Origin of the sequence: Corynebacterium sp. HMSC059E07 (assembly GCF_001814395.1) — a bacterium.
Lineage (GTDB): Bacteria > Actinomycetota > Actinomycetes > Mycobacteriales > Mycobacteriaceae > Corynebacterium > Corynebacterium hesseae.
Genome location: NZ_KV816336.1, coordinates 57,672 through 101,264, shown reverse-complemented (window position 1 = coordinate 101,264; position 43,593 = coordinate 57,672). Strand labels below are relative to the sequence as shown.

The window sequence follows — 43,593 nt, the reverse complement described above, 5'->3', positions numbered from 1 at the left end:
TCTATCAGGGGTAATGAGAACTGAACCCCAGCTATTGCTGGTGATAGCAATTGGTCGTCTGAAGTCTATCAGGGGTAATGAGAACTGAACCCCAGCGGGCAATTGTACGGCAGACAGAAGGGTTGAAGTCTATCAGGGGTATTGAGAACTGAACCCCAGCCTCACTACACTGCTATCAATAGCTTAGTGAAGGATTTCCAGGGACGCGGAAAGTCGAATTGTCGCAAAGACTCTGAAATTGATCTCATCATCTATTGACAGCGAAGCGCCGTAGCCCTAGCTTAATTCTTCTAACTTCTTAAGGAGGAATCATGCTACTTGCTGAAGCCTTGGCCGAGCGCGCTCAGGCGCAGGAGCGCCTCAACTCGCTGAGTGACCGGCTTGCGGCGACGGTCCGCATTCAGGAAGGCGATGAACCGGATGAGAACCCGACGGATCTCCTCCGTGAGCTCGAGGGCGTGACCAAGCGCATCGACGAGCTTGTCATCGCCATCAATGCCACGAACACGGCCACCGCGTTCGACGAAGAGATCTCGCTGATGGAAGCGCTGGCACTGCGTGATGGACTGCTGCGCAAGCGCCGCATCTACCAGGGATTGGCCGAGCGCGCGGGTGCGCGCCAGGACCGCTACTCCCGCTCCGAGATCAAGTTCGTAGCCACCGTGCCTGTGCCGAAGCTGCGCGAGCGCGCCGATGATCTGGCCCGCCAGTACCGCGAGCTGGATACCCGCATCCAGCAGTTGAACTGGAATACGGAACTGATAACTAAATAGCGACTGCCGCTAGTTGTGCCGGATCCTTGCGGCACGTAGTCATGTCGCGCGCCTCATGCGCGCGACGGTAGCCCACACTCTTCGCAGCGAGCGCAACCCTTACTGGGCAGGGAAAAGCCCAGTGCTTCTCAGGCGCCTTCGTAGCGCAAGAAGGCAGGGAGGTTCGATTCCGTCCCACTGTATGGTGTACCGCGCTGGTACGGAGTACACGTGCACATTGACGGGGCATACCCCGCAGTATTGTTTATTGTTTATCACCGCCGCGCTGGGCGGAGAGTGTGGGTGAGGGTTTGGGAATGGGGACTATACTTCCGGCGCACTGCTTTCCAATTAAGCTGGTGTGCCATGAGCGAGCAGAAGAATTACAGCACCGATAATCCGTTCAAGCCGGGACTCTGGCGCCCCGTCGAGGGCTTTGAGGACCTGACGGATATCACCTATCACCGGCTCATCAGTGACGGTCCGAAGCCACAACGTAAGGACGGCATCGTCCGCATCGCCTTCGACCGCCCCGAGGTGCGCAATGCGTTTCGCCCGCACACGGTGGATGAGCTTTATCGCGCGCTGGACCACGCGCGCCGCACGCCAGATGTTGGCACGGTGTTACTGACCGGCAACGGGCCTTCCCAGAAGGACGGCGGCTGGGCGTTTTGCTCCGGCGGTGACCAGCGCATCCGCGGCCGCTCCGGGTACCGCTATGCCACCGAGCACGCGCACGATGACGCGACTGCCGACGAATCCACCGTCGACACCGCCCGCGAAAAAGTTGAGGGCGGCCGCCTGCACATCCTGGAGGTTCAGCGCCTCATCCGCACCATGCCGAAGGTGGTCATCGCCGTGGTCAACGGCTGGGCCGCCGGCGGCGGGCACTCCCTGCACGTGGTGTGCGATATGACCATCGCCTCCCGCCAGGAAGCCCGCTTCAAGCAGACCGACGCCGACGTCGGCTCCTTCGACGCCGGCTATGGCTCGGCTTACCTGGCCAAGATGGTGGGCCAGAAGTACGCCCGCGAGATCTTCTTCTTGGGACGCACCTATGACGCGCAGCGCATGTACGAAATGGGTGCCGTCAACGAGGTGGTTGACCACGCCGAGCTGGAGGACGCTGCTATCCAGATGGGGCGCGAGATCAACATGAAGTCCCCCACCGCCCAGCGCATGCTCAAGTTCGCCTTCAACCTCACCGATGACGGCCTCATGGGCCAGCAGGTCTTCGCCGGCGAGGCCACCCGCTTGGCCTACATGACCGACGAAGCGGTCGAGGGCAAGGAGTCCTTCTTGGAAAAGCGCGAGCCCAACTGGGACGATTTCCCGTACTACTACTAGTCCCAAGACAGGAGATCACCCCGTGCTGTACTTTGCCATTGCCCTCGCGGCCATCGCGCTGGTTGCTGTCGTGGGTTCCCGCGTATGGATGCTGCGCCACATCAAGCAGGCCCAAAGGGACGGTGAGCGCCCCTTCGACCAGGAGGACGAACTCATCAATCCCTACGAGCACCACGGTTAACTAGCGCTTTATGCCCACACGTGGGCACCCATACCCACTTTAGTTCAATGCATTGAACTTTTTATTCCATCGCGCTACTCTCTTTTTGATGCATCGTTGAAAATCAATCACTTCGATCTCTAAGGAGAGACCCCCTCGTGTCCAATCATCGCCACCCCCAACGTGCCGCCCTTCTCACTCTTGTTGGTGCCACCGCCGTGGCCATGACAGCCTGCAGCACGTCCGCTGACTCTGCTAAGGATTCTTCCAGCGCTGCTGAATCCGACACCATCACGGCCGTCGCCACCACCACCCAAATCTGCGACTACCTCACACACATCGCAGAAGGCGGCCTCACCCTGGAAAAGACGGATGCCCAAGGAGAGAAAACCACTACTGGCAACGGTGACACCACGCTGGAGCTAACCTGCTTGCTCGCCCCGAATGCCAGCGCCCACGAGCACGAGATGACTCCGAATCAGATGCAGGCACTCGCCCAAGCGGACTACCTCTTTACCAACGGCGTTGACCTCGAGCACTTCTTGGATCAAGCCATTGCTTCCTCCGGGTTCCACGGCACTATGGCTGTGACCTCCGGTGTGAAAAACTCCGGTGACGCCCCCGAAGGCATCAAGGTGAAGGAAGGCTCTCACCGCATCGACGTCAAGCCCTGGCCGTTTGCTGGAGAGGACGGCGAAGAACCAGAATTTAGCCACGATCCACACGTGTGGACCTCCCCTAAGCAGGCAAAAATCCAGGTAGAGAATATCGTCGAAGAGCTCGCCACGAAGGCTCCGTCTGTGAAGGAAGCCGGCGCAAGTTACGAAAAGCAGCTGGAGGATCTGGATGCGTGGGCCGCTCAGTCCCTGGCTGACATTCCGCGCGAGGATCGCGTTTTGTTCACCTCCCACGATGCCTTCGGCTACTTCGCTGATGCCTACGATGTCACCTTCATCGGTTCTGCATTGAGTGATTTCAACAACCAGCAAGACGCCACCGCCTCCCATATCGATGAGGCAGCACGCACCGTGCGCGAATCCGGTGCTAAGGCCATCTTCGCGGAGAACTCCAATAACTCGAAGTCCATCGAGGCTATCGCACGAGCCGCTGGCGTGAAAGCCATTACCGCTGAGGACGCCCTCTACGGAGACTCCTTGGGCATTCCAGGCAGTGCGGGCGAGACCTACATCGGCTCCCTCATCCACAACGTTTCCACCCTGGTCACCGCCTGGGGCGGAAAGCCGGCTGAACTGCCAGAATCCCTATCCGAGTTCGACTCCGCTCTCGCCCACTAATGGATTCCATACTGAGGCTTCACAACGCCTCCTGTTCCTATGGTTCTGTACAGATCCTCAGCGGGGTCAACCTCGACGTGAAGAAGGGGCAGGCAGTTGCGCTCTTAGGTGCCAATGGCGCGGGAAAATCCACCCTGTTTAAATCGATTGTCGGTCTGGCTTCACTCCATGGACTTGAAACTCCTCGTCCGCGTTTGGGTTATGTGCCTCAACACCAAGACACCGACCCCACCTTCCCCGTCACCGCGTATCACGTGGTGGAGATGGGGATACTCAGAAACGCTACCTGGTGGCAGCGCGCGCTATCCATGCGCAGCTTCCGGCCCCGGATCATAGAAGCACTCGAAGAGGTCGGCCTAGCGGATATCGCAACCACGCGCTTTGGTGAGCTCTCCGGCGGTCAGCGCCAACGCGTCCTCATCGCCCGCGCGCTGGTATCGGATCCGCAACTGCTGCTTCTCGATGAGCCTTTCAACGGCCTCGACCAGACCAGCCGCCGGGTATTGCTCGACACCATCACGAGGTTGAAAAAGCGCGGCGTAGCCTTGCTCATTTCCACGCACGATCCTATTTTGGCTCAGCGCACCTGCGACTGGGCTGGGCTCATTGCTGATGGCACGCTCACCCGCATGAACACCGAGGACGCCGTGGAGCGCTATGCCCAGGCCACGACCTTCCTGCGCGAGGAGATACGGCCATGATGCTGTTGCTCACCGCTCCTTATCTCCAGCGTGCGCTCGTTTTCCTCCTTATCTTGGCGATCGCAGGTGCAGTGGTCAGTGCAGTGGTCAACCTGCGTCGTATGGAGTTCACTGTCGAAGCCACCGTCCACTCGGTCTTCCCCGGAATCGTCGTCGGCCTTGCCGTCGGCGGTATTGCCGGTATTCTGCCTGGTGCGGCGCTAGTGGGAGCGATAACCGTGGCCGTTTTTGTGGCACTGAATACGCGTCAGCGTAGTACCTCCGATGCCGGCACAGCGGTAGTGCTGACATCCATGTATGGGCTCGGCGTGGTGATCAGCCTGCGCCACGGTGATACATCCGGGCAACTCGAGGCCCTCATGTTTGGCCGCTTGCTTGACCTTACGGCGGCACGCCTCTACCCCGCCGCGGCCTTTTGCATTCTTGCCGCAGTGGTTCTGGCAGTGACGTGGCGCTACCAGGTCGCCGTGGCTTTCGACCCCGTTGCGGCTGCTGCCCACGGCATTCCGGTCACCGCGGTCACGGTGGCAGCACACGCGGCCGTGGCCATGGTGGTGGTCGCGGCGTCGGCAGCCGTGGGCGTCTTGCTGGTCTTAAGCTTCCTCGTTGTTCCCGGTCTTGCGGCGCGGCTTCTGGCCCGCGGCCCCGGCAGCATGTGCCTGGCCGCTGCCGTGCTCTCAGTTGTAGCGGTGCTAGCCGGCTCTATAGCGATGCTCACGCAGACGTCCCACCAGCTCTCCCCGCAGGCCATGGTGAGCCTCGCTTTAACGCTCACCCTGATTCCTGCGCTGATTGTGCAGAGGAGGGTGCGATGAAACTAGCAGATCCCAGCATCCTCGTATTACCTGCAGCCGAAGCCATCGCCGTGGGTGTGCTGGCTGGGCTTGTGGGTGCCTTCGTCGTGCTCAGCCGCCGGGTTTTTTTCGCCGAGAGTCTCTCGCACGGCATCTTTCCCGGCGCGGTACTGGGCGTCGTGGGCGCCACTGCCTGTGGAATACACGCCACCTCCGGCCTGATGGTGGGTGCTGCGCTGGGGTGTATCCCACTCATTGTGCTCACGCGCTTCCTGGGCGGGGTGCGCGGCGTCAGCTCCTCCGCCGCGGCGGGTGTCACGTTGACCGTGGGCTATGCCTTGGGCATTGTCCTGCTTCGGTGGTTCCAGCCACTGCCTATTCGCGTGGATACCTTCTTGGTCGGTTCTCTGACCACGGTGGATTCCCGTGATGTCATGGTGGCTGTAGCGCTAGTTATTGCATGCCTGGTTATCCTGGTGCCGTTACGGCGCCAGCTCATCGCCACCGCCTTCGACAGGGATTCGGTCCGTGCTTCGGGCGGGCCAGCGCAGCTGTGCGAATACCTCGTACTCGGTGCGGCTACGGCGACCATGGTAGTGCTCGTCCCCGCGGTGGGAACCATCCTATCCCTCGCCTTGCTGGTCGCGCCGGCGGCGGGACTGCGTTGTTGGGTCTCCAGCCCCGGACACCTTCTGGTCGGCTCAACGCTGGTGGGGGTTGTACTTGCTACGGGCGGTCTGGCAGCGGCAGTCATCCTAGATCTCTCTGCGGGCGGCACCATCGCCGTATTGGCGGGCGTGTTCTACGTGGGAAGTACCGTGTGCCGGGCGCTACGCTAACTACCTGTGACTCACATCCTCTCTCCGTTACCTGTCGATCCGCGTGACCCCGCTGCCATCCTCGAAGATTTGGAGGCTGCTATCGCGGGGCAAGCAACCTTATTGCCACTTCCGGCGGATGACTTAACCCGCGCGCAGCTACTGCGTAACCACATGCGGGCGGGCGAGGCCATCGATTCCTCCATCGCGCTCGTCGTGGCAACCTCTGGGTCCACGGGCACGCCGAAGGGTGCGCAACTTAGCGCTGCCAACCTAGTCTCGAGTGCGGACGCTACGCATCGCGCACTAGGCGGCACTGGCCAATGGCTGCTGGCCATGCCGGCTTCTCACATCGCGGGTATCCAAGTTCTCGTGCGCTCGCTCGTCGCGGGGGTGGAACCGCTGTGCTTGGACCTCTCACACGGCTTTAATATCGGTGATTTCGCGTCTGCTGCACACGAGCTTCACGCGACTGGGGATCGCTCCTACACTGCGCTGACCCCGATGCAGCTGGCCAAGGCCATGGATTCGCTAGAGGGAATCGAGGCCCTGCGCACCTTTGATGCCATCCTCGTCGGGGGCGCTGCCACCCACCCGCAGCTGCTGAATTCGGCAAAGAAGCTGCGCATCAGCATCGTCACTACGTATGGATCCTCGGAAACCGCCGGGGGCTGCGTCTATAACGGTGAACCCCTGGATAGCGCGCGCGTGCGCATCGGCGAGAACGGCCGCATTTACCTCGGCGGGCCCATGATTGCGCAGGGCTACCGCAACGTGGACTCGGATGCTTTCATGGTCGATGAATCCGGCACTTCCTGGTTCGCCACCTCCGACACCGGCGCGCTTATCGACGGCCACCTCACCGTCACTGGGCGCCTCGACAACATCCTGAACACCGGCGGGCTCAAGCTGCACCCGGAGCAACTAGAGCAGCACATTTTGCGCGTCCCTGGCGTAGAGGCAGCCTGTGTGGTGGGAATCCCAGACCCGCGCCTGGGCCAGATGGTGGTCGCTGCCTATAGCGGCTGGGCCTCGCGTACCGACATTCTTGAGGCCCTCGATGATCTCCCCCGCTGGCAGGTGCCGAAGGACCTGCGCCGCCTGGATGCGCTTCCCACCATTGGCCCCGGCAAACTGGACCGCCAGGCTGTGGCCGAGTTGTTTGCCTAGGCCGGGTGTGCCGGGCGGACGGTGACATCCCGTGCGGCAACCTCCGCGAGGGAAAACTCATTAGCGCCGTGGCGGACCTCCACCAAGCCCGCTATGCGCGCAGCAACGACGACCTCATCGCCCACGCCAATACCGCACCGATCGAGGTAGCGCAGAAGTTCAGAATCTTCATCGCAGACACGCTGGATGATCAGGGGGACGTCGACAGGCGCGCTATCAAGGGTGCCGCCCTCCAACACGTCGATGACTCCCTGTGCATCCGGAATAGGATCGCCGTGCGGATCGCGGGTGGGCAAACCCAGGTGTGCGTCGAGGCGCTCGATGAAGCGATCGGAGCAGGCATGCTCCAGCAGGTCCGCATCCGCGTGAACCTCATCCCAGGTATAGCCCAACTCCTGTACGAGGAAGGTCTCGAGCAAGCGGTGACGGCGAACCATCCCCATGGCCAGAGCCTTGCCTTCTTTGGTCAGGCTCACCCCGGCGTAGCGCTCATGATGAACCAACCCCTGGGCGGCAAGGCGCTTAATAGCTTCGGAGGCAGTGGGCACCTTCTGGCCCGTGCGCTGCGCAATCTGCTTGAGCGGAACCGCCTGCCCGCCTAGGTGCTCGGAAAGATCCCACACCACCTTGAGGTAGTCCTGGGTCCGTTCAGGCAGGTCGTGGAGATGCATGGCCACCATTCTATCCGGCCCCTAAAACCGCGTGGCACAATACTAGCTATGCCGAATTCTGCCTATACTGCCACTCCTGCCGATTGGCTCCAGGGTGCTCGCCCGCACACCTGGGCCAACGCCTTCGCCCCCGTGATTGCTGGTACCGGTGCCGCCGCGGCGGCGCACGGCCTGCACTGGGGCCGAGCGTTGCTGGCGCTCATCGTGGCCTGGGCGCTTATCATCGGCGTGAACTACGCCAACGACTACTCCGATGGTATCCGCGGCACCGACGATGACCGCACCGGCCCCCAGCGCCTGACCGGCGGCGGGCTGGCCAAACCGCAGCACGTCAAGTTCGCGGCCTTCGCCTCCTTTGGCGTGGCGGCTATCGCCGGCATCTCCCTGTCATTGGCCGCAAATGCTGCCTGGTTCATCCTCGTCGGCGCCGTGTGCATCGCCGGCGCATGGTTCTACACCGGCGGTAAGAACCCGTACGGCTACCGTGGGCTGGGCGAGGTTGCCATCTTCATCTTCTTCGGCCTCGTCGCGGTCCTCGGCACCGAGTACACGCAGGCCGGCCGCATCACGTGGACGGGCCTTGCCTTGGCCGTGGGCATCGGCGGTATGAGTGCCGCGGTAAACCTGGCCAACAACATCCGCGACATCCCCTCCGATGAGGCCACCGGCAAGATCACTCTGGCCGTGCGGCTGGGCGATAAGAAGTCCCGCACGCTGTTCATGAGCCTGCTTTTACTCCCGGTGTTGCTCACCGTGGGCTTGGCCTTCGACTCTTGGGCGGCGTTGACCTCCCTGCTCTACTTCCCCCTCGCGCTGGGCGCTATCCGCACCGTCAACCGCGGTGCGCGCGGACCCAAACTCATCCCGGTGCTCGGAATGACTGGCCGCGCGATGCTGGTGTGGGCGGTTGTCAACGCAGTAGCGCTGGCTTTGGTTTAGCCTCTGATTTAGCGGCCGGCCAGCTCCTCCTGGACCCACTTCTTGTGGGCCTTGCGCTGCGCGGAGTACTCCGCCAGGGATTGGGTTGCTTCCACGCGCCACGTGGAAAAGAGCAGCATGGACAGTGGCAGCGCCACGAACAACGCCAGCAGCGCGGAAACCAGCAGCGGAAAAGTCTGGAGCACCGCCATCGCCAGTAGCTGAATCACCACGGTCAACACGATAAACAGCACCACGCGGGCCGCGCCATACTTCCACAAAGCGACGCGGGAGCGGCGCTTGAGCGCAGGGTCCGGCTGGGGAGGCTCGGGGTTCTGGGAGGCGTTGGTGGTGTTTTCTGTCTGGCTCATAATTCTCACTTTTGCTTCGCGGGCATTCCGTAGAATACAACGCATGGGTCGATTGATACTACTACTCTTGTTTGTCCTCGCGGCAGTCCTCGTCTGGAAGGCTTTTGGTCCGTCGAGTTGGAATAAGAAGGTGCAGCAGGCGCAGCAGCCGCAGCGCCCGGCAATCAAGGGCCCCGATGATGACGAGGAATTCTTGTGGAACCTGGAGAAGCAGCGCTTCAAGGAGCGCCGCGCCAAGGAGCGGGAGGCCCAGCGCAAAGAGGAAGAACGCCGGCGGCGCTCACAGGGGCAGCAGGAGCCCAAGGCCCCCGAGGACAAGGACGTTGAAGGCAAAGACTCTAAGGGGAAAGAAGCCTAGTCCTTCGGCACGAAGGTCATCTCGAGGCCGAGGGCCTCCGCCACCGCAACGACCTTTTCCCAGCGCACGCCAGAGCCGCCGTGCTCAATAGTATGCAGCGTGGAGCGCGAAATCCCGGCCTTCCCAGCCAGGTCCTGTTGCAGGATGCCCAGCTCGCGGCGACGCTGCGCAAAGCCCTCACCCAGGGCGATGAGCTGAGGGTTATCGCCCGCCGGTTTGCCGGGCTTGTGCCGTGGCTTATGGATATCCGTCATTTAGTTCAGTCCCGCGTAGGAGTGCAGGCCGGAGACAACCATGTTGATGAAGAACAGGTTGAACACCATGAGCAGCATCGCCGCGATGTTGATATACGGCGCGGCCTTGCGGAAAGCTGGGGTGGCGCGGGCGTGCAGGTAGGCCGCGTAGAGGATCCAGGTGGCGAAGGACACGGTCTCCTTCGGATCCCAACCCCAGTAGCGGCCCCACGCGGACTCGGCCCAAATAGCACCCAGCACAATGCCCAAGCCCAAGGTCGGCAGCGCCACCACGCCCAGGCGGTAGGCCAGGCGGTCAAGCTTCTTAGCTGAAGGAAGCGGGCGGGCAAGCGCGCCGAAGAAACCGGATTCAACGCCTTTAGGCTGGAACTCGCGCAGCACGCTGAGCAAAGAAGCAATACCGGAGACCACGCCGATGGATGCGCCCAGCGAAACCACGGTGACGTGGATGGGCAGCCAGTGTGACTGGAGCGCCGGAACCACCGGAGCGGATTCCGCATAGAGCTTGGTGGAGCCGTAGAACATCAGCGCCAGGATTGGCGTGAGCAGCCACGGCCACAGGGTGCGCCACTCCTTGCGCTGCATGGCAATGGTCGCCACCACCATGGCGCCGGCGGTCACCATGAGCATGTACTCGTAGAGGTTGCCAAACGGGAAGCGGCCGGTAGCCAAACCACGCAGCACGATGGCCGCCAGGTGCAGGGCGATGCCCAGCCACAGCAGCATCTGCGTCATGCCGCCGAGCTTGTCGGCGTTCTCCTGCTTCTTCGCCAAATCATCGTCTGCGGTGCTGGACACTGGGGGAACGTCGCCAAGCACGGCGCCATCTGCCGAAGCCCCCACGGTGGCGAGCTCACGCTGCTGCGGTGCAGCTGCGGTACGGACGCGCATGGCCTCAATGATGCTCTGCATCCGGCCGTAGTACACCAGGGACAGCACCAAGGCGAGCGCATATACGACGAACGCGGTTTGCACCGCGATGTCTGAGAAGTTGGACAGATTCTGATCAACCTGCATGAGTGGGAAACCTTGCCTTCACAATCGTGCCTACCCCGTGCGCCACGCACGAGGCTGCATGAACGGAGAGATTTATGGTGTCCATAAGGCTACCCCCTTTTCCCAGCTGTATCCAACTTTTGAAGGATACGGTCCGCGCCTTTAGTCGGCGGAGTAGAGTTCGTCCTCCTCCACGTCATCGGGATCCGGCAATTCCAAAAGCTCGCGGTGCAGCTTGTGGAACTCCTCGGACCAGCCCGCGCGGTCGGTGCGGGCAAGCCCGCCCATCTCAATGTCGGTGCCGCCGTTGGCACCCGGGCGGATGCGCACCCAGACGCGGCGGCGCTTAATCACCAGCGAGCCGACCAGGGATACCAGCATGACCAGCGCGGACACCAGAACCCAGCTTTGGAAGGGATCATAGGAAACCTGGTAGTTCGCAAACTCGGAGGCACCGTCGAAGGTGACCTTGGTGCCGTCGTCCAGCGTGACCGATTCACCTTGGGTCAGGTTGACGCGGTCGATCTTTTGCAGCTGGCCCGAGTGGACCAGGCTGGAATCGAGGGAGAAGAAGGACTGCGGTGTACCCGTATCCAGGCCGGCATCGCCGCGATAGATATCGATGGCCACCGCTGGGTCCAGCATCGCCGGGTAGGAAGATTGCAGCAGCTTGCCGTTCTCACCGGACCACTCGGCGGTCGGCGCAAAGAGGCCCTGGATGGCGATCTGGTTCTGGCGGCGCTCAAACAGGTCCGGGTACATGCCCGACGGCGGGTCGAAACGCATCACGCCCGAGGAGAGGAAGAACGTGGTGTCATTGGGCTGGAATTGGATGGTCTGCGTGCGCTTTTCACCGTTGGGCCACTCCACCGTCATCGTCGGCGCAAAGCCGTGACCCTGCAGGTAAACGCGGTTGCTCTCAATACGCAGCGGATGGTTGACCTGCAGCTGGTAGTCCTCCCAGGTCTCCGGGTCCGTGAAGATATCATCGCCAGCGGCATAGGACACATCGGAGGTGAACATCTCCGCCTGGCCATTGGGCAGGTAGTCCGCGGTGAAGTCATGGGCCTTAAAGCAGAAGGGGTGGAGACCCGTGCCGTCGAAAAGCGGGCCGGCGCGGAAGGAGTCATAGACGGAGGTTGAGGTATTACAGAACTCCGTGGACTGCGGCTGCTCCTGGGTCTGACCCTGGGAGTTCTTCTCCGTCACCACGATGACCTGGCCCTCATAATGCACCAAGCGCCCGGCTGCCATGGTGAGCAGGATGGCCACGAGCGCGATGTGGAAGATGAGGTTGCACAGCTCACGGGCATAGCCGCGCTCCGCCGAGAAGGACTGGGCACCCGCGCGGTCCTTCTCCGGGGAAACCTCGCTTACGCGCCACTTCTTCAGCATGGTCTTGGTTGCCGCGGCGATCTCCTCCGGGGACTTTTCCGAATGCCCGGTGGCATTGAGCGGCATCTTTTCCAGATACTTCGGCGCGCGCGTCGGCGGTGTGCGGTAGGCCTTGTAGTGATCCCAGGAGCGCGGGATGATGCAGCCCACCAGAGAAATCATGAGCAGGACGTAGATGGCCTGGAACCAGACGGAGGAGAAGACGTCGAAAAGCTGCAGCTTGTCGTAGATTTCCGCAACCTTGCCGTTGGTCTCAATGAAGTCATTGACGTTGGATTCATTGAGCGAGCGCTGCGGCAGAAGTGAACCCGGAATGGCGGCGATGGCCAGCAGGAAGAGCAGCGCCAGCGCGGTGCGCATGCTGGTCAGCCAGTGCCAGGCCTTGCGGATATATCTCACGAAAAATCTCCTTTACAGCAGCGTCGCGCCATAGGACACGGTCCATTGGCGGATGGCGTTGATGAAATCTCCCCACAGCCCGGTCAACAGGGCTAGACCAACGAGGATCATGGCGATGCCCCCGGCAATCTGGATGGCGCGGGAGTGCGTGCGCATCCACGAAATGGTGCGCATGACCTTAACAGAGCCCAGTGCCACGAGCAGGAAGGGCAGGCCCAGGCCCAGGCAGTAGCCGATGATGAGGATGGTGCCGCGCAGCGCGGTGCTTCCCTCGGTGCCGACGGAGACGGACATGATGGCAGCCAGCGTGGGGCCTAGGCACGGGGTCCAGCCCAGGGCGAAAACCCCGCCGAGCAGCGGCGCGCCCAGCCACGTGGTCCAGCGCCGCGGCGCCATGCGCGTGTCCTTCTGCAGTACCGGCACCACGCCCATGAACACCACACCCATGAGGATGGTGATGATGCCGCCGGCGCGCATGAGAGTATCCGCGTTGAGTCTGAGCGCCGAAATGGCGCCGAAAACCGAGACCGTGGCCAGCACGAACACGACGGTAAAGCCCAGCACGAATAGTGCTGCGGCACCGACGACGGCCCAACGCCGGCGCTTGCCGACGCCCACCCCCAGCTCCTCGTCATAGCTCACCTCACCGCCGACCACGGAGGCGAGGTAAGAGATATAGCCAGGAACCAGTGGAACCACACACGGTGAGGCGAAAGAAACCAATCCGGCCACGGCCGCGGCGAGCACTCCGACCAGGAGCGGGCCGGACACGGCGGCATCGGCAAAGCTTTGCCCCATACCGTCAGCGGCAAGGATCACTGTTCTTTCTCCAGTTCGTCGACGACCTCGAGGACATCCTTCTCCGTAATCTCGGTCAGGAAGACCGCGGCGGGGCGGTGCTGCTTATCCAGCACGATGGTGGTGGGCACCACGGAGGTGGGCACGCCGCCGAGGGCCGCGGCCGTCTTGAAGGGCGGATCGTAGATGGAGGGGTACTCTAGGCCGTTATCGGCCATAAAGTCCCGGGAAATCTCCGGGTTGAAGTCCTTGACGTTAATACCCAGTACGGTGCCTACCTTGCGCTTTTGCAGCTCCGCGTGGATGGCCTGGAGGTCATCCGATTCGGAGCGGCACGGCGCGCACCACTGACCCCAGGAGTTGAGGACGACGATCTGGTCTTTGAAATCCGAGAGCTTGATCGTCGTGGACTCATCCCGCAGGTCCTCACCGGAGAAATCCTTGAGTGGCTTGCGGTCCTCCTCCGCATAGCGGATGGTGGTCTGCCCGCCGGGCGAGATGAACTCGAAGGTGCCGCCGGAAGCCACGGCGTTCTGCGCGTTTTCCTCGCTTTGCGAGCAGCCAGCCAAGGCAAACACAGCAAGGACACCGGCCGCGGCGGCGCGGATAGTTCTGCGTCCCATTAGATGTCCTGCGCCGGTTCGGAGTAGAAGATATCGATGATCTCGCGGTCGCGGTAGACCAGCGAAGTCACCGAAGCCAGCGCGCACGTGCGGTCCCACGGCGCGTGGGCCAGGCGCTTACCCAACACGGTGCGCTGCACCATGACGATGGGCAGCTGATGGGAAACCACGATGGCCTCGTGCCCCTCGGCCTTGACGCGGGCGCGCTCGGCGGCGTCCATCATGCGCGCGGCGATCTCCTCGAAAGGCTCGCCCCACGAGGGCTCAAGCGGGTTGACCATGAGCGGCCAGCGCTGCGGGTTCCACAGCTGCGAATTCCAGCCCTTGGTGCGCAGGCCCTCGAAGCGGTTGCCGGACTCGATGACGCCCTTGTCGACGTCCACCTCCAAGCCCGTCACCTGTGCAATCGGCAGCGCGGTTTCCTGCGCGCGCTGCAGCGGCGAGGCCGCCAGGTAGGTCACGTCATGGCCTTCGAAGGCTTTTGCCGTGCGGGCGGCCATCGAGTGCCCACGGGAGGACAAGTGATAGCCCGGGATGCGCCCGTAGAGGATCTTATCCGGGTTATAAACCTCGCCGTGGCGGACGAAGTGGACGATGGTGGTGGACATATACCTGTGTCTATCCCCTCAAATGGTTGGTTTACTGCGGGCGCTGCGCGCTGGCGGCGGCCTGGGCGGCAGGCTTGAGAGCTGCCTCGATTACCTCAAAATCATTGTCCGTGAGCGCATCAGACACAAACCAGGTCTCGAAGGCTGACGGCGGAACGTACACGCCGCCTTCCAGCAGTGCGTGGAAGAAGGGTGCGAAGCGCCAGGTATCGGCGGCTTGCATATCGGCGAAGTTGCGGCCCTGGCCCTCGGCGAAGCGGATGGAGAACATCGTCTCCGCGCGCTGGATGTGGTGTGCCACTCCGGCGGCGCTCAGTGCCTCGGTGATGAGACCGGTCAGGCGATCCGCATTGGAGTGCAGGCGCGGGTACAGCTCTTCGTTGGCCAGCTCCAGGGAAGCCAGACCGGAGGCCATCGCCACCGGGTTACCGGACAGCGTGCCCGCCTGGTAGACGGGGCCAGCGGGGGCGAGGGAAGCCATGACGTCGGCGCGGCCGCCGAAGGCAGCTGCGGGCAGGCCACCGGAGACCACCTTGCCGAAGGTCACCAGGTCACCCGCTACCCCATCGACGCCGAACCAGCCCTTGTAGGAGGTGCGGAAACCGGTCATGACCTCGTCGAGGATGAGTAGGGCGCCGTCGGCATGCGCGATCTCCTTGAGCGCCGCGTTGAAGCCCTCCTCCGGGGCCACGGTGCCCATGTTGCCCGCCGCGGCTTCGGCGATGATGCAGGCGATCTCTCCCGGATGCGCGGCGAAGGCCTCGCGGACGGCGTCGAGATCGTTATAAGGAACGACGATGGTGTCCGCGGCCGAGGCACCCGTGACACCCGGGGAATCCGGGAGCGCGAAGGTGGCCACGCCGGAGCCAGCCGACGCCAACAGCGCATCCACGTGGCCGTGGTAGCAGCCCTCAAACTTCAGGACCTTGGCGCGGCCGGTGAAACCGCGGGCCAGCCGCACGGCGGACATGGTGGCCTCGGTACCGGAGTTGACCAGGCGTACCTGCTCCACGGCTGTGCGCTTGACGATGTGCTCCGCCAGCAGCGTCTCGCCCTCGGTGGGCGCGCCGAAAGACAGACCGTCGGCAGCCGCCTTCTGGACTGCCTCCACGATGGCCGGGTGGGCGTTACCGTGGATCATCGGGCCATAGGAACTAACCAGGTCGACGTACTCGTTGCCGTCGATGTCCCAGAGGCGCGAGCCCTCACCGCGCGCGATAACGCGGGCTTGGCCACCCACGGATCCGAAGGCGCGGACCGGGGAATTCACGCCACCCGGGGTGACCTTCGTGGCGCGCTCAAACCACTCGGCGGACTGGGACGTATTCTGCTGATTTCGCTGGCTGGAGTTAGGCATAGCCCACATTGTATCGGTTTTAGCCCTATACAAAAGTTTGAGTCCCCTTGTGTCCTTCCGTCTCCCCTCCACTGCCTCCTAAGCGGCAGCAATCGCTCGCGCTGCGAGCCCGCTACTGTGGCGCTATGCTGGCAGCACACTGTTGATTCTGCCTTTCCTTATTTAAGCGCTGGGGTGCGCTGTGGAAAGGCACTACTTAAGGGGGATTCCCATGGCATCGCGCCGTTTTCTTGTCATTCTTGCCTGCCTTCCGCTGTCTGCCTGCGCTGCCACGCACGCAGAAACTACTCCGCGAACCGAACCCAGCCCTACCACCTCGGCCCAACCAACGTCCTGGCAGCCGAATGCCCTGCCCCAGCCGGTCAACCGCTTTGGCGACACCACCTCCATTTCTCCCGCTCCGGCCGAACCGGAATCTGAAACCGAGGCGCCCACGCCCATCCCCACGACCGTCGAGGCCCCAGCGCCGCGCGTCGAGGTAGAAACCGTCACCCTCCCCGCCCCCGCACCAGCACCCCGTCCGGCCCCACCGCAGCGGCCCAAGCCCAAGCTGGAACTGCCTGAGCCCCCGCGGGTGCCCACGTCCATCCCCATTCCGCCAGAAGTCCAAGCCAGCCTCGACCACATACCGACGCTTCCCCCGCTGCCGCGCGCGGAGGATATACGCATCGATGTGCCCTTCTAAAAGGCCGATGCCAAGTACGTTTCGATCAAATAGTGACAGAAAACCGCCCATTTTCGGACCCTTAGTTGATCGAAACGTCACCAGTCCTCATGGCCTCACACCATCTAAGGGTAGACCCTGATCTACCTCCTATATTCCCCCGCTGTACATGACAGGAAGCATAGCCAAGAGTTAACCTGAACTCGATTTTCAATGACGGCGTTTACCTGACAGTAAGGGACTCATGAACAAGAAAGCTCTCGGCATCACCGCCGGCGCTATCGCTGCGGTTCTCCTCGCAGGCGGTGGTGGAATGTACGCACTGACCAGCGGCTCCTCCGACATTCAGCTCACCGCTAGCGATGTCACGACAACCGCCAAGGAAGACCTCATCAGTTCCGTCTCCGCCACCGGCACCGTCGCCGCCGAGCGCGAGATTTCTCTGACGACCTCGCTGACCGGACCCATCCAGTCCCTAGACGCGAAGGTGGGTGACCGCGTCGAGGCCCAACAGCTGCTCGGCCGCATGGACACCACCGAAACCGAGCGTGAGCTCGAAGCCCAGCGCACCTCCCAAGAGGCAGGCAAGCTCGAGGCCGTCCACCAAATCGAGGACGCCCAACTCCAGCTGCGCCAGCTTCAAGATTCCCTCGACCAAGGCCTCAACCCGGAGGTCAATAGCGCCCAGTCCGCAGTGAACTCGGCGCAGACCGAGTACGCCGAGGCGCAGCGCAAGCTCGACGATGCCCTCGCCACCAAGGGCGACCGCCCCGAGGTTGCCGAAGCCCGCGCGGCCGTCGAGCAGGCGCGCTCCGGGGTGCGCGATGCCGAGTCCAAGTCCTTCCAGTCCGCGCTGGCCTCCATCGGCACCGCCACCGAGGACCCTTCCGGCATCAACACCGCCAGCGCTTTCTTAAGCTACCTCGATTCCGATGAAGCCGTGCAAGACTCCGAGCGCCAATTGAAGGAATCCGAGGAATCCTATGGCCGCCTCCTCCGCGGCATCGACCGCGAGCTCGGCGAACAGCAGCGCGCCACCGCCGCTTCCTACCAAGCCGTCTCCGATGCCGAGCGCGCACTGCAGGCCAGCAACCTGGCCATCGAACACCAAATCGCCTCCCAGTCCCAAGCGGTGAACCATGCGGTGGAGACGGCGGCGTCGGCAAGCGCCAGCAACGCCAAGGAGAATGGGCCTCTGGAGTACACGCTCTCCCAGGCCGACCTGCGCTCCCCACTGGCTGGCGTTGTCACCTCCGTCAGCGGTGAAGCCGGCATGCCCGCCGAAGGCCCCATCCTCACGGTGGCGGATGATTCCTCGCTGTTGGTGAAGTCCACGGTCAAGGAGGGTGATATCGCCCGCATCAAGGTCGGCGACGAAGTCACGTTCACCTCGCCTTCCAGCCCCGGCAAGGAGTACAAAGGCAAGGTCACCTTCATCTCCCCCACGGCCGAACAACCTGAGGTAGAAGCCGGTGCAGGTGGCGGCTCCGGCAAACCATCTGGTTCCACTAAGCCTGAGTTCCCCGTGCACATCCGCGTCGATGGCAACCGCGAGGGCCTGCGCCTTGGTTCCACCACGAAGGTGAAGATCATTACGGAGAAGGACAAGAACGCCATCACCGTGCCGCTCTCCGCCATCTATGAAGAAGGTGGCAAGAAGAACGTCCTGGTCATCGACAACGGAACGATCCAGGCGCGCGAGGTGAAGATCGCAAGTGAATCTGATTTCTCCGCCGCCATCGCCTCCGGCCTCAAGGAAGGCGAGACCGTCATCAGCCAGGCGGATACGCACAAGGACATGGTCGGCATGTCCGCCTCCGTCGATGGTTCCGATGATGCGGAAGAGAACGCATGAGCCGCCTCATTGAGATGCGGGGAATTGTCAAACGCTTCAACGAGGGCCTCGACAGCGAGCTGACCGTCATCCCCGGCCTCGACTTCAACGTGGAGGAGGGCGAGTTCGTGGCCGTCGTGGGCCAGTCCGGCTCCGGCAAGTCAACGCTCATGAACATCATCGGCTTGCTCGACCGCCCCACCGCCGGCGAGTACCAGCTGGCTGGGGTGGATGCGCTGGCGCTTGGCGACGACAAACTGGCCTCCTTCCGCGGCCAAAAAATCGGTTTCATCTTCCAGAATTTCAACCTGATCGGCCGCATGTCCGCGCTGAAGAACGTGGAGATGCCCATGGTCTATGCGGGTGTTTCGGCTCACGAGCGCACCCAGCGCGCAGAGAACCTTTTGGAGATGGTCGGCATGGCCGACCGCATGAACCACCTGCCCAACGAGCTCTCCGGCGGCCAAAAGCAGCGCGTGGCGGTCGCCCGCGCACTGGCCAACCAGCCGGATATTCTGCTGGCGGACGAGCCCACCGGCGCACTGGATTCCCAGACCGGCCGCATGGTCATGGACCTCTTCCACGAACTGCACCGCACGCATGGAAAAACCATCTTGTTCATCACCCACAACCCGGAATTGGCTGATGAATGCAGCCGCACCGTCACGATGAAGGACGGTGTGCTGTCATGAATTTCGCTGAATCCACAAAGATGGCGCTGACCAGCCTGCGCACCAACAAGATGCGCTCGGCGCTGACTCTCTTGGGCGTCATTATCGGCATCGCCGCGGTCATCGCCATCGTCACGCTCGGCCACTCCTTGCAGTCCTCCGTGCAGAAGGACTTAGACAAGGTCGGCGCGAACAACTTCACCGTCCAGGTCAAGGAGCGTCCTGAGGAGGGCGAAGAAGAAGAGGCTGATGATCCTTTCATGGGCGGTGGCTTCGTCGAAGACGAATCCTCCATGCTCACCCCTGACATGCTGGACCGCGCCAAGGAGGTCTTGGGAGATCAGATCGCCGGCATCAATATCGGCGAATACAGCTCTTATTCCGGCGCCCTCGTGGTCGAGGGCGAATCCGGGGAGGAGACCGCCAACCTCCTGGTCCGCCCGACCAACCCTGACTATGTCTCAGGCTCGTCCTATTCCATCGTGGCCGGGCGCTTCCTCAGCGAGGATGATATCGATTCCAGCCGGGCAGTGACCATGCTGGATAAGGAAACCGCCACCAAGCTTTTCGGCGCTCCTGAAGACGCCATTGGCCAATACGTGAGCTTTGAAAGCCAGGAGGCCTCCCCGATCGAGCTCGCCGTCATCGGTGTTTTTGAGGAACCGCAAACCGGGCCTTTGGTGGGCGGTGGCCCCAGCCAAACCGCCTTCGTTCCCTACCCGCTCGAGGCCGAGTTCTCCGATTCCCCGGGTGCTGGCACCGCCTTCAGCGAGGTCACCGTTCGCGGCAACCCGGACTTGGATAAGGCCGCGGTGGCTAGCAACCTGCAGCGCGTCTTCGATAGCTACTACAAAGACAACCCCGACTACATGGTCAAGGTATCTGACTTCAGCGATGACCTCGCGTCCTTGAACCAGATCTTCACCACGATGAGCCTGGTACTCGCGGCCATCGGCGGCATCTCGCTGCTCGTCGGCGGCATCGGCGTGATGAACATTATGCTCATCACCGTTACCGAGCGCACCCGCGAGATTGGCATCCGCAAGGCGCTTGGCGCACGCCGCCGTGATATCCGCATCCAGTTCATCACGGAGGCCATCGTGGTCTGCCTCATCGGTGGTCTCATCGGCATCGCCATCGGCACCGCCGCTGGCATGGCGGGCGCGGCCGCCATCGGCTCACTCGTAGCACCGCCGCTGTGGGCGGTCATCCTCTCGCTGCTCTTCTCGCTGGCTATTGGCCTCTTCTTCGGCTACTACCCCGCAGGCAAGGCCGCGAAGCTGGACCCGATTGAGGCGCTGCGTTACGAATAGCGACGCGTTCAACCGAACCGGAACAAAAAGATAGCCCCAGCATCGCTGGGGCTAGAGCCTATTTGCCTTGCGGCTTGATATCCAGAAATCTACTATGCAAGCACATAGACGTCTACTCACCGATCTATCGATTCTCCTTCGTCGTGTGAAACGACGACGCCTCCTAGTGCACCACCTTCAGGCCCACGATCCCACCAATGATCATGGCGAGGAAGAGCACCTTCCACACCGTGGCCGCCTCGTGCCCGGCGGCGAAGGAATAGATGACGGTGACAACCGCGCCCACGCCGGCCCACACTGCGTAGGCCGTGCCCACGGGGATGGACTTCATGGCCCAGCCCAACCCGCCCATGGAAATGGCGCAGGCAACGAAAAAGACCACCGAGGGCCACAGCCGGCTAAAGCCCTCCGACTTATCCAGCGCCACCGCCCACACAGCCTCGAAGGCACCGGAGAAAATCAACACAAACCACGACATGGCCAGCCCTTTCTGGCCGTCTTGTCGCGTCACCGGGTACGGCTCCCTCGTCCGGGGCTCGCATGAATCGCGGCGAGCCTGCCCACAATAATGGCACACTGGGCGGCATGAAGATTGCATTCCTTGGTACTGGCCGCATGGGCACGGAGCTCGCCCGACACCTCCTCAAGAACCATGAGCTCACCGTTTGGAACCGCACCGCCGAGCGCGCGCAGCCGCTGGTCGATGCCGGCGCGACCCTCGCCGATTCCCCCACCGCCGCTGTGGAGGGCGCAGAGGTCATCATCACCTCACTCTTTGGCCCCGATGACATCCGTGAGCGCGTCATTGACGCCAACCTCATCCCAGAGGGCGTGACCTGGATCGATACCACGACCGTCTCCCCCGATGCCGCCCGCGAATTCGCCGCCGCGGTCGACTCTTATGTCCACGCGCCCGTCGTTGGCTCGCTGGGCCCGGCGCGCGAAGGCAAGCTCGGCGTCTACGTGGGCACGCCTGACGACGACCGCCGTGAGCTCGCCATGACCATCGCCGAGTCCTGGGCCGACGAGAACAAGCTCATCGGTGTGGAGTCCGCCGCCACCGCGGCGATTGGCAAACTCCTGGCCAACCTAGCCCTCGCCGTTACTGCGGAGGGCGTGCTGGAAGCACTGCACCTCGGTGAGTCTGAGGGCCTCGATTCCGAGGTCATCCTCGAGATGCTTGATATCACCGGCTTGGCCTTCATGAAGAACATGAAGGGCCCGTTCATCACCGGCGAGCGCAACACCACTCCGGGTGACTTCACCGTGGACGCCCTGTGCAAGGACGCCAAGCTCATGGAAATGACCGCCAACAAGCCGCTGCCGGCAGTAGCCGCCGCCATCGAGCGCTTTGAGGAGCAGCAGGCCATGGGCCACGGCGACCAGGACTTCTCCTCCATCTTCGTCTTCCGCAACAAAGGCTAGGCCCAAGAGCTAGACGCCCCCGCTTTCCGACGAACTCTCGCTCTACTTCAGCGAAGCACGCCGTACACGAACGATAGCTTCGTCGGCAGATAATGTCCCTGCGGCTATCTCGCGGCCCAGCTGGCGCACGTACTCATCAGTCACATCGTGGCCTGCTAAACGTAACGCAGCATCACTCAACGCTAACGGATCACGGCCGCTACTACTGCTGCTTTCAATTTGAACAGGCTCCGACATTGCTATCCTCCCGAGTTTTCAACTACATTTTCTCTCATTTTAGCAGCTCATGACACCAATCCCAAGGGTGTTTCCCACCTCGAAAAGAACGTTCGGGGCGTGCATTTTGCTAAACTTCATCAATAAGTTTTAACTATTGTCTAGCCGCCCAATGTAAGGAGCTCGCCGCCCAGCAATGCTTTCCATCGACGCCGATTATGGGCATTCCACGCCCCTTGGACATCTTGAGAAAGACTTCGCCCCCGGCCGCATCTATGGCCTCGCTGGGCCCAACGGTTCAGGTAAATCCACGTTGCTAGCCACGCTCGGCGGTGAGCTTGCGCCTCTCGAAGGCTCAGTGGAGTGCGACGGCCATCCCGTCGACACGAAGGAGCAACCGGGTGCTGTGATTACGGTGGCCGAGCCGGTTTTCCTCCCCGACCTCACCGTGGGCGAGCACCTGGACTTGATAGGAAAGGCGGCAGGGGTGGACGTCGCCAAGCTCTGCGAACTCTGGGCGCTCGATCCTCTCCTTCCGCACCCGGCCTCGCGCCTGTCCTCGGGCCAGCGCCAGCGCGTGTTCCTGGCCGCACAGCTGTACCAGCCGGCGCGCGCAGTGCTTATCGACGAGCCCGAGCGCCACCTCGACGCCGCTTGGACCGAGTTCCTCGCAAGCGAATTGCGCTACCTAGCCGACGAGGAGAATCGCTGCATCGTCGTGGCCTCGCATTCCGACACGATCACCCAGGCCTGCGACGAGGTGGTGCAGCTGTGATGCACACGCTATCCCGGCTAGGTGATGGCATCTGGTATCTCATCCTCGCCGGTATCGTCATCGGCTTCGGCTACACAGGATGGCAAGAAGTCAGCGCCGTCGTGCCTATCATCCCGGCGCGCATCACGCTGACTGGTGTCGCTCCTATTGCCGGCATCGTGGGACTGCTCGCTCTCATCGTGTTCGCCGAGACTCTTTATCCCCTACGGGCGCTATCCCGGGAACGTTGGGTGTACGTTGATCGCCCGCGCGGCAAACTCCGCGGTACCGACTGGATCACACTGGCGCAGCTGATCGGCTTCGGGGTATTGGGGCTCGGCATCTGCGTGTCCACCGGGCTATCCCCGTGGTTCGCGCTTGTGGCGCCAGCCCTGCGTTTCGTCGTGGGGTGGCGCTCGTTCACGCTGGCTTCGCTTCTCAGCGCTGGACGCACGCGCCTGGTCGGTGGATCTGGCCTTGGCCTTCTCGATTCGGAGGTCACCTCCGATGCCATTGCGAACCAGTCCGCCTGGATTCCTCGTCGCGCCCATGCGCCCTCCACGTTGACGGGTCTCTTCTTCCGTCGTCTGGGACGACGGTGGTACATCGGCGTCGGTGCGCTCGCAGCCCTCGGCTTGTCGTTGGGGTTCGCCCCACAGCTCGGGGCGCTGGCTATCGTCGGATTCATGTCCGCGTGGAGCATCGTCGGCGCGGCGGTTGGGCGCGCTGCCTCCTTCGGCCGCGTCAGCGACGATGCATGGCCCGACTGGGGCCTTCCCCTTATCGCTTCAGTGGGCACGGCACTCCTTGGTACCGGTGCCCTCCTCTTGGTGTGGAAGCTCTCCGCCATCGCAGTGGCGCTCATCATCGCCGGTCTTAGCTGGGCGTCGTTTAAGCGTTCCCGCCCGGCACAGGTAGACAGCATGTCCATGCTGGACAGCGGCGGCTTCGGTGTCTCCTTCTCCCCCGAGGTGCTGCACTACATTGCCCGCGGCGCCCTCGGTCTTGGTGTGGCGGCCCTTGCGCTGGGGTATTAGCCGGGGCTAGTCTTTCGGGCATGAAGATTTTTTCCTAATTCGACGTCACACTTTTTACGCGACTTACTCGAAGGTGGATTTCTTCATGCCTATTTCTTTTTCTCATCTCACCGTCACCTGGCCCGACGGCACCCCTTGTTTCACGGACGTCACCGGTACGTTTTCCTCCCACTTCACGGGCTTGGTCGGAACGAATGGCTCCGGGAAATCAACGCTAGCCAAGGTCCTTGCAGGCCTTATTGCCCCGAGTTCGGGAACGGTATCCGCGGGTTCAGTCCTCTATGTCGACCAGGATTTAGGCCTCCATACGTCTAGCACCATCGCCGATGTCTTTGGCGCGACCGAAGTCCTCAACGCCATTGCCCGCATTGAGGCTGGCGAATACTCGGAAGAGCTCGCCACCACTGTTGGTGAGCAGTGGGATTTAGCAGAGCGCATCGAAGCGGCTCTCGACGCCGCGAGTATCCCCTTCCCCTTAGAGCGCACTATCGGCACATTGTCGGGTGGTGAAGCGGTGACCGTGGCGCTGACCGCCGCCTTCTTCCACAAGCCGGATTTCCTGATCCTCGACGAGCCCACCAACAACCTGGATTCCTCATCACGCCAGCGCTTACTCGAACTCATTCGCACTGCGCCGATGCCGGTTCTCGTCGTCTCACACGACCGCGAGCTCCTCGAGCACGCCGATAGCATCGCGGAGCTCTACCACGGAACACTTCGCGAGTTCGAGGGAAACTACTCCTCCTACCGCGCAGCGATTGATGCCGAGCAGGATTCCGCGCAGGCCAAGGTCCGAGAGACCAAGGCCGAACACCGCAAACAAATCCGCGAGCGCGCCGCTATGCAGACCCGCATTGCGCGCGATGCCCGCCGCGGCAAGAACTTCGCCGCCTCGAAGCGCAAGCCCGGCATGGCCATGGGCTTGGACAAGAACCGTTCCGAGCGCTCGGCTGCTGGGCGTTCTCAACAGGCCAACGATGCAGTGGCTGCCGCCCAGTCGGCACACGACAAGGCACAGCGCGCGCTTCGCGACGACACCCATGTCCACATCGATCTCCCCGGCACTGAGCTGCCCGCAGGCACCCGCGTGCTGGTGAGCGATCTGCTCAGCATTACTGGCCCCGAACGCGTTCGCCTCGCCGGCCCCAACGGCAGCGGCAAGACCACCTTCCTCAACCGCATCGCCCGCGGCAACGTCGAGTACGCGCTGCCCTGCGGGTACATCCGCCAGCGCATCGTCTTGCCCGCGGAGAAGTCGGTGCTCGACATCGTACGGGAGGCCAATCCCAACGCGGACCCGCAGTTCCTGCGCGACCAGCTGGCCCAGATGCTCTTTATCAACGACAAGATCCACCAGCCCGTGGGCCAGCTTTCTGGTGGCGAGCGCTTCCGCGTCGAAATCGCCCGCGTCTTGCTCAGCGATCCGGCACCGCGCTTTCTGCTTCTCGACGAACCGACGAACAACCTCGATATCCCCACCACCGATTGGCTGATTGAGGTGCTCACCAGCTACCGCGGGGCATTCATCCTGGTCAGCCACGATGAGCACGTGTGCGAACAGCTCAACCTGACGCGCACCGTTCACGTGGCCCCATAAACTGAAACCCCTCTAGCGCTCACCCTCTTTGCGTTGTACAGTTTCTTGTACAAGAAGGGAGATAGCTTATGAAAACCATGTCCTACTCGGAATCGCGAGCAAGATACGCCGAGGTCCTACAGTCGGTCGTTGATGACCGTGAGGAAGTCATCATCACTCGCAGTGGTCATGAGTCTGCAGTCATCGTTTCCTTAGATGACTACAACTCTCTTCGCGAAACCGCTTACCTTCTGCGTTCCCCTCGCAATGCCCAGCGCCTGCTTGACTCCATCGAGAGCCTCAACGCCGGGGAAGCAACGAAGCACGATCTCATTGAGGAAGACTAAGCTTCATGATTCTTTCGTGGACAGAGGAAGCATGGGAGGACTACCTCTGGTGGCAAGCTCACGACAAGAAGATCCTCAAGAGAGTCAATAGCCTCATTAAGGACATTGCACGAAATGGCAATGACGGGATAGGAAAACCCGAACCACTCAAGTTCGAGTTAGCCGGGTTCTGGTCTCGACGAATTACCGAAGAGCACCGACTGATCTATCGCATTAAGGGCGCGACCATCGAGATTGCTGGGTGCAGATACCACTACTAGCTAGCGTCAACTTCCCGTATCGCCTCTGCCTAAAAGGCATCTGGCAAAAGGCATCAGTCATAAGGCGTTTTCACGGCTAAAAACGCCTTTTATGCCCTTGACAAATGGCGTTTTTAGACCCAAAGATACCTTTTATCAGACGCCTTTTGCGGGGCGCCCTTTGTGAGGTGCCAAAAGGCAGGCGCCGACAGCGAGCTAGCTGACGAGTACCTGCGCGGCAGCGCGGGCGCCGGCGATGACGGCCGGCACGCCGACTCCATCGGCCCAGGCGCCGGCGGTGGCGATACCGGGGACGTCGGCAAGCGCGGCACGCACGGCGGCAACGGTAGCCAGGTGCTTTTCGTCATAGCGGGGGATGCCGCCGAACCAGCGCTGCGTGTAGATCTCCTCCACGCCGGCGGCGCGGCCGTCGAAGCCGGTGATCTTCTGCAGGTCATCAAGGGCATAGTCCACCAGGTCATCCTCCTCCGCGCGCACGAGGGCGTCATCGCCGAAGCGGCCGAAGGAGGCGCGCACGAGGAAGCCTTCGCGCTCGTTCAGGTGCGGCCACTTATTGGATGAGAGCGTGAAAGCCTTGGCGCGCACGCCGGGCTCGTCAGAGGCGACGAGAATGCCGGTGGCCTCCGGAAGGGAGTTGCCCTCCGGGTCCGTGGCGGAGGCGAAGTTGAAGCCGACGACTACAGAGGAGGCCAGCTGGACAGAAGACAACTCCTGGGCGGCCTCCGGAGCCACGGCCTTGAGCAGGCGCGCGGTCGTCGGAGCCGGGGTGGCAAAGAGCACGCGGTCGAAGGGGCCGATATCCCCCGGCGCGCCCTTGACCTCAAAGGCATCACCCTTACGCGTCACGCCCGAGACGAAGGTGTCCAGGTGGATCTGCGCGCCGGACTTCTCAGCCAGGGCTTCGTAGAGCTCGGCGTAGCCACCCTTGAAGGTGCCGAAGACGGAGCCTTCGGCCGGGCTGCGGCCGGACTCGATCTGCTTGATTGCCGCCGACAGGGTTACCGGGCCCTCCTTAGCCAGCGAGTCCAGCGTGGCCGCCAAGTGCGAGACCGTAGCGCGCAGGCCTAGGTCGTCGGCCGTACAGGAGTACACACCGCCGAGCAGCGCGGAGACCACGTGGTCCACCACGTCATCGCCGTATTGCTGGCGCACGAGCTTGCCCACGGAGACGTCCCCGCCGACTTCCCATTCGAAGGGCTGCTCGTTGGTGATGCGCTCATTGGTGGCAGCGGAGAAGAAGTCCTGCGGCGCGGAAGGAATGCCCATGACCCCACCCTGCGGCAGGAAGTGCAGCTCGCCGCCTGTATACACGCGCGGGCGCAGCTGGCTGTTGGGTTCCACGAAGGAATCCTCCAGGCCCAGCTCCGTGAAGAAATCCACGGCATCCTGGCGGCGGCGAATGAAGGCCTCCGCGCCCATGTCCGTCGGCCCGCCATTAAACGGCACGGTGTGCAGCTTGCCGCCGATGCGGCCGGCCGCCTCGAAAACATAAACCTCATGGGAGCCCTCGGTGTTGTGCTTGAGTTCCCACGCGGCGGTGAGTCCCGCCAGTCCAGCACCAATGATCGCGATTTTCATTTAGCCCTCCTCGTGGATGATGGCGACGGCGCGGGTGATGGCGTCGGCGTCGGTAGTCGGCAGAACCCCGTGGCCGAGGTTCCAGATGTGTCCCTTCACGTCGCCGCGCTCCCTTGCGCGGGCGACCTCTGCTTTGATGGTGCGCACGCCCTGGCGCACCGCCTCCTCGCCGGCAAAGAGCAAGGCTGGATCAAGGTTGCCCTGCAGAATGTCTGCATCGACGCGTGCCGCGGCGGCCTCCATGCTCACGCGGTAATCCACGCCCATGACCTCCGAACCGGCCTCCGACATCGCGCCGAGCAACTCGCCGGTTCCCACGCCGAAGTGAATGCGCGGCACGCGGCCCTCCGCGGCCTTAAGGATCTGCGTTGAATAGGGCAGAACAAACTCGTGGTAGTCGCGCTCATTGAGGTAGCCCGCCCAGGAATCGAAGAGCTGCATCGCGTCGATTCCCGCCTCCAGCTGGAGCTGGAGGAAAGAGATGATCGTCGGTGTGAGGCGCTCCATGAGCTGGTGCCAAGTGTCCGGCTCGGAATGCATCAGGGCCTTGGTGCGCTCATGATTCTTCGAGGGACCGCCCTCAATGAGGTAGCTGGCCAAGGTAAAAGGCGCGCCGACAAAACCGATGAGCGCCTGCTTGTCGGTGAGCTCGTTCAGAATGATCTCGATGCCCTGGCGCACCTCGGGCACGTCGACGTCGAGGATAGGCAGGTTCGCCACATCCTCCTTGCTGCGCACGGGCGCATCCATGACTGGGCCGCGCCCGGGGACGATCTCCACGCCGACGCCCGCAGCCTTGAGCGGGACGACGATATCGCTGAACAAGATGGCCGCGTCGACGTCGTGGCGGCGCACTGGCTGCAGGGTAATCTCCGCCAGCAGCTCCGGCATGAAGCAGGAATCCAGCATGCTGATTCCCTCACGGACCTTGCGGTACTCCGGCAAAGAACGCCCCGCCTGGCGCATGAACCAGACGGGCGGACGGGACGGGGTGCGGCCGGAAGCGGCCTCAATAAGCGGCGCGGCAGACAGACGAGACATACCGTCCATTATGAATCAAAAGTTGGAGTGGGCGCCAATCAGGAATTCTGCGCCCGACGGGCCTTAATGAACGCCGTCGAGTCTGGATGAAAGAGGAAGAAGATTCCCACCATGAGCGCCATCGGAATGAGCAACAAGAGCAGCCCGCCCACGCCGGCAATCAGCGCCGCTATGCTGACGAACATGGCATAGGCGGAAACCGCGGTAATGATGCGGCGCGCCCACACCGAACCGTTTGCTAACTGCGCGGAGCACGCCGCAATGATGACAGCGCTCACCACATGAGAAATGGCAGCAAAGCGCGTATTGAAACGGATATAGCCCACCTGCTCTGGGCTGAGTTCGGGGTTGGTCACCGAGCCATAGGAGCCAAAGAGTCCCACCATTCCGGCGGTCAACATCACAACGGCGGCAACCACAAAGACCCAATAGGAGATGCGCAGCTGGGAAGGCCAGGTGGAAAGATCCTGCTCGCCCTGCTTCTTAGGGCGGCGCGGACGGCGATTATAGTCCGCGGGGCCGGGGCGGTCATTCATCGCTTGCCGTCCTTGTCTCTTTCTTTCTCCTTGTCCTTGTTTTTCTTCTCGCGCTCCTCCAGGTTTTCCTGACGGCGCTGCTCTTCCATCTCCTTGCGCATCTGGCGCATCTGTTCCATCTCGCCGGTGTACTCAAGAACTTCTTCCTTGGAGGAGAAGATCAAGCCCATGACGGCGGCCACGCCGACGAGGATCTGCACGCCGCCATCGAGGACGAACAGCCAGTCCGGAACGCTCGCCCCAGCGGGGCTGCTCATGAAGACGATGAGCACGCGGAAGGCGAAGTAGAGGGAGAAGGCGAACCACAGGCGCCGGCCGGTGCCGGCCGCCGTGGAGTTCTTGTGGATCAAGCCCAGCATGATGCCCAGCAGGACGACGATGGCGAGCGATATCAGCGAACTGAACGCCACCGAGCCATAGCCCACGAGCTGCACGAGGGCATCGCTGACGTCTTGCCCGGACTTTTCCGCTGCGGACTCCGCGGTGGTGCGCGCCTGGGCAAAGAGCTCGTCCCTATTCATCAGGGTCAGCACGATGCTCAGGACTAGGTGCACCACCTCAAACAGCAAGGCAACGGCCCACACCTTGAGCATGAGGGAAACGGCTTCGGTGCGAGTGGCATTCTCCTTATCCGGCTCCTTGTCCTGCTTCGCCGGCTTCTGTGCCGACGAAGCCGTGTTCGGGCTGAACGTCACGATTCTCCTTTTACTTGAGCAAGCGGGCGGCGTCCGTGGCGAAGTACGTCAGGATCTGGTCCGCGCCCGCGCGCTTGAACGCGGTCAAGGACTCCAGCATAACGGCCTCACCATCGATCCACCCGTTCTGGGCGGCTGCCTGAATCATCGCATACTCGCCGGACACCTGGTACACGGCTACCGGCACGGAGGAGCGCTCCACGGCACCGGCCAACACGTCGAGGTACGGCAGGCCAGGCTTAACCATGACGATGTCCGCGCCTTCCTCGATGTCCAGGTCCACCTCCAGCATGGACTCGCGGAAGTTGCGCGGATCCTGCTGGTAGGTGCGGCGGTCGCCCTCCAGGGAGGAGCCCACCGCATCGCGGAAGGGACCGAAGAAGGCGGAGGCGTACTTGGCGGAATAGGCCATGATGGCCACGTCCTCGTGGCCGGCCTCGTCGAGGGCCTCGCGGATGGCGGCAATCTGGCCGTCCATCATGCCGGAGGGGCTGACCATGTGCGCACCAGCGCGGGCCTGAGAGCGGGCCATGTCCTGGTAGAGCTCCACGGTTTCATCGTTGAGCACGCGGCCCTTGTCATCGATCACACCGCAGTGACCGTGCGAGGTGAACTCATCGAGGCAGGTATCCGCCATCACGATGAGGTCATCGCCGAACTCTTTGCGCAGCTCGGCAATCGCAACGTTGAGGATGCCCTGCGGGTCCCAGGCCACGGAGCCGGTTGCATCCTTGTCTTCTTCACGCGGCACACCGAAAAGGTCAACGCAGGTCACGCCGGCGTCAAGTGCCTCGTGGGCGGCGCGCTTGAGGGAATCCAAGCTGTGCTGCGCCACTCCCGGCATGGAGGGGATCTCGCGGGCTTCATCCAGACCATCGACGACGAACATCGGGAGGATGAGGTCGGAGGGGCGCAGCGACGCTTCCGCAACCAAGTCCCTAAAAGCCGGGTTCTGACGCAGGCGGCGGGGGCGGCGAGCAATGCTCATGAGTAAAAACTCTCCTTTGAGCTACGAGAAAATCAAAAGTACTTTCTCGACTCTAGTCGCCCCTAATCTGCCTTCCCAGCAGTGGTCGACGCCGACTTCTTGCGCGAGCGGCGCTTCTTGCGCGGAGCAGGCAGGTTGCCGGCGGCGCGGAGGGCGGCGACGTGGTCAGCGAGGGCGTCGACAAGCGTCGGCACATCCGCGACCTCCGGGACCACGTCCACGCGCAGCCCCACCTCCTCGGCCGCCGCTTTGGTGGAGGGGCCGATGCACGCGATGATGGTCCGGGCATGGGGCTTGCCGGCGATGCCGACGAGGTTGCGCACCGTCGACGGCGAGGTAAAGGCCACCGCATCGAAGCCACCGGACTTGATCATGTCGCGGATCTCCGCCGCCGGCGGGGCCGCGCGCACGGTGCGGTAGGCCACCACGTCATCGACTTCCCAGCCCAAGTCCAACAGGCCGTTCACCAGAGTCTCGCCGGCGATATCCGCGCGCGGCAGCAACACGCGGCCCACGGCGTCGATGTCCTCAACGTAGTTGGGGAAGACCTCCACGAGGCCCTCGGCATTCTGCTTCCTCGCCGGCGGCAGAAGCTCCGGGACCATGCCCTTGGCGCGAATCGCATCGGCGGTCTTCTGCCCCACCGCCGCCAGGTGCACACCGGCGAAGTCGCGGGCATCGAGGCCGAGTTCCGCGATCTTCTTCCACACCGCGCTCACCGCATTGACGGAGGTGAACACGACCCACTTGTAGCGGCCTTCGACGATGCCCTTGATGGCGCGGTCCATCTGCGCCGGGTTGCGCGGCGGTTCCACGGAGATAGTGGGCACCGACTGCGGAATGGCACCGTGACCAGCCAGGCGGGCGCTCATCGCCGCGGCCTGCTCCTTCGTGCGCGGCACGAGCACGCGCCAGCCATAGAGCGAACGGTTCTCCCACCAGGAGTACTTCGAGCGATCATCAAAACTGCGGCCCAGGGTGACCACGAGCTCGCCCGGCAGCTCAGCGTCGAGCTTGCCCAGCGTTCCCAGAGTGGTCTCGTGGGTGCGCTGCAGACGGGTGGTGCCGTGGACGGTGACGTAGGCTTCCGTCTCCGCGGGCATCCCGCGCTCCACCAGCTCGGCGGAAATGACCGGCAGGTCATCTGCCGTGGCCTGCAAAACCAGCGGCTGCGTCGCAGAGGCCAGCGCGTCCCAATCCGCACCTTCGGTGATGTCGGCCTCGGTATAGGTCGCACCGAGAGCAATACCTGCAAAAGACGGAACCGTCGAAGGCAGGGACATGCCCGGGACCACCTGGAATTCCATACCCGCATTGGCCACGGCGGTGATTTCCGCCTTGATGGACTCGCGGTTGAGCGGGTTTCCGGTGACCAGGCGGATCACGTCGTGGCCCTCGGCGCGCTCGAGCGCCTCACGCAGTTGCTTGACAACGTCCCCCGCGGCCTCCTCAAACACCGCTGCCGTCGGCGGAGCCGGGCGCGGCGGCTTGCGGCGCGCACCCGCCTCCTTCGCGGCGGCGCAGATGCGCTCGTACTCCTCCTCGGCGGCATCGAGAAGCTCCTGCGGAACCGGCACCTGCTGCGCCACCATGTCGCGCACGCCTTGGGAAACGGCGGCGTCGGTAACAACGTTGGCTGTCGTCTCCAGAACCTCGCGGGCGCGAACGGTCAGCAGGTCGGGGTTGCCTGGGCCGGCACCGACGAAGACGACTTTGCCCAGATCAGACTTACCCAGCTCAGGCTGGGTATCCGGCACGGCTTTGCTCATAAGGTTCTTTTCTAGTTTGTGGATTCCGAGTGCCCCGGCGCCACGCGTGGCAGGCGCGGGAAATGGAGACAAGAAAGCCCCTCACTCGCGAGTTAAGGGGGCCTAAATCATTGCTCTCAATGATTGTGTGCTAGATACACACTAAAGGAAAAGGCCCCAAAGCAAAAATTACGTGCGATTACTCCGCTGCCAGGAGGTCTGCAGCTCCCTGTGCGAAGAGCTCCTCGGAGACCGCGCGCCCCAATTCTTCTGCCTCGCTGGCCTCGCCCTGGGCCTGAGCGATGAGCTGACGAGAACCATCGAGGGCGAAGACTCCGCCGCGCACGACCAGTTGCTCGCCTTCCCAGTGAGAGACCGCGGCAACCGGCGCGGTGCAGCCGGCTTCTAGCCGGGAGAGCACGGTGCGCTCGGCGCGGGTGGCGGCGGTGGCGGGGGCGTCGACAAGCAGGGCAATGGCCTGTGCAGCCTCCGTTCCCTTCACTGCCTCGATGGCCAGCGCGCCCTGTGCCGGGGCGGGCATGAAAACCTCCGGGTCGAAGACCTCGGTGGCGCGATCGGCATAGCCCGCGCGTACGAGACCTGCGTAGGCCAGGAGGACGGCATCGAGCTCGCCACCGGTGACCTTGCCCATGCGGGTATCGATATTGCCGCGCAGTGGACGAATGTCCAGGTCCGGGCGCAGCGCCCGCAACTGGCTGATACGGCGCGGCGCGGAGGTACCCACGCGAGCGCCCTCCGGCAGCTCCTTGAGGGTCAGGCCATCGCGGGCGATAAGAGCTTCGCGGATATCCTGGCGCTGCGGAACCACAAGGTCGAAGCGTTCGTCGGCAGCCGTGGGCAGATCCTTGAAGGAGTGCACCGCGATCTCGCACTCACCACGGGCGACGGCCTCACGCAGCGCCTGCGTAAATACGCCCACGCCGATGCGCTCCACGGGCGCCATGTTGACATCCCCCTGCGTGGCGACGATGTGCAACTCTGCCTCATAGCCTGCCTGCTGCAACCACTCCTGCACGTGCCCCGACTGCGTGGTTGCCAGGAGGGATCCTCGAGTGCCGATCTTCAACATCTATGCGTCCTCTTCTTCCTTAGTGCTTTCCGCGGCTTCCATCTGCGCGGCATCCGGCAGCTCCGCCACGTCAATGGCCACACCGCTGCCCTCTAGCTGGAGCCCAAAGAGTTCCTGCAGCGCGGTCTCGTGGCTCACCGTTCCGGAGTTGGCTGCGAGCTTCTTCGCACGAACCGTGGGCTCATGGAGCAGCTTATCCGCAACGCGCTTGAGAGCACGGTTGATGTCTCCCATCTGGCGCTCATCCAGCTCTGGGTGCTTCTGCTCCAGCCGCGCTACCTCGCACTGAACCAGGTTCGCTGCTCGCTTGCGCAGCGCCGATACCGCCGGGACGACGTCGCGGACGCGCTGCTCGGAAGCATAGGCTTCCAGTTCCTCGTTGACGATGCGCCGCGCCTGCGCGTGGGGGCTGGTGCCGGCGGCAAGGTCAGTATCGGCCGCCTGTAAAGAATTACTCAGCCTCTCGATGTTAACGAGGTCGACCCCCTCGGCATCTGCCACGGCATCATCGATATCGCGCGGCAAGGAGAGATCCACGAGCATGAGCTCGCGGTCGGCCACGTGGTAGCGCTCGACGTCGGCCGCTGAAATGGTGAAATCCTGGGCACCCGTGGCAGAAATCGCCATGTCCACATCGCGCAAAGCCTGGGCGCGGTGCGCGAACTCGACGACGTCCGCATAGACGCCCGCTTCATGGGCATGTTCCGCCACGCGCTGGGCGCGAGCCAGGGTGCGGTTCGCAATAACCAGGTGTGCTCCCAAGCGCCCCGCGTGGGTTGCCGCCAGCGAGGCCATTGCACCCGCCCCCAAGATCAGCACGCGCTTGCCGTCGAGATCGTCCGTGCCCATGCGACTCAGGGCCTGATCGAAAGCGAAAGAGACCATGGAGGATCCCGCCTCATCGATCTCGGTTTCGGAATGCACCCGCTTGCCGGTGCGCAGCGCGGACTGGGCCAGCGCGTGGATGCGCGGCCCGACGGTTCCCTGCTCGACAGCGAACTGATAGGCGGTACGGACTTGGCCGATGATTTGCTGCTCACCTACCACCATCGAGTCCAAGCCCGAGGCCACCATCATGAGGTGCTCAGCGGCGGCGTCGGCATAGCGAACATAAAGATAGGAGCGCAGTTCCTCCTCCCCCACGCCGGAGACTTCAGCGAGGTTGCGCACGACATCCTGCACGCCAGTGTGGAAGGAATTGGTAACGGTGTAGACCTCCAGGCGGTTGCACGTGGAGATAATCATCGCCTCGCTCAGCGAGCCCGCCGACACCATGGCCCGGCACGTATGGTTCTGCACGGTCTCGTCCATGCTCAGCTTTTCCAGCAGCGCCACCGGCGCCGACTGATGCGACATGCCCACGACGAGCACACTCATGCACTACCCTCCAGTTGTTTATCATCCCTTTGGATGACACAGATCATCCAAAAGACTACTAGCCTTCTGCTTGTTTCCGAAACTCGCGGGAACGCCGAAGAAAACTACTGCGCCAGCGCCTGCGCAAGCTCCTCATTGTCCACTTCCCAACAGGAGAATTCCTCCCCATCAATCACTACAACGGGGACGCGATCACCATATTCCATGGCCAGCTCCGCATCCTCATCCACCGTGCGCACGTTAAGCTCCGCACCAGCCTGCTGGACCACCGGAGTAATCTGCTCGAGCACTCTCGCGCAGGAGCCACACGTAGTACGCACCATCAGCTCGACGACGTGGGACATAGAAACTCCTCGATAGGACGTAGAACGGTTCGCGGTTTACTATGGACACGTTAGTCTGCCCGCCCCATGAAAGCTGAACGCGTGCCCCTCCCCCTGCCTCCCGGTATGCCCGATTCTCCCCGCGAGTTCCTTGCCAACTGGACCGCAAGCAGGGGAAACCTACGTAACTTCTTGGAACAACAGGCCTTTGCCCCGCTGGGTGAAGAGCACCAGCGGGCGGCAGGTGAGGCGTCGGCAGCCGCGGCGGTGGAACACCTCTTTGGCATCGACCTGGATGCGTTTTCCTCTGGCGTGGATTCCGTCCGGGGCTCCTTCGAATCGGCGGGCTCGCGCTCCATCACTGAGCCCGACCCAGACATCCCCCAAGACGTTGGCGCCGCCGCCTTCTTCGACGTGGATAACACGTTGATCCAAGGCTCCTCGCTCGTAGCCTTCGCGCTGGGGCTTGCGCGCCGCCGCTACTTCAAGCTTTCTGAGATCCTTCCCATCGCATGGAAGCAGCTCAAATTCCGCGTCTCCGGTTCAGAGAATGCCGCGGACGTAGCCGCCGGGCGCGTGCAGGCGCTCGAGTTCGTCAAGGGCCGCTCGGTGGATGAGATGGTGGCCCTGTGCGAGAGCATCGTGGACCAATCCATGGCACGCAAGGCCTACCCGGGCACGAAACAGCTAGCCCAGATGCACCTCGATGCCGGCCAGCAGGTATGGCTGGTTACCGCAACCCCCGTGCAGCTAGCGCAGATTCTGGCGCAGCGTTTCGGTTTCACGGGCGCGCTCGGCACCGTGGCGGAAGTAAAAGATGGCCGCTTCACCGGCCGCCTCGTGGGCGATATCCTCCACGGCTCGGGCAAAAAGCACGCCGTGGCAGCACTGGCCACCTTGGAGAACCTCGACCTTGAGCGCTGCACCGCCTACTCCGACAGCTCCAACGACGTCCCGATGCTCTCCATGGTGGGAACCCCCGTGGCCATTAACCCGGATTCCAAGCTGCGCGATATCGCGGAGGAAAAAGGCTGGCTCATCCGCGACTACCGCTCCGTGCGCAAGGCCGTGCGCACCTATGGCCTCCCAGCGCTGGCCACCGCGCTCTTTTCCTATGGAAGCTGGCGCATGGTGCGCCGCTAGCTGCTGTTCTGCTGCTTGGTGCGCAGCATATCCATGCACATGACCGCACCGATGAGCCCCGCATGCTGCTGCGGGTCGAGCCCCGGCGCGATGCTGAGTTTGTAGGTATTCTTCCCGGCTAGGAACCGCCCCACGCCTGACCATTCGTTGCGCACTTCCGCTAGGGGCTGTCCCTGGCTGTTGATCTGGATATTCCAATCCCAGACATCGCCTTCAATTTCAATCTCTGGGAAGCCTTCCATCTCCAAGGTCAGGCGCGTCTTTAGCAGGGAGAACTTCTTGGTCACCACTGCCATGGGCTTCTCGACGCCCGGCAAATACACCTCATAGGTATCCCGCACGAAGTTCGGCGGATCCTTGATCACCATGAGCGGTTGCTGCGGATTGCCCTGCTCATCCGTGAAGGCAACCTCGAGGCTGCGGGAGGAATTGAAGAACATGTCCTTCATGCTCGACGACTGCACGATGGTGCCCACGGGCACGCCTTGTTCATCGGCGATCAGGAACTGATCCTGCATGAAGGACTTTGTTTGTGAGATAGCCAGGTTGTCAAGGGTCAAGAGTCTAGGCAACATAGTTCGCCATCATACGTACGCAGCGGACGCCTGTGGGGCCGGAAGATATGAGACTTTCCACCTAATACAAAGAGGGCGCTTGTATGTCTTATACACCTCGAGGAAATACCTAAATATTCCCAGTTCATAGTAGATGTCCGGGGTGTGTTTTATAGTGCGCGTAGAACATACACGCGACGACATGAACCCGGGGGACACCGTGAACACCGCCACTCAAACCGCCTACTTTTCCCATATGAACCCTGACTGCGCCCTCGCCGTGGAACGCAGCGCCGCCCGCCGCGCGGACTATCGCTCATGGGTAGCTGCCATGCCAGATCTCGATGAGGATTTTGATGTTGCGTGCCAGAGGCTCGTCGCCAAGCTTGGTGTCGGTGACTACACCGTGAGTGAATGCTGCCTGGCCGTGCACCGCCTCACGGAACTACCGCAGGTCAAGGCCCTGCAGGACAGTCAGTTTCTGCTGGATATGAAGGCGCTCATCACCATCGACCGCACCCTGACGAAGCTGGGCAAGCTACCTCCGGAAACGCTCGCGCTTATCGACGATGCCCTGGTCGATTACTTCACCCCCACCTCCCCGAATCAAGTCTTCCCTACACCGGCGCAGATTGGGCGCAAGGTGCGCGATATTTGCAAGAGCATCAATAAAGCTTTTACCTTCCGCGATTCGCCGAAGAAGGACTCTTATACTTTTACCGATACTGGCGAGCGCGGCATTCTTGAGCTCAACACTGATAGTGCCACGGGAATGATTCTGGATGGCTACATCAAACAGGCAGCTAAGGAGAACGGGCTCTCGCAGGCTGATGCCCTAAAGAAGCTCATCGCCGGCAGCGTCTCTCCACCCGCGACCATCATTCTGCACACCTACCAAGCCAGTGATATCGACAACGCTCCCACCTTCGTCCAAGAGTACGGATGGACCTCTCAGGACATGCCCGCCACACGCACGCGCGACCTGTCCTCGCAGCCGCCGGAATCAGCCAGCTACATAGCTTCAGAGCTCATCCGCAAATATGTGGAAGGCCGCGATGGCACCTGCCGCGCTCCGGGCTGCAACCGGCCCGCCTACCTGTGCCAGATGGACCACCGCATCAACTATGCCGACGGCGGCGCCACGCACCCGCGCAACCTGGCCAGCCTGTGCCAACACCATCACAATATGAAGACTGATGGGCGCGCGCACTACATCATGGACCCACACACCGGGGATATGGTGTGGCTCTACGAGGACGGGACGTGGGCCACGACGGAGCCGACCGGCCCGCTGGCAAAGAAAGCGAAGCGGTGGGCGCAGACGGTAGCCCAGAAAATCACGGCCACCCGCGAGCGCGCCCAAGAGGAAGCTGCCCAGCAGGAAGCTAAGGAAGCGCAGGCCGCTGCCAAGGAACCCCATACTCCGATCGCTCCACAGGAAGACATTCCGTTCTAAGCGGCGTCGTCGTCTGAAACGACGTCGTGCGAGACGACGGAGAGGTCGTCTGAAATGACGGATAGAAGGGAGAATAGATAGCAGAAACTCCCCGCCACGATCCCAAAAGGACCATGCGGGGAGTTGCAGGCGAAGCTTTACTTGCCCAGCTTACGACGCTGAACACGGGTGCGGCGCAGCATCTTGCGGTGCTTCTTCTTGGACATGCGCTTGCGGCGCTTCTTGATGACAGAACCCATAGCAGGTTTCCTCACTTTCGGTATCAGTACGTACGTAACCCGGCCGGCAACGCCTGGAACAAAACCACCCACGGTGCACTCGAGGCGGTCCCCGCAAAACAGGGAGACGCAGGCATGCCAGTGCCGAAACGAATGTTCACTATCTTACCTAGCGGCCTGCCCAGCACCAAAACTAAGGGCAGCGCCCACCGCCGTGGACCGCGAGGGGTCCGCAGTGGTGGGCGCTGCCAGAAAGAGGTGAACGCTAGGCTCCGTATACGGAAGCCTCAAGGTATTCCTTGACGGCGGATTCGTGAACGCGGAACGAGCGTCCCACGCGCACGGCCGGCATGTCACCTGCATGAACCAACCTGTAGACCGTCATCTTGGAGACACGCATGATCTCCGCAACTTCGGCGATGGTCAGGAAAGTTCCCTTATCTTCATTCGTCATAGTTTATTTAACCCTTCAGCACGTGACGCGCTGTAGGCTTCCCCTCCCACAGGACTATCACGCACGCGCTCCTGCCAGCTTAGCGTGAAACCTGTGACTAATGCGACCCAAGAGCTAATTTTTTCCTCTTTCGCACCGCTGCTGCCCTTCAAGCCCGTGTGACAACATGTGCCACAGGGCTCCCAGAGCGACGGGAAGCTTTAGGCAAGTTCCTGCGCACGCTGGGTGCAGGCTTCAGCGGCTCGGAAGAACGCACCCCGCAGGCCAGACTCCTCGAGCTCGCGAAGAGCGGCGGCAGTGGTTCCCCCCGGGGAGGTCACCCCTGCGCGCAAAGCAACCGGATCCTTGCCGGATTCAGCCAGCATCGTTCCGGCGCCTTGTGCGGTGCGGGTGGCTAGCTTCTCGGCAACATCGCGGGTGAGGCCGAGCTGCACGCCGGCGTCGATCAGTGCCTCAGTCACGAGGAAGTAGTAGGCGGGTGCGGAGCCAGCCAGAGCGGTAGCAGCATCGATGTGCTTCTCCTCAATGACAGCAACCTCGCCGACAGCCTCCAGGAGCTTGACCACGCCTTCGAGCTGCTCCTCCATCACGTGGGTGCCGCCCGCGCAGGTACACATGCCCTTGCCCACCAACATGGGGGTGTTCGGCATGACGCGAACGACCGGCACGCCCTCCCCAGCGGCATTCTCCAGGGTCTCGAGAGTTAAGCCGGCTGCCATGGACACAACCACGGCCGTCTGTGGGATGTCGAGGCCCTCAAGAAGCTCCACGATGGCATAAGGCTTCACGCAGGCGAATATGTAGTCGGCGCCGTCGATAGCCGCGGCGTTATCGCTTGTGACGCTGACGCCGTAGGCGCTCTTCAACTCCTCACCGCGCTCAGTGCGGCGGTTGGTCACCACGATGTCCGCGGCATCATAGCCCGCATGCACCAGCCCAGAAACGAGGGCTTCGCCGATTTGTCCTCCACCAAGTACTGCAATTTTTGTCATGCTTTCCAGGGTGCCAGAAAGGCCAGGACGCGGCCACCAATCAACAGGGCTGCTCGCACGCTAACCTCGCACATGCAAAAGGCATCTGACAGAAGGCGTTTTCTGCCCTGAAGATGCCATTTACAGCAAAATAGATGGCGTTTTCAGGGGCAAAGATACCTTCTGGCAGATGCCTTTGAGAAGATGCCCTTTGGGCCCGTGCTTACATCACCACGAGCAGCGGGCCAAAGGTCAGCACGAGACCGGCCACGGCTGCGAGGAACATGGACAAACCGTCGCGGCTCGTGCGGAGTGCGTGGACGATTCCGACGATGACGCCGGGGACAACAACACCGAGTACCACGACGACCAAGCGGTCAAAGCGGTCCCAGAGAATCTCAAAGCCCTTAAACACGATGGCGCCAAGCACGATGCCCACGAGGGCGAGCAGGACCACGGCGAAGGGGTTGAGCTTGCCCTCGTCCTCCTCGTCATAGTTCTCGTCGTACTCTTCAACGTCTTGGTCGACTGCCTCGAGTTCACCCGTGGTAAAGGTGTCATCCTCGGCCTTGTCATCGACTTTGCCGTCGGCCTTTGGTTCAACCTTTTCCTCGGCCTTCAGCTCAGCCTTTGACTCGACCTTTGACTGGGCCTTGTCTTCAGCCTTCTTGGGCTCGTCCTTGACCTTTTGGATTACGCGCGTGTCCTCGTCAGAGGGCTGGGAAGGCTTGGACTCAAATTCGGTTGGCTTCTCCGCAGGGGCAGCCGAGTGAGACTTATCAGCGTCCTTCTGCGGGGCCTCCTGCTGAGGCTTCTCCTTCTTCGGCGCAGGAATAACCGGGGCCGGCTCATCGATGGAGACACTCGAGTGCTTAGCCTCCGCCGGAGTTGCCTTGACCTTTTCGAGATTGCCGGTCAGCTCCGCAACCGAGATGCCGCCTTCGTCAAGGCTCCGGCGATGGCGGCGCGAGCTCTTCTCCTCGCCGGATCGGTCCTTCGCGTTACGGGCCAGCAGCTCCGCAACTGTCAACTGTTTCTTGTCAGCCACGTTTCTTTCCTATTCCAGTCCCTTATCGGTACGGCGCAAAATGACACCTTCTCGGAGAGCCCAGGGGCAGATCTCCAGCTTTTCGATTCCCAGGGCACGCATGCTCGCCTCCGCCACTAAAGCGCCGGCGACGATCTGATGCGATCGGGTAGAACTTACACCCTCAAGGTCCGCCCTGTCAGCTGCAGTCATACGGGAAATGAAGGAAATCAGCTGACGCAGGCCCGGCGCAGTGAGCGTGCGCTTCACATAGGGGCCCGCCGAGGACGGCGCAGCACCTGTCAATCGGGCCAGCGTGCGGAAGGTTTTCGAGGTACCCACGGCCAACCCGGCAGGGCCCAGCGCGCGCATTTTATCGGCGACGCCGGCCAGTTCCGCATCGATATAATCCCGCAGCAGGTTCACCTTGGATTTTTCCGGCGGGTCGGTATCGAACCAGTTGTGAGTCAGACGGCCTGCTCCCAAATCGAGGGAGAAAGCCATTTCCGGATGCTCGTCGGTACCGGTGGACAGCTCCAGCGAGCCACCACCGATGTCGAGGTTGGTAATGCGGCCAGCGGACCAGCCATACCAACGGCGGGCGGCCAGGAAGGTCAACCGAGCTTCCTCCTCGCCCGACAAGATCTCGAGGCGGACGCCGGTTTGTTTCTCAACTTCATCGAGAACCTTGGCCGAGTTAGTGGCCGAGCGCACGGCAGAAGTAGCAAAGGCAATGAACTCGTCACAGCCCAGCTTGTCGCCCAACTCAGCGGCTTCCCCCACGGCGGAGATGAGCTTCTTCATGCCCTTCTCATGGATGTTGCCGTCTTTGTCTAGCTGTTCCACCAGACGCAGCGGGGTCTTCCAATCGCTCATCGGCGAAGGCCGCCCACCGGTTGCGGCATCGACCGCAACGAGGTGGACGGTATTACTTCCGACGTCTAATACACCTAATCGCACGCCTCTACAGTAGTAGGTCTACCGTGGGTAGGTGTGAATCGCCCGAAATCAAAAGAAGTTTACCTGGGTTTTCCGGCCTCCTCCCCCGCGGCGGCTTCCATTATCGCCGGCCGCGAAAAGGCCCCCGACTTCCCCAGAGAGTGGTTCGAATTTACGGATCCGCACGATCCACTCCACGTCTTTTCCATCGACCTGACTTGGCTCGAATCGCACTATGCCTGCCAGTTTGGGACGGAGAGGTGCCACGGCATCGATAAGCAACAGCCCGACGTCGGCTGCTGCGTGCACGGCGCATACATGGCCGATGAGACGGATCGGGAGCAGCTTCGCGACGCCGTCGCCCGCATGCCCGCACGTTTCTGGCAGCACCGCCCAGAGGGGGTAGATGGGTTCCTGAAGCACGGTGAACCCGAAGAACTGGAACCGTGGCTGGAGTGGGATGAGCTCGACGGCGATGATGGCGAGCCGGAACCGGCGCTGAAGACGCCGCTTGTCGACGGCGCCTGTATCTTCGCCAACCGCGCCGGCTGGCCCACGGGCGCGGGCTGCGCTATCCATCAGTGGGCGCTCGACGCGGGGGAAGAGCTCACCGTGGTCAAGCCCGAAGTGTGCTGGCAGCTGCCGATTCGCCGGCACGAAGACTATGAGGAGCGCCCCGACGGGGAGGAAATACTGCGCACCACCATCGGTGAGTACGACCGCCGCGGGTGGGGCAACGGCGGCGAGGACTTCGATTGGTATTGCTCGGCCGATCCCTCCTGCCACACCGCGGAAGAACCGCTGTGGAAGTCGCAGAAGACCGAGCTGATCGCGCTACTCGGCGAGGAGTGCTACGAAATCCTGGCCAAGCACTGCGAGGCCCGGGCGCGCTCCGGAGTCGAGTTCCCGCGGCACCCAGCGGACCCTGGCGCTTAAGCCTCAAACTTGTATCCCAGGCCGCGCACCGTCACGAGCTGCTGCGGGTGGGAAGGCTCAGCCTCGATCTTGGAGCGGAGGCGCTTGACGTGGACGTCGAGAGTCTTTGTGTCACCCACGTAGTCCGCGCCCCAAATACGGTCGATGAGCTGACCGCGGGTCAGCACGCGCCCAGAATTGCGCAGCAGGTACTCGAGGAGATCAAATTCCTTGAGCGGCATGGACACCGGCTCGCCGGCGACAAGCACGGTGTGGCGCTCCACGTCCATGCGCACGCGGCCGCCTTCCAGAATCTGCTCGTCGGGCTCCTCCTCACCGTGATCGGAAGAGGCATCGTTGCCGCGGCGCAGCACCGCGCGGATGCGGGCGATGAGTTCGCGAGAGGAATAGGGCTTGGTCACGTAATCATCTGCGCCCAGCTCGAGCCCCACGACCTTGTCAATTTCAGAGTCGCGCGCGGTCACCATGATCACCGGCACAGAGGATGTCGCGCGCAGTTGCTTGCACACGTCCGTTCCGGACATGCCTGGCAGCATGAGGTCCAGCAAGACGATGTCCACGTGGTTCGCTGCGAACTGTTCTAGCGCACTGGGCCCGTCCGGGGCGAGGAGAACGTCGAATCCCTCCTTTCGGAGGA

The 43,593-nt window shown here is 62.4% G+C and carries 49 protein-coding genes and 1 riboswitch (1 of these 50 cut by a window edge); of the genes, 23 read left to right on the top strand and 26 right to left on the bottom strand.

Annotation, left to right across the window (positions count from 1 at the left end; all coding sequences use genetic code 11):
- Window positions 1-311: 311 nt before the first annotated feature.
- From HMPREF2967_RS11830 to menE, 8 genes are all read left to right on the top strand, one after another.
- A complete protein-coding gene (locus HMPREF2967_RS11830; protein ID WP_070686662.1) occupies window positions 312-773 on the top strand; it encodes a DIP1984 family protein in 462 nt (153 codons plus the stop codon).
- Between the two features lie 345 nt (window positions 774-1,118).
- Window positions 1,119-2,099, top strand: a complete 981-nt coding sequence (locus HMPREF2967_RS11825) for a 1,4-dihydroxy-2-naphthoyl-CoA synthase (RefSeq protein WP_070686660.1) — start codon at window positions 1,119-1,121, stop codon at window positions 2,097-2,099.
- 22 nt (window positions 2,100-2,121) lie between these two features.
- On the top strand, window positions 2,122-2,280 hold the full coding sequence (locus HMPREF2967_RS13300; RefSeq protein WP_193628932.1) for a hypothetical protein: 159 nt from the start codon (window positions 2,122-2,124) through the stop codon (window positions 2,278-2,280).
- 203 nt (window positions 2,281-2,483) lie between these two features.
- Window positions 2,484-3,554 (top strand): metal ABC transporter substrate-binding protein, encoded by a 1,071-nt coding sequence (locus HMPREF2967_RS11820; RefSeq protein ID WP_070686702.1) that lies wholly within the window; start codon window positions 2,484-2,486, stop codon window positions 3,552-3,554.
- Window positions 3,554-4,255: a metal ABC transporter ATP-binding protein gene (locus HMPREF2967_RS11815; protein WP_070686658.1), complete on the top strand. Its 702-nt coding sequence runs from the start codon at window positions 3,554-3,556 to the stop codon at window positions 4,253-4,255. Before HMPREF2967_RS11820 ends, HMPREF2967_RS11815 begins: the two co-directional genes overlap by 1 nt.
- The gene (locus HMPREF2967_RS11810; RefSeq protein WP_070686656.1) at window positions 4,252-5,070 is read left to right on the top strand and encodes a metal ABC transporter permease; all 819 of its coding nucleotides are present in this window, start codon (window positions 4,252-4,254) and stop codon (window positions 5,068-5,070) included. The genes HMPREF2967_RS11815 and HMPREF2967_RS11810 overlap by 4 nt, the downstream gene beginning before the upstream one ends.
- Window positions 5,067-5,888 carry a metal ABC transporter permease gene (locus tag HMPREF2967_RS11805; RefSeq protein ID WP_070686654.1) on the top strand — a complete coding sequence of 274 codons (822 nt, stop codon included), beginning with the start codon at window positions 5,067-5,069 and terminating at the stop codon, window positions 5,886-5,888. Before HMPREF2967_RS11810 ends, HMPREF2967_RS11805 begins: the two co-directional genes overlap by 4 nt.
- 6 nt (window positions 5,889-5,894) lie before the next feature.
- Window positions 5,895-7,037, top strand: a complete 1,143-nt coding sequence (menE, locus tag HMPREF2967_RS11800) for an o-succinylbenzoate--CoA ligase (protein WP_070686652.1) — start codon at window positions 5,895-5,897, stop codon at window positions 7,035-7,037.
- On the opposite strand, the gene HMPREF2967_RS11795 is transcribed toward menE, so the two are convergent.
- Window positions 7,034-7,708: a metal-dependent transcriptional regulator gene (locus tag HMPREF2967_RS11795; RefSeq protein ID WP_070686650.1), complete on the bottom strand. Its 675-nt coding sequence runs from the start codon at window positions 7,706-7,708 to the stop codon at window positions 7,034-7,036. The genes menE and HMPREF2967_RS11795 overlap by 4 nt on opposite strands.
- A gap of 48 nt (window positions 7,709-7,756) precedes the next feature.
- Between HMPREF2967_RS11795 and HMPREF2967_RS11790 the strand changes: the two genes are divergently transcribed.
- The gene (locus HMPREF2967_RS11790; protein WP_070686648.1) at window positions 7,757-8,647 is read left to right on the top strand and encodes a 1,4-dihydroxy-2-naphthoate polyprenyltransferase; all 891 of its coding nucleotides are present in this window, start codon (window positions 7,757-7,759) and stop codon (window positions 8,645-8,647) included.
- Between the two features lie 8 nt (window positions 8,648-8,655).
- On the opposite strand, the gene HMPREF2967_RS11785 is transcribed toward HMPREF2967_RS11790, so the two are convergent.
- Window positions 8,656-8,997 carry a DUF4229 domain-containing protein gene (locus tag HMPREF2967_RS11785; protein ID WP_070686645.1) on the bottom strand — a complete coding sequence of 114 codons (342 nt, stop codon included), beginning with the start codon at window positions 8,995-8,997 and terminating at the stop codon, window positions 8,656-8,658.
- Between the two features lie 43 nt (window positions 8,998-9,040).
- Between HMPREF2967_RS11785 and HMPREF2967_RS11780 the strand changes: the two genes are divergently transcribed.
- The gene (locus tag HMPREF2967_RS11780; RefSeq protein WP_070686643.1) at window positions 9,041-9,355 is read left to right on the top strand and encodes a hypothetical protein; all 315 of its coding nucleotides are present in this window, start codon (window positions 9,041-9,043) and stop codon (window positions 9,353-9,355) included.
- On the opposite strand, the gene HMPREF2967_RS11775 is transcribed toward HMPREF2967_RS11780, so the two are convergent.
- The 7 genes from HMPREF2967_RS11775 to hemL all read right to left on the bottom strand — a co-directional run bounded on the left by HMPREF2967_RS11775 (window position 9,352) and on the right by hemL (window position 15,794).
- Window positions 9,352-9,609, bottom strand: a complete 258-nt coding sequence (locus tag HMPREF2967_RS11775) for a helix-turn-helix domain-containing protein (RefSeq protein WP_070562580.1) — start codon at window positions 9,607-9,609, stop codon at window positions 9,352-9,354. The genes HMPREF2967_RS11780 and HMPREF2967_RS11775 overlap by 4 nt on opposite strands.
- Complete coding sequence (gene ccsB, locus HMPREF2967_RS11770; RefSeq protein ID WP_070686641.1) at window positions 9,610-10,626, bottom strand: c-type cytochrome biogenesis protein CcsB; 1,017 nt, start codon at window positions 10,624-10,626, stop codon at window positions 9,610-9,612.
- A gap of 141 nt (window positions 10,627-10,767) precedes the next feature.
- Entirely contained in the window at window positions 10,768-12,399 is a 1,632-nt protein-coding gene (locus HMPREF2967_RS11765; RefSeq protein ID WP_070686639.1) for a cytochrome c biogenesis protein ResB, read from the bottom strand.
- Window positions 12,400-12,411: 12 nt separating this feature from the next.
- Window positions 12,412-13,197 (bottom strand): cytochrome c biogenesis CcdA family protein, encoded by a 786-nt coding sequence (locus HMPREF2967_RS11760; protein WP_070686700.1) that lies wholly within the window; start codon window positions 13,195-13,197, stop codon window positions 12,412-12,414.
- 17 nt (window positions 13,198-13,214) lie between these two features.
- The gene (locus HMPREF2967_RS11755) at window positions 13,215-13,820 is read right to left on the bottom strand and encodes a TlpA disulfide reductase family protein (RefSeq protein ID WP_070686637.1); all 606 of its coding nucleotides are present in this window, start codon (window positions 13,818-13,820) and stop codon (window positions 13,215-13,217) included.
- On the bottom strand, window positions 13,820-14,428 hold the full coding sequence (locus HMPREF2967_RS11750; protein WP_070686635.1) for a histidine phosphatase family protein: 609 nt from the start codon (window positions 14,426-14,428) through the stop codon (window positions 13,820-13,822). The genes HMPREF2967_RS11755 and HMPREF2967_RS11750 overlap by 1 nt, the downstream gene beginning before the upstream one ends.
- 31 nt (window positions 14,429-14,459) lie before the next feature.
- On the bottom strand, window positions 14,460-15,794 hold the full coding sequence (hemL, locus tag HMPREF2967_RS11745; protein WP_070686633.1) for a glutamate-1-semialdehyde 2,1-aminomutase: 1,335 nt from the start codon (window positions 15,792-15,794) through the stop codon (window positions 14,460-14,462).
- A gap of 202 nt (window positions 15,795-15,996) precedes the next feature.
- Here hemL and HMPREF2967_RS11740 point away from each other — a divergent pair, with 202 nt between their 5' ends.
- The 4 genes from HMPREF2967_RS11740 (at window position 15,997) to HMPREF2967_RS11725 (ending at window position 20,267) form a co-directional block, all read left to right on the top strand.
- Window positions 15,997-16,470, top strand: coding sequence for a hypothetical protein (locus tag HMPREF2967_RS11740; RefSeq protein WP_070686631.1), 474 nt, complete (start codon window positions 15,997-15,999; stop codon window positions 16,468-16,470).
- Window positions 16,471-16,693: 223 nt separating this feature from the next.
- Window positions 16,694-18,304 carry a permuted SH3 domain-containing protein gene (locus HMPREF2967_RS11735; RefSeq protein WP_070686629.1) on the top strand — a complete coding sequence of 537 codons (1,611 nt, stop codon included), beginning with the start codon at window positions 16,694-16,696 and terminating at the stop codon, window positions 18,302-18,304.
- On the top strand, window positions 18,301-18,975 hold the full coding sequence (locus HMPREF2967_RS11730) for an ABC transporter ATP-binding protein (RefSeq protein WP_070686625.1): 675 nt from the start codon (window positions 18,301-18,303) through the stop codon (window positions 18,973-18,975). Before HMPREF2967_RS11735 ends, HMPREF2967_RS11730 begins: the two co-directional genes overlap by 4 nt.
- Complete coding sequence (locus HMPREF2967_RS11725) at window positions 18,972-20,267, top strand: ABC transporter permease (protein ID WP_070686622.1); 1,296 nt, start codon at window positions 18,972-18,974, stop codon at window positions 20,265-20,267. The genes HMPREF2967_RS11730 and HMPREF2967_RS11725 overlap by 4 nt, the downstream gene beginning before the upstream one ends.
- Before the next feature lie 163 nt (window positions 20,268-20,430).
- Here HMPREF2967_RS11725 and HMPREF2967_RS11720 read toward each other — a convergent pair whose 3' ends face one another.
- Window positions 20,431-20,745, bottom strand: a complete 315-nt coding sequence (locus tag HMPREF2967_RS11720) for a DMT family transporter (protein ID WP_070686620.1) — start codon at window positions 20,743-20,745, stop codon at window positions 20,431-20,433.
- Window positions 20,746-20,756: 11 nt separating this feature from the next.
- A riboswitch (guanidine-III (ykkC-III) riboswitch) is annotated at window positions 20,757-20,827 on the bottom strand.
- Window positions 20,828-20,852: 25 nt separating this feature from the next.
- On the opposite strand from HMPREF2967_RS11720, the gene HMPREF2967_RS11715 reads away from it, so the two are divergent.
- The 6 genes from HMPREF2967_RS11715 to HMPREF2967_RS11690 all read left to right on the top strand — a co-directional run bounded on the left by HMPREF2967_RS11715 (window position 20,853) and on the right by HMPREF2967_RS11690 (window position 25,882).
- Window positions 20,853-21,692, top strand: coding sequence for an NAD(P)-dependent oxidoreductase (locus HMPREF2967_RS11715; RefSeq protein WP_070686615.1), 840 nt, complete (start codon window positions 20,853-20,855; stop codon window positions 21,690-21,692).
- Between the two features lie 412 nt (window positions 21,693-22,104).
- Window positions 22,105-22,683: an ABC transporter ATP-binding protein gene (locus HMPREF2967_RS11710; RefSeq protein WP_070596777.1), complete on the top strand. Its 579-nt coding sequence runs from the start codon at window positions 22,105-22,107 to the stop codon at window positions 22,681-22,683.
- Window positions 22,683-23,699, top strand: coding sequence for an ABC transporter permease (locus HMPREF2967_RS11705; protein ID WP_070686613.1), 1,017 nt, complete (start codon window positions 22,683-22,685; stop codon window positions 23,697-23,699). Before HMPREF2967_RS11710 ends, HMPREF2967_RS11705 begins: the two co-directional genes overlap by 1 nt.
- 85 nt (window positions 23,700-23,784) lie before the next feature.
- Complete coding sequence (locus HMPREF2967_RS11700; protein WP_070686611.1) at window positions 23,785-25,296, top strand: ABC-F family ATP-binding cassette domain-containing protein; 1,512 nt, start codon at window positions 23,785-23,787, stop codon at window positions 25,294-25,296.
- A 68-nt stretch (window positions 25,297-25,364) separates the two neighbouring features.
- Window positions 25,365-25,622 (top strand): type II toxin-antitoxin system Phd/YefM family antitoxin, encoded by a 258-nt coding sequence (locus HMPREF2967_RS11695; protein ID WP_070561596.1) that lies wholly within the window; start codon window positions 25,365-25,367, stop codon window positions 25,620-25,622.
- 5 nt (window positions 25,623-25,627) lie between these two features.
- The gene (locus HMPREF2967_RS11690; protein WP_070561594.1) at window positions 25,628-25,882 is read left to right on the top strand and encodes a Txe/YoeB family addiction module toxin; all 255 of its coding nucleotides are present in this window, start codon (window positions 25,628-25,630) and stop codon (window positions 25,880-25,882) included.
- A gap of 195 nt (window positions 25,883-26,077) precedes the next feature.
- Here the strand turns inward: HMPREF2967_RS11690 and HMPREF2967_RS11685 are convergent, their stop codons facing one another.
- From HMPREF2967_RS11685 to HMPREF2967_RS11645, 9 genes are all read right to left on the bottom strand, one after another.
- Window positions 26,078-27,460: a protoporphyrinogen oxidase gene (locus HMPREF2967_RS11685; protein ID WP_070686609.1), complete on the bottom strand. Its 1,383-nt coding sequence runs from the start codon at window positions 27,458-27,460 to the stop codon at window positions 26,078-26,080.
- Entirely contained in the window at window positions 27,461-28,501 is a 1,041-nt protein-coding gene (gene hemE / locus HMPREF2967_RS11680; RefSeq protein WP_070686607.1) for a uroporphyrinogen decarboxylase, read from the bottom strand.
- A gap of 38 nt (window positions 28,502-28,539) precedes the next feature.
- Entirely contained in the window at window positions 28,540-29,037 is a 498-nt protein-coding gene (locus HMPREF2967_RS11675) for a tellurium resistance protein TerC (protein WP_070521085.1), read from the bottom strand.
- Window positions 29,034-29,732 (bottom strand): hypothetical protein, encoded by a 699-nt coding sequence (locus HMPREF2967_RS11670; protein WP_070686605.1) that lies wholly within the window; start codon window positions 29,730-29,732, stop codon window positions 29,034-29,036. Before HMPREF2967_RS11670 ends, HMPREF2967_RS11675 begins: the two co-directional genes overlap by 4 nt.
- Before the next feature lie 10 nt (window positions 29,733-29,742).
- Window positions 29,743-30,720, bottom strand: coding sequence for a porphobilinogen synthase (gene hemB / locus HMPREF2967_RS11665; RefSeq protein ID WP_070686603.1), 978 nt, complete (start codon window positions 30,718-30,720; stop codon window positions 29,743-29,745).
- Window positions 30,721-30,782: 62 nt separating this feature from the next.
- Window positions 30,783-32,489: a bifunctional uroporphyrinogen-III C-methyltransferase/uroporphyrinogen-III synthase gene (locus HMPREF2967_RS11660; protein WP_070561583.1), complete on the bottom strand. Its 1,707-nt coding sequence runs from the start codon at window positions 32,487-32,489 to the stop codon at window positions 30,783-30,785.
- A 178-nt stretch (window positions 32,490-32,667) separates the two neighbouring features.
- The gene (gene hemC / locus HMPREF2967_RS11655) at window positions 32,668-33,558 is read right to left on the bottom strand and encodes a hydroxymethylbilane synthase (RefSeq protein ID WP_070686601.1); all 891 of its coding nucleotides are present in this window, start codon (window positions 33,556-33,558) and stop codon (window positions 32,668-32,670) included.
- Entirely contained in the window at window positions 33,559-34,935 is a 1,377-nt protein-coding gene (locus HMPREF2967_RS11650; RefSeq protein ID WP_070686599.1) for a glutamyl-tRNA reductase, read from the bottom strand.
- Between the two features lie 104 nt (window positions 34,936-35,039).
- Window positions 35,040-35,279 carry a glutaredoxin family protein gene (locus tag HMPREF2967_RS11645; RefSeq protein WP_070533963.1) on the bottom strand — a complete coding sequence of 80 codons (240 nt, stop codon included), beginning with the start codon at window positions 35,277-35,279 and terminating at the stop codon, window positions 35,040-35,042.
- Window positions 35,280-35,345: 66 nt separating this feature from the next.
- On the opposite strand from HMPREF2967_RS11645, the gene HMPREF2967_RS11640 reads away from it, so the two are divergent.
- A complete protein-coding gene (locus tag HMPREF2967_RS11640; RefSeq protein ID WP_227485605.1) occupies window positions 35,346-36,401 on the top strand; it encodes an HAD-IB family hydrolase in 1,056 nt (351 codons plus the stop codon).
- Here HMPREF2967_RS11640 and HMPREF2967_RS11635 read toward each other — a convergent pair.
- Complete coding sequence (locus tag HMPREF2967_RS11635) at window positions 36,398-36,976, bottom strand: LURP-one-related/scramblase family protein (RefSeq protein ID WP_070686597.1); 579 nt, start codon at window positions 36,974-36,976, stop codon at window positions 36,398-36,400. The genes HMPREF2967_RS11640 and HMPREF2967_RS11635 overlap by 4 nt on opposite strands.
- Before the next feature lie 154 nt (window positions 36,977-37,130).
- Between HMPREF2967_RS11635 and HMPREF2967_RS11630 the strand changes: the two genes are divergently transcribed.
- A complete protein-coding gene (locus tag HMPREF2967_RS11630) occupies window positions 37,131-38,411 on the top strand; it encodes an HNH endonuclease signature motif containing protein (protein WP_232770851.1) in 1,281 nt (426 codons plus the stop codon).
- A gap of 137 nt (window positions 38,412-38,548) precedes the next feature.
- On the opposite strand, the gene HMPREF2967_RS12910 is transcribed toward HMPREF2967_RS11630, so the two are convergent.
- The 5 genes from HMPREF2967_RS12910 to HMPREF2967_RS11610 form a co-directional block, all read right to left on the bottom strand.
- Complete coding sequence (locus HMPREF2967_RS12910) at window positions 38,549-38,650, bottom strand: 30S ribosomal protein bS22 (protein WP_003855542.1); 102 nt, start codon at window positions 38,648-38,650, stop codon at window positions 38,549-38,551.
- Window positions 38,651-38,894: 244 nt separating this feature from the next.
- Entirely contained in the window at window positions 38,895-39,083 is a 189-nt protein-coding gene (locus HMPREF2967_RS11625; protein ID WP_010189818.1) for a helix-turn-helix domain-containing protein, read from the bottom strand.
- Between the two features lie 200 nt (window positions 39,084-39,283).
- Window positions 39,284-40,075 carry a pyrroline-5-carboxylate reductase gene (proC, locus tag HMPREF2967_RS11620; RefSeq protein ID WP_070686594.1) on the bottom strand — a complete coding sequence of 264 codons (792 nt, stop codon included), beginning with the start codon at window positions 40,073-40,075 and terminating at the stop codon, window positions 39,284-39,286.
- 202 nt (window positions 40,076-40,277) lie between these two features.
- On the bottom strand, window positions 40,278-41,102 hold the full coding sequence (locus HMPREF2967_RS11615; RefSeq protein ID WP_070686592.1) for a hypothetical protein: 825 nt from the start codon (window positions 41,100-41,102) through the stop codon (window positions 40,278-40,280).
- 9 nt (window positions 41,103-41,111) lie between these two features.
- The gene (locus tag HMPREF2967_RS11610) at window positions 41,112-42,041 is read right to left on the bottom strand and encodes a Ppx/GppA family phosphatase (RefSeq protein WP_083299172.1); all 930 of its coding nucleotides are present in this window, start codon (window positions 42,039-42,041) and stop codon (window positions 41,112-41,114) included.
- A 33-nt stretch (window positions 42,042-42,074) separates the two neighbouring features.
- On the opposite strand from HMPREF2967_RS11610, the gene HMPREF2967_RS11605 reads away from it, so the two are divergent.
- Complete coding sequence (locus HMPREF2967_RS11605; RefSeq protein WP_070596624.1) at window positions 42,075-42,956, top strand: DUF3109 family protein; 882 nt, start codon at window positions 42,075-42,077, stop codon at window positions 42,954-42,956.
- On the opposite strand, the gene HMPREF2967_RS11600 is transcribed toward HMPREF2967_RS11605, so the two are convergent.
- Window positions 42,953-43,593, bottom strand: partial view of a response regulator transcription factor gene (locus tag HMPREF2967_RS11600; RefSeq protein ID WP_070521121.1) — the 3' portion only. Its footprint extends 58 nt past the window's final position; only the last 641 of its 699 coding nucleotides appear in the window; its start codon lies beyond the right edge, outside the window; it ends in the stop codon at window positions 42,953-42,955. The two genes, HMPREF2967_RS11605 and HMPREF2967_RS11600, sit on opposite strands and share 4 nt — an antisense overlap.

Bases quoted from the DNA above. Each gene is read 5' to 3' on its own strand.
- HMPREF2967_RS12910 (WP_003855542.1), bottom strand. From the start codon at position 38,650: ATGGGTTCTGTCATCAAGAAGCGCCGCAAGCGCATGTCCAAGAAGAAG.
- HMPREF2967_RS11690 (WP_070561594.1), top strand. From the start codon at position 25,628: ATGATTCTTTCGTGGACAGAGGAAGCATGGGAGGACTACCTCTGGTGG.
- HMPREF2967_RS11640 (WP_227485605.1), top strand. From the start codon at position 35,346: ATGAAAGCTGAACGCGTGCCCCTCCCCCTGCCTCCCGGTATGCCCGAT.
- HMPREF2967_RS11700 (WP_070686611.1), top strand. From the start codon at position 23,785: ATGCCTATTTCTTTTTCTCATCTCACCGTCACCTGGCCCGACGGCACC.
- hemE (WP_070686607.1), bottom strand. From the start codon at position 28,501: ATGTCTCGTCTGTCTGCCGCGCCGCTTATTGAGGCCGCTTCCGGCCGC.
- HMPREF2967_RS11780 (WP_070686643.1), top strand. From the start codon at position 9,041: ATGGGTCGATTGATACTACTACTCTTGTTTGTCCTCGCGGCAGTCCTC.
- HMPREF2967_RS11675 (WP_070521085.1), bottom strand. From the start codon at position 29,037: ATGAATGACCGCCCCGGCCCCGCGGACTATAATCGCCGTCCGCGCCGC.
- HMPREF2967_RS11710 (WP_070596777.1), top strand. From the start codon at position 22,105: ATGCTTTCCATCGACGCCGATTATGGGCATTCCACGCCCCTTGGACAT.
- HMPREF2967_RS11635 (WP_070686597.1), bottom strand. From the start codon at position 36,976: ATGTTGCCTAGACTCTTGACCCTTGACAACCTGGCTATCTCACAAACA.
- HMPREF2967_RS11750 (WP_070686635.1), bottom strand. From the start codon at position 14,428: ATGTCCACCACCATCGTCCACTTCGTCCGCCACGGCGAGGTTTATAAC.
- HMPREF2967_RS11760 (WP_070686700.1), bottom strand. From the start codon at position 13,197: ATGGGGCAAAGCTTTGCCGATGCCGCCGTGTCCGGCCCGCTCCTGGTC.
- HMPREF2967_RS11645 (WP_070533963.1), bottom strand. From the start codon at position 35,279: ATGTCCCACGTCGTCGAGCTGATGGTGCGTACTACGTGTGGCTCCTGC.
- hemB (WP_070686603.1), bottom strand. From the start codon at position 30,720: ATGAGCATTGCTCGCCGCCCCCGCCGCCTGCGTCAGAACCCGGCTTTT.
- HMPREF2967_RS11625 (WP_010189818.1), bottom strand. From the start codon at position 39,083: ATGACGAATGAAGATAAGGGAACTTTCCTGACCATCGCCGAAGTTGCG.
- HMPREF2967_RS11715 (WP_070686615.1), top strand. From the start codon at position 20,853: ATGAAGATTGCATTCCTTGGTACTGGCCGCATGGGCACGGAGCTCGCC.
- HMPREF2967_RS11735 (WP_070686629.1), top strand. From the start codon at position 16,694: ATGAACAAGAAAGCTCTCGGCATCACCGCCGGCGCTATCGCTGCGGTT.
- HMPREF2967_RS11685 (WP_070686609.1), bottom strand. From the start codon at position 27,460: ATGAAAATCGCGATCATTGGTGCTGGACTGGCGGGACTCACCGCCGCG.
- HMPREF2967_RS11730 (WP_070686625.1), top strand. From the start codon at position 18,301: ATGAGCCGCCTCATTGAGATGCGGGGAATTGTCAAACGCTTCAACGAG.
- HMPREF2967_RS11830 (WP_070686662.1), top strand. From the start codon at position 312: ATGCTACTTGCTGAAGCCTTGGCCGAGCGCGCTCAGGCGCAGGAGCGC.
- proC (WP_070686594.1), bottom strand. From the start codon at position 40,075: ATGACAAAAATTGCAGTACTTGGTGGAGGACAAATCGGCGAAGCCCTC.
- HMPREF2967_RS11695 (WP_070561596.1), top strand. From the start codon at position 25,365: ATGAAAACCATGTCCTACTCGGAATCGCGAGCAAGATACGCCGAGGTC.
- HMPREF2967_RS11820 (WP_070686702.1), top strand. From the start codon at position 2,484: ATGACAGCCTGCAGCACGTCCGCTGACTCTGCTAAGGATTCTTCCAGC.
- HMPREF2967_RS11720 (WP_070686620.1), bottom strand. From the start codon at position 20,745: ATGTCGTGGTTTGTGTTGATTTTCTCCGGTGCCTTCGAGGCTGTGTGG.
- HMPREF2967_RS11660 (WP_070561583.1), bottom strand. From the start codon at position 32,489: ATGAGCAAAGCCGTGCCGGATACCCAGCCTGAGCTGGGTAAGTCTGAT.
- HMPREF2967_RS11775 (WP_070562580.1), bottom strand. From the start codon at position 9,609: ATGACGGATATCCATAAGCCACGGCACAAGCCCGGCAAACCGGCGGGC.
- HMPREF2967_RS11755 (WP_070686637.1), bottom strand. From the start codon at position 13,820: ATGGGACGCAGAACTATCCGCGCCGCCGCGGCCGGTGTCCTTGCTGTG.
- hemL (WP_070686633.1), bottom strand. From the start codon at position 15,794: ATGTGGGCTATGCCTAACTCCAGCCAGCGAAATCAGCAGAATACGTCC.
- HMPREF2967_RS11705 (WP_070686613.1), top strand. From the start codon at position 22,683: ATGCACACGCTATCCCGGCTAGGTGATGGCATCTGGTATCTCATCCTC.
- HMPREF2967_RS11805 (WP_070686654.1), top strand. From the start codon at position 5,067: ATGAAACTAGCAGATCCCAGCATCCTCGTATTACCTGCAGCCGAAGCC.
- HMPREF2967_RS11825 (WP_070686660.1), top strand. From the start codon at position 1,119: ATGAGCGAGCAGAAGAATTACAGCACCGATAATCCGTTCAAGCCGGGA.
- HMPREF2967_RS11725 (WP_070686622.1), top strand. From the start codon at position 18,972: ATGAATTTCGCTGAATCCACAAAGATGGCGCTGACCAGCCTGCGCACC.
- HMPREF2967_RS11790 (WP_070686648.1), top strand. From the start codon at position 7,757: ATGCCGAATTCTGCCTATACTGCCACTCCTGCCGATTGGCTCCAGGGT.
- hemC (WP_070686601.1), bottom strand. From the start codon at position 33,558: ATGTTGAAGATCGGCACTCGAGGATCCCTCCTGGCAACCACGCAGTCG.
- ccsB (WP_070686641.1), bottom strand. From the start codon at position 10,626: ATGCAGGTTGATCAGAATCTGTCCAACTTCTCAGACATCGCGGTGCAA.
- HMPREF2967_RS11785 (WP_070686645.1), bottom strand. From the start codon at position 8,997: ATGAGCCAGACAGAAAACACCACCAACGCCTCCCAGAACCCCGAGCCT.
- HMPREF2967_RS11795 (WP_070686650.1), bottom strand. From the start codon at position 7,708: ATGCATCTCCACGACCTGCCTGAACGGACCCAGGACTACCTCAAGGTG.
- HMPREF2967_RS11815 (WP_070686658.1), top strand. From the start codon at position 3,554: ATGGATTCCATACTGAGGCTTCACAACGCCTCCTGTTCCTATGGTTCT.
- HMPREF2967_RS11650 (WP_070686599.1), bottom strand. From the start codon at position 34,935: ATGAGTGTGCTCGTCGTGGGCATGTCGCATCAGTCGGCGCCGGTGGCG.
- HMPREF2967_RS11740 (WP_070686631.1), top strand. From the start codon at position 15,997: ATGGCATCGCGCCGTTTTCTTGTCATTCTTGCCTGCCTTCCGCTGTCT.
- HMPREF2967_RS11810 (WP_070686656.1), top strand. From the start codon at position 4,252: ATGATGCTGTTGCTCACCGCTCCTTATCTCCAGCGTGCGCTCGTTTTC.